This window comes from Mycobacterium sp. MS1601 (assembly GCF_001984215.1).
GTDB lineage: Bacteria > Actinomycetota > Actinomycetes > Mycobacteriales > Mycobacteriaceae > Mycobacterium.
On sequence record NZ_CP019420.1, the window covers coordinates 513,310 to 570,980 of the forward strand.

General features: G+C 65.8%; 51 protein-coding genes and 1 pseudogene (1 of these 52 running past the window's edge). 27 read left to right on the forward strand and 25 right to left on the reverse strand.

Annotated features, from left to right (window positions below):
• Nucleotides 1–136 carry the 3' portion of a DUF7218 family protein gene (locus BVC93_RS02455; RefSeq protein WP_083740736.1) on the forward strand. 122 nt of this gene lie to the left of the window's left edge, so the window shows 136 of its 258 coding nt (coding positions 123–258); its start codon lies off the left edge, out of view; the stop codon is at nt 134–136.
• A gap of 15 nt (nt 137–151) precedes the next feature.
• Nucleotides 152–388, forward strand: coding sequence for a microaggregate-binding protein 1 (gene mbp1, locus BVC93_RS02460; RefSeq protein WP_083740737.1), 237 nt, complete (start codon nt 152–154; stop codon nt 386–388).
• Nucleotides 389–463: 75 nt separating this feature from the next.
• Here mbp1 and BVC93_RS02465 read toward each other — a convergent pair whose 3' ends face one another.
• Nucleotides 464–892, reverse strand: coding sequence for a hypothetical protein (locus tag BVC93_RS02465; RefSeq protein ID WP_236950214.1), 429 nt, complete (start codon nt 890–892; stop codon nt 464–466).
• A 177-nt stretch (nt 893–1,069) separates the two neighbouring features.
• Here BVC93_RS02465 and BVC93_RS02470 point away from each other — a divergent pair, with 177 nt between their 5' ends.
• Nucleotides 1,070–1,903, forward strand: a complete 834-nt coding sequence (locus BVC93_RS02470; RefSeq protein ID WP_083735788.1) for an FAD binding domain-containing protein — start codon at nt 1,070–1,072, stop codon at nt 1,901–1,903.
• Entirely contained in the window at nt 1,900–4,620 is a 2,721-nt protein-coding gene (locus BVC93_RS02475; RefSeq protein WP_083735789.1) for a molybdopterin-dependent oxidoreductase, read from the forward strand. The genes BVC93_RS02470 and BVC93_RS02475 overlap by 4 nt, the downstream gene beginning before the upstream one ends.
• Nucleotides 4,621–4,673: 53 nt before the next feature.
• Here the strand turns inward: BVC93_RS02475 and BVC93_RS02480 are convergent, their stop codons facing one another.
• Nucleotides 4,674–5,297, reverse strand: a complete 624-nt coding sequence (locus tag BVC93_RS02480; RefSeq protein WP_083740739.1) for a TIGR03085 family metal-binding protein — start codon at nt 5,295–5,297, stop codon at nt 4,674–4,676.
• Nucleotides 5,298–5,371: 74 nt separating this feature from the next.
• Here BVC93_RS02480 and BVC93_RS02485 point away from each other — a divergent pair, with 74 nt between their 5' ends.
• Nucleotides 5,372–5,911 carry a restriction endonuclease gene (locus tag BVC93_RS02485; protein ID WP_157517165.1) on the forward strand — a complete coding sequence of 180 codons (540 nt, stop codon included), beginning with the start codon at nt 5,372–5,374 and terminating at the stop codon, nt 5,909–5,911.
• Here the strand turns inward: BVC93_RS02485 and lat are convergent.
• Nucleotides 5,889–7,235 (reverse strand): L-lysine 6-transaminase, encoded by a 1,347-nt coding sequence (lat, locus tag BVC93_RS02490; RefSeq protein ID WP_083735790.1) that lies wholly within the window; start codon nt 7,233–7,235, stop codon nt 5,889–5,891. The genes BVC93_RS02485 and lat overlap by 23 nt on opposite strands.
• A gap of 72 nt (nt 7,236–7,307) precedes the next feature.
• Nucleotides 7,308–7,784 carry an Lrp/AsnC family transcriptional regulator gene (locus BVC93_RS02495; protein WP_083735791.1) on the reverse strand — a complete coding sequence of 159 codons (477 nt, stop codon included), beginning with the start codon at nt 7,782–7,784 and terminating at the stop codon, nt 7,308–7,310.
• Between the two features lie 30 nt (nt 7,785–7,814).
• Here BVC93_RS02495 and hglS point away from each other — a divergent pair, with 30 nt between their 5' ends.
• The 3 genes and pseudogenes from hglS to BVC93_RS02510 all read left to right on the forward strand — a co-directional run bounded on the left by hglS (nt 7,815) and on the right by BVC93_RS02510 (nt 11,407).
• On the forward strand, nt 7,815–9,062 hold the full coding sequence (gene hglS, locus BVC93_RS02500) for a 2-oxoadipate dioxygenase/decarboxylase (RefSeq protein WP_083735792.1): 1,248 nt from the start codon (nt 7,815–7,817) through the stop codon (nt 9,060–9,062).
• A gap of 5 nt (nt 9,063–9,067) precedes the next feature.
• A pseudogene (gene amaB, locus BVC93_RS02505) lies at nt 9,068–10,617 on the forward strand (L-piperidine-6-carboxylate dehydrogenase).
• 10 nt (nt 10,618–10,627) lie between these two features.
• On the forward strand, nt 10,628–11,407 hold the full coding sequence (locus tag BVC93_RS02510) for an SDR family oxidoreductase (RefSeq protein ID WP_083735793.1): 780 nt from the start codon (nt 10,628–10,630) through the stop codon (nt 11,405–11,407).
• Here BVC93_RS02510 and BVC93_RS02515 read toward each other — a convergent pair.
• Together BVC93_RS02515 and BVC93_RS02520 are read right to left on the reverse strand one after the other, a co-directional pair.
• On the reverse strand, nt 11,404–12,117 hold the full coding sequence (locus BVC93_RS02515) for a GntR family transcriptional regulator (RefSeq protein ID WP_083735794.1): 714 nt from the start codon (nt 12,115–12,117) through the stop codon (nt 11,404–11,406). The two genes, BVC93_RS02510 and BVC93_RS02515, sit on opposite strands and share 4 nt — an antisense overlap.
• The gene (locus tag BVC93_RS02520) at nt 12,114–13,844 is read right to left on the reverse strand and encodes a thiamine pyrophosphate-binding protein (RefSeq protein WP_083735795.1); all 1,731 of its coding nucleotides are present in this window, start codon (nt 13,842–13,844) and stop codon (nt 12,114–12,116) included. Before BVC93_RS02520 ends, BVC93_RS02515 begins: the two co-directional genes overlap by 4 nt.
• Before the next feature lie 116 nt (nt 13,845–13,960).
• Here BVC93_RS02520 and BVC93_RS02525 point away from each other — a divergent pair, with 116 nt between their 5' ends.
• On the forward strand, nt 13,961–15,658 hold the full coding sequence (locus tag BVC93_RS02525) for an AMP-binding protein (RefSeq protein WP_083735796.1): 1,698 nt from the start codon (nt 13,961–13,963) through the stop codon (nt 15,656–15,658).
• Between the two features lie 54 nt (nt 15,659–15,712).
• Here BVC93_RS02525 and BVC93_RS02530 read toward each other — a convergent pair whose 3' ends face one another.
• Genes BVC93_RS02530 through BVC93_RS02540 form a run of 3 tightly spaced genes read right to left on the reverse strand, consistent with a single transcriptional unit; the run spans nt 15,713 to nt 19,588 of the window.
• Nucleotides 15,713–17,368, reverse strand: coding sequence for a GMC family oxidoreductase (locus BVC93_RS02530; RefSeq protein ID WP_083735797.1), 1,656 nt, complete (start codon nt 17,366–17,368; stop codon nt 15,713–15,715).
• Nucleotides 17,365–18,024, reverse strand: a complete 660-nt coding sequence (locus tag BVC93_RS02535) for a gluconate 2-dehydrogenase subunit 3 family protein (protein ID WP_083735798.1) — start codon at nt 18,022–18,024, stop codon at nt 17,365–17,367. Before BVC93_RS02535 ends, BVC93_RS02530 begins: the two co-directional genes overlap by 4 nt.
• Before the next feature lie 52 nt (nt 18,025–18,076).
• Nucleotides 18,077–19,588, reverse strand: a complete 1,512-nt coding sequence (locus tag BVC93_RS02540) for an aldehyde dehydrogenase family protein (RefSeq protein WP_236950215.1) — start codon at nt 19,586–19,588, stop codon at nt 18,077–18,079.
• A gap of 136 nt (nt 19,589–19,724) precedes the next feature.
• Between BVC93_RS02540 and BVC93_RS02545 the strand changes: the two genes are divergently transcribed.
• Nucleotides 19,725–21,029 (forward strand): GAF domain-containing protein, encoded by a 1,305-nt coding sequence (locus tag BVC93_RS02545; protein WP_083735800.1) that lies wholly within the window; start codon nt 19,725–19,727, stop codon nt 21,027–21,029.
• 64 nt (nt 21,030–21,093) lie between these two features.
• Here the strand turns inward: BVC93_RS02545 and BVC93_RS02550 are convergent, their stop codons facing one another.
• Nucleotides 21,094–22,470, reverse strand: coding sequence for an MFS transporter (locus BVC93_RS02550; protein ID WP_083735801.1), 1,377 nt, complete (start codon nt 22,468–22,470; stop codon nt 21,094–21,096).
• A 301-nt stretch (nt 22,471–22,771) separates the two neighbouring features.
• Between BVC93_RS02550 and BVC93_RS02555 the strand changes: the two genes are divergently transcribed.
• From BVC93_RS02555 to BVC93_RS02585, 7 genes are all read left to right on the forward strand, one after another.
• A complete protein-coding gene (locus BVC93_RS02555; protein WP_083735802.1) occupies nt 22,772–28,195 on the forward strand; it encodes an ATP-binding protein in 5,424 nt (1,807 codons plus the stop codon).
• Nucleotides 28,188–29,423: a beta-ketoacyl-[acyl-carrier-protein] synthase family protein gene (locus BVC93_RS02560; RefSeq protein ID WP_083735803.1), complete on the forward strand. Its 1,236-nt coding sequence runs from the start codon at nt 28,188–28,190 to the stop codon at nt 29,421–29,423. The genes BVC93_RS02555 and BVC93_RS02560 overlap by 8 nt, the downstream gene beginning before the upstream one ends.
• 24 nt (nt 29,424–29,447) lie before the next feature.
• On the forward strand, nt 29,448–30,185 hold the full coding sequence (locus BVC93_RS02565; RefSeq protein WP_083735804.1) for an SDR family NAD(P)-dependent oxidoreductase: 738 nt from the start codon (nt 29,448–29,450) through the stop codon (nt 30,183–30,185).
• Entirely contained in the window at nt 30,182–30,637 is a 456-nt protein-coding gene (locus BVC93_RS02570; protein ID WP_083735805.1) for a MaoC family dehydratase, read from the forward strand. The genes BVC93_RS02565 and BVC93_RS02570 overlap by 4 nt, the downstream gene beginning before the upstream one ends.
• Nucleotides 30,634–31,605, forward strand: a complete 972-nt coding sequence (locus BVC93_RS02575) for an NADPH:quinone oxidoreductase family protein (protein WP_083735806.1) — start codon at nt 30,634–30,636, stop codon at nt 31,603–31,605. Before BVC93_RS02570 ends, BVC93_RS02575 begins: the two co-directional genes overlap by 4 nt.
• Nucleotides 31,602–32,639 (forward strand): phosphotransferase family protein, encoded by a 1,038-nt coding sequence (locus tag BVC93_RS02580; RefSeq protein ID WP_083735807.1) that lies wholly within the window; start codon nt 31,602–31,604, stop codon nt 32,637–32,639. The genes BVC93_RS02575 and BVC93_RS02580 overlap by 4 nt, the downstream gene beginning before the upstream one ends.
• Before the next feature lie 115 nt (nt 32,640–32,754).
• Nucleotides 32,755–34,167: a short-chain fatty acyl-CoA regulator family protein gene (locus BVC93_RS02585; RefSeq protein ID WP_083735808.1), complete on the forward strand. Its 1,413-nt coding sequence runs from the start codon at nt 32,755–32,757 to the stop codon at nt 34,165–34,167.
• Between the two features lies 1 nt (nt 34,168).
• Here the strand turns inward: BVC93_RS02585 and BVC93_RS02590 are convergent, their stop codons facing one another.
• Nucleotides 34,169–34,915, reverse strand: coding sequence for a FadR/GntR family transcriptional regulator (locus tag BVC93_RS02590; protein ID WP_157516746.1), 747 nt, complete (start codon nt 34,913–34,915; stop codon nt 34,169–34,171).
• A gap of 174 nt (nt 34,916–35,089) precedes the next feature.
• Here BVC93_RS02590 and BVC93_RS02595 point away from each other — a divergent pair, with 174 nt between their 5' ends.
• The 6 genes from BVC93_RS02595 (at nt 35,090) to bluB (ending at nt 40,380) form a co-directional block, all read left to right on the forward strand.
• Nucleotides 35,090–35,644 (forward strand): histidine phosphatase family protein, encoded by a 555-nt coding sequence (locus BVC93_RS02595; RefSeq protein ID WP_192860167.1) that lies wholly within the window; start codon nt 35,090–35,092, stop codon nt 35,642–35,644.
• A gap of 208 nt (nt 35,645–35,852) precedes the next feature.
• On the forward strand, nt 35,853–36,782 hold the full coding sequence (locus BVC93_RS02600) for a nitrite reductase (RefSeq protein ID WP_083735812.1): 930 nt from the start codon (nt 35,853–35,855) through the stop codon (nt 36,780–36,782).
• Entirely contained in the window at nt 36,769–37,443 is a 675-nt protein-coding gene (locus BVC93_RS02605) for a precorrin-8X methylmutase (protein ID WP_083735813.1), read from the forward strand. Before BVC93_RS02600 ends, BVC93_RS02605 begins: the two co-directional genes overlap by 14 nt.
• Nucleotides 37,440–38,954 (forward strand): precorrin-2 C(20)-methyltransferase, encoded by a 1,515-nt coding sequence (locus tag BVC93_RS02610; RefSeq protein WP_083735815.1) that lies wholly within the window; start codon nt 37,440–37,442, stop codon nt 38,952–38,954. Before BVC93_RS02605 ends, BVC93_RS02610 begins: the two co-directional genes overlap by 4 nt.
• Nucleotides 38,951–39,733 (forward strand): precorrin-4 C(11)-methyltransferase, encoded by a 783-nt coding sequence (gene cobM, locus BVC93_RS02615; protein WP_083735816.1) that lies wholly within the window; start codon nt 38,951–38,953, stop codon nt 39,731–39,733. Before BVC93_RS02610 ends, cobM begins: the two co-directional genes overlap by 4 nt.
• On the forward strand, nt 39,730–40,380 hold the full coding sequence (bluB, locus tag BVC93_RS02620; RefSeq protein WP_083735817.1) for a 5,6-dimethylbenzimidazole synthase: 651 nt from the start codon (nt 39,730–39,732) through the stop codon (nt 40,378–40,380). The genes cobM and bluB overlap by 4 nt, the downstream gene beginning before the upstream one ends.
• A 1-nt stretch (nt 40,381) precedes the next feature.
• Here bluB and BVC93_RS02625 read toward each other — a convergent pair whose 3' ends face one another.
• The 8 genes from BVC93_RS02625 to BVC93_RS02660 all read right to left on the reverse strand — a co-directional run bounded on the left by BVC93_RS02625 (nt 40,382) and on the right by BVC93_RS02660 (nt 49,234).
• Entirely contained in the window at nt 40,382–42,253 is a 1,872-nt protein-coding gene (locus tag BVC93_RS02625) for an acetate--CoA ligase (protein ID WP_083735818.1), read from the reverse strand.
• 146 nt (nt 42,254–42,399) lie between these two features.
• On the reverse strand, nt 42,400–43,650 hold the full coding sequence (locus BVC93_RS02630) for a transcriptional regulator (protein WP_236950216.1): 1,251 nt from the start codon (nt 43,648–43,650) through the stop codon (nt 42,400–42,402).
• Nucleotides 43,651–43,780: 130 nt separating this feature from the next.
• Nucleotides 43,781–44,194 (reverse strand): hypothetical protein, encoded by a 414-nt coding sequence (locus tag BVC93_RS02635; protein ID WP_083735819.1) that lies wholly within the window; start codon nt 44,192–44,194, stop codon nt 43,781–43,783.
• On the reverse strand, nt 44,191–44,559 hold the full coding sequence (locus tag BVC93_RS02640; RefSeq protein WP_083735820.1) for a glycerol dehydratase reactivase beta/small subunit family protein: 369 nt from the start codon (nt 44,557–44,559) through the stop codon (nt 44,191–44,193). The genes BVC93_RS02635 and BVC93_RS02640 overlap by 4 nt, the downstream gene beginning before the upstream one ends.
• Nucleotides 44,552–46,444 (reverse strand): diol dehydratase reactivase subunit alpha, encoded by a 1,893-nt coding sequence (locus BVC93_RS02645; RefSeq protein ID WP_157517167.1) that lies wholly within the window; start codon nt 46,442–46,444, stop codon nt 44,552–44,554. Before BVC93_RS02645 ends, BVC93_RS02640 begins: the two co-directional genes overlap by 8 nt.
• Nucleotides 46,445–46,489: 45 nt before the next feature.
• A complete protein-coding gene (locus BVC93_RS02650; protein ID WP_269466572.1) occupies nt 46,490–47,080 on the reverse strand; it encodes a propanediol/glycerol family dehydratase medium subunit in 591 nt (196 codons plus the stop codon).
• A gap of 2 nt (nt 47,081–47,082) precedes the next feature.
• Nucleotides 47,083–48,795: a propanediol/glycerol family dehydratase large subunit gene (locus BVC93_RS02655; RefSeq protein WP_083735823.1), complete on the reverse strand. Its 1,713-nt coding sequence runs from the start codon at nt 48,793–48,795 to the stop codon at nt 47,083–47,085.
• Nucleotides 48,796–48,805: 10 nt separating this feature from the next.
• Nucleotides 48,806–49,234 (reverse strand): diol dehydratase small subunit, encoded by a 429-nt coding sequence (locus tag BVC93_RS02660; protein WP_083735824.1) that lies wholly within the window; start codon nt 49,232–49,234, stop codon nt 48,806–48,808.
• Between the two features lie 352 nt (nt 49,235–49,586).
• Here BVC93_RS02660 and BVC93_RS02665 point away from each other — a divergent pair, with 352 nt between their 5' ends.
• The 3 genes from BVC93_RS02665 to cobA all read left to right on the forward strand — a co-directional run bounded on the left by BVC93_RS02665 (nt 49,587) and on the right by cobA (nt 52,494).
• Complete coding sequence (locus tag BVC93_RS02665) at nt 49,587–50,336, forward strand: (2Fe-2S)-binding protein (protein WP_083735825.1); 750 nt, start codon at nt 49,587–49,589, stop codon at nt 50,334–50,336.
• Nucleotides 50,337–50,571: 235 nt separating this feature from the next.
• Nucleotides 50,572–51,228 (forward strand): LuxR C-terminal-related transcriptional regulator, encoded by a 657-nt coding sequence (locus tag BVC93_RS02670; RefSeq protein WP_192860168.1) that lies wholly within the window; start codon nt 50,572–50,574, stop codon nt 51,226–51,228.
• A 102-nt stretch (nt 51,229–51,330) separates the two neighbouring features.
• Nucleotides 51,331–52,494, forward strand: a complete 1,164-nt coding sequence (gene cobA / locus BVC93_RS02675; RefSeq protein ID WP_197687526.1) for a uroporphyrinogen-III C-methyltransferase — start codon at nt 51,331–51,333, stop codon at nt 52,492–52,494.
• Between the two features lie 23 nt (nt 52,495–52,517).
• Here cobA and BVC93_RS02680 read toward each other — a convergent pair whose 3' ends face one another.
• The 4 genes from BVC93_RS02680 to BVC93_RS02690 are packed head-to-tail and all read right to left on the reverse strand — an operon-like array spanning nt 52,518 to nt 54,416.
• A complete protein-coding gene (locus tag BVC93_RS02680) occupies nt 52,518–52,952 on the reverse strand; it encodes an OsmC family peroxiredoxin (protein WP_192860169.1) in 435 nt (144 codons plus the stop codon).
• Entirely contained in the window at nt 52,952–53,545 is a 594-nt protein-coding gene (locus tag BVC93_RS02685; RefSeq protein ID WP_083735830.1) for a cob(I)yrinic acid a,c-diamide adenosyltransferase, read from the reverse strand. Before BVC93_RS02685 ends, BVC93_RS02680 begins: the two co-directional genes overlap by 1 nt.
• Complete coding sequence (locus tag BVC93_RS32930; protein ID WP_157516748.1) at nt 53,530–53,697, reverse strand: hypothetical protein; 168 nt, start codon at nt 53,695–53,697, stop codon at nt 53,530–53,532. The genes BVC93_RS02685 and BVC93_RS32930 overlap by 16 nt, the downstream gene beginning before the upstream one ends.
• The gene (locus BVC93_RS02690) at nt 53,697–54,416 is read right to left on the reverse strand and encodes an MIP/aquaporin family protein (protein WP_083735831.1); all 720 of its coding nucleotides are present in this window, start codon (nt 54,414–54,416) and stop codon (nt 53,697–53,699) included. Before BVC93_RS02690 ends, BVC93_RS32930 begins: the two co-directional genes overlap by 1 nt.
• A 315-nt stretch (nt 54,417–54,731) precedes the next feature.
• On the opposite strand from BVC93_RS02690, the gene BVC93_RS02695 reads away from it, so the two are divergent.
• Nucleotides 54,732–55,130, forward strand: coding sequence for a GlcG/HbpS family heme-binding protein (locus BVC93_RS02695; protein ID WP_083735832.1), 399 nt, complete (start codon nt 54,732–54,734; stop codon nt 55,128–55,130).
• Nucleotides 55,131–55,175: 45 nt separating this feature from the next.
• Here BVC93_RS02695 and BVC93_RS02700 read toward each other — a convergent pair whose 3' ends face one another.
• Both BVC93_RS02700 and glpK read right to left on the reverse strand, forming a co-directional pair.
• Nucleotides 55,176–55,925, reverse strand: a complete 750-nt coding sequence (locus BVC93_RS02700) for a 5'-methylthioadenosine/adenosylhomocysteine nucleosidase (protein ID WP_083740742.1) — start codon at nt 55,923–55,925, stop codon at nt 55,176–55,178.
• Nucleotides 55,926–55,993: 68 nt separating this feature from the next.
• On the reverse strand, nt 55,994–57,511 hold the full coding sequence (gene glpK, locus BVC93_RS02705; protein WP_083735834.1) for a glycerol kinase GlpK: 1,518 nt from the start codon (nt 57,509–57,511) through the stop codon (nt 55,994–55,996).
• Nucleotides 57,512–57,671: the final 160 nt, after the last annotated feature.

The window sequence follows — 57,671 nt, forward strand, 5'->3', positions numbered from 1 at the left end:
GCGACGGGGTGGTCGGTCTGGATCATACGAGGGCTGGACTGTATCCGAGCTCAAGAAGAGGGCGAAAGAGCTTGGAGTGTCCGGCTATTCGGACAAGAGAAAAGACCAACTGGTCGCTCTGCTTCGCAACCACTGAGGAAAGGTGAACAGCATGGCTGACAAGACCGGACCGCACGAAGCTGTCAGTGGCGTCGTCGAAGACGTCAAGGGTAAGGCCAAGGAGGTCGCCGGCACGGTGACCGGCCGCGACGACCTCGTGAACGAGGGCAAAGCACAGCAGGACAAGGCCGAGGCCGAGCGCGATGTCGCCAAGAAGGAAGCTGAAGCCGAGGCTGCGCGCGGTGGCGCCGAGGCCGCGGAGCAGCGTCAAAAAGCCTTCCAGCGCTAGATATCACAGTTCGAAAAACCCGGCGGGCACACGTCCCCGCCGGGTTTTTCCGTGGTCGCGAGCCGCTTCGGGAGATCAGCCTCCGAACGCGGGGCCGGCAAGCGCGGGGAAGCCCATGGCCAAGGTCACCAGCATGACGGTGGACAAGAACCAGCCCGCACCCTGCCAGGTCCAGAACTCGTCACCGCCACCCGCCCGCCAGGCGCGGTAGGTGCGGACGAAAGCCCAGATGGCTCCGGCCAGCAGGATCAGCGGTGCGCCGAGTCCGAGGAACGTCCGCTGCGGAACACCGCAGGCCATGGTGTCCACATCCATGGATTCGGTACAGGTGCTCACCCACAGCGCCGCCAGGATCAGAAAGCCTAGGCCGGCCACAGCGACAGCAGCCGAGAACCGGACAGCGTTACCCAGGCCGGGTTCGACCTTGACAGCACTGTCACGCTGTTGCTGGCGAGGGCGAGGACTGACGCTCAACAGCGCCTCTGACCTGCGCATGGTCACCATGTCGGTTCCTTTCCGGTGCTCTGTAGTACCCGCCCTGCCGGAACTCAAAACGTGCTTCTGCAAATTTATCGAATTGTTGCTGTGTTGGTACGACGAATGTGATGAACACCCTGCTAAGCCCGCTGAGACAGCGCTCGACGCGCTGCGCGGCCTTCGTTGCTTGACTAGCGTGACGGCATGGACCTCAACACCGTCGAGGTCGTCGATATCGCGACCACTCGCGACGACGTCTGGCCCCTCGGACCACATGACGCAGTGCTGGCGGGCGGCACCTGGTTGTTCTCGGAACCTCAGGTGCAGCTGCGCCGGCTGGTGGACATCACCAGGTTGGGCTGGGAACCGGTGGTGACCAGCGCCGACGGCGTGGATTTGGCGGCCACCTGCACCATCGAGCAGGTGGCCCGGCTGTCCGACGAACTGTCGTCGCAGCATCCGGATTGGGCTGCCGCTCCCTTGCTTCGTCAGTGCTGCGAGGCGCTGCTGATGTCCTTCAAGATCTGGCACACCGCCACCGTCGGCGGCAATGTCTGCCTGTCGTTTCCTGCCGGTGCCGTGATCTCTCTTCTCTCGGCCCTGGACGGCACGGTGACGGTGTGGCGCGCCGATGGTTCGCAGTACTGCAAACGCATCACCGACTTCGTCACCGGCAGCGCCACCAATGTGCTGACCGCCGGTGACGTGATTCGTTCCGTACACCTGCCGGCAAGCGCCCTGCGCGCCACCACCGCGTTCCGCAAGCTGGCCCCTTCCCCGTTGGGACGCTCAGGCATCGTGGTGATCGCCCGTCGCGACACCCCACGCGACGGGGGACGGTGCGTCCTGTCGATCACGGCGGCGACGGTGCGTCCCTGCGTATTCGACTTCGTCACCGTGCCATCCGATGACGAACTCGCCGCCGCACACGCCACCATCGACGACGACGCGTGGACGCTGGACGCCCACGGAGATCCGGACTGGCGCCGTGGCGTTTCGCTGGAACTGGCCCAGCAGGTTTGCGCGGAGCTGCGGTGAGCATTCGTATCAACGGCATGGCGGCCGCAGGCACCCCTCGGCCGGGTCAGTGCCTACGCACCTTCCTGCGCGACTGCGGGCATTTCGAGGTCAAGAAGGGGTGCGACGCAGGCGACTGCGGGGCCTGTTCGGTGCTGGTGGACGGGCACCCCGTGCACTCCTGCGTCTTCCCGGCGTTCCGCGCCGACGAATGCGACGTCACCACCGTCGCCGGCCTGGGGACCCCGGAGGATCTGCATCCTGTCCAGCGGAAGTTTCTGGAGGCGGCGGGATTTCAGTGTGGGTTCTGCACCGCGGGGATGATCACCACCGCCTCGGCACTATCCGAGGCGCAGTTGGCTGACCTACCGCGCAGCCTCAAGGGAAACCTGTGCCGGTGCACCGGCTACCGCACCATCACCGATGCCGTCGACGGTCGGGCCAACACCGAGAAACCGGCCCAGGGCGCCGATGTCGGCCGCTCGCTGGGCGCCCCCGCCGGGGCCCGGGTGGTCACCGGCACCGAGCAGTACACCATGGATTTCGCGATGCCCGGACTGTTGCACATGGCGGTGCTGCCCAGCCCGGTGGCGCACGCCAGGATTCGGTCCATCGACACCTCCGTGGCCGAAGCCATCGAGGGCGTGCGTCTGGTACTGACACATCTCGACAGCCCACCGGTGGCGTTCTCCACCGCCCGGCACGAAAGCCGTCTCGACGATCCCGACGACACCTTTGTGCTCGACGACACCGTCCGCTTCATCGGGCAGCGGGTGGCCGCCGTGGTGGCCGATGATCTGGCCACTGCCGAAAAAGCCTGCCGCGCACTTGTGGTCGACTTCGAGCCGTTGCCCGCGGTGTTCGACCCCGAGGTGGCCCGCTCGCCCGGCGCTCCTCTGGTACACCAGGGCAAGGGCACACCCAGCCGCATCGCGGATCCGAGCCGCAACATCGTGGCCGAACTGCACGGCGGAGTCGGCGATGTCGAGGCTGGTGTTTCCGCGGCGCGGGCTTCCGGCGGTGCCGTGGTGACCGGCCGCTGGCACACTCAGCGGGTACAGCACAGTCACCTCGAGACACATGGCTGCACCGGCTGGCGTGATCAGAACGGGCGCCTGGTGATCCGCAGCAGCACGCAGGTGCCGTTCCTGATCCGTGACGAGTTGTGCCACGTTTTCGGCCTGGCACGCGATGACGTCCAGGTGTTCACCAAGCGCGTCGGCGGCGGCTTCGGCGGTAAGCAGGAAATGCTCACCGAGGATCTGGTGGCGCTGGCGGTGCTGCGGCTGGGGCAACCGGTGCGCTTCGAGTTCAGCCGAGGTGACCAGTTCACCGTAGCGCCGTGCCGCCATCCCTACCGCATCGACGTGACGGCAGCCGCGGGCGGCGACGGGCTGCTCACAGCGCTGGCGGTCGACGTGTTGATCGACGCCGGCGCCTACGGCAACCACACCCCCGGGGTGATGTTCCACAGCTGCGGCGAATCCCTTGCGCTGTATCGCTGCCCGAACAAGTACGTCGACGCCCAGGCGGTCTACACCAACAACCTGCCTTCGGGGGCGTTTCGCGGGTACGGCTTGTCCCAGATGATCTTCGCGATCGAGTCCGCGATCGACGAGCTGGCCCTGCAGTTGGGACTGGACCCCTTCGAGATGCGCAGGCGCAATGTCGTGGTGCCCGGCGATGCGTTTGTGGACTCGCATGTGGCAGAAGATGATCTGACGTTCGGCAGTTACGGTCTGGACCAGTGCCTGGATCTGGTGCAGCAGGCACTCGACTCGGGCCGAGGCACGCCGGCACCCGAGGGGCCGCAGTGGCGGGTGGGCACCGGCATGGCGACGGCGATGATTGCGACCATCCCGCCGCGTGGGCATTTCGCCGATGCGCGGGTATCGGTGTCAGCCGATGGTCAATACACCCTGTCGGTGGGCACCGCCGAGTTCGGTAACGGCACCTCGACAGTCCACACCCAGCTGGCAGCCACCGAACTGGGGACCACAGCGGACCGGATTCTGTTGCGGCAGTCCGATACCGAATTCTCCGGTCACGACACGGGTGCGTTCGGCTCCGCCGGCACGGTGGTGGCGGGCAGGGCAGTCCAGAGCGCTTGTGTCGAGTTACGCGCCAGGCTGGTGCAGACGGCGTCGACGTTGACCTCGGTACCCGCTGCGGAGTGTGGACTGGGCCCCCATGGCGTGCAGTGCGGGGAGCGCCTCGTCGGATTCAGTGAGTTGGCGGCCGACGGACCTGTGGTCGGGATTGGCCGCCATGACGGCACGCCGCGGTCGGTGGCGTTCAACGTGCAGGGTTTCCGGGTCGCCGTGGACACCACCACCGGGGTGGTGCGAGTGCTGCAGTCGGTGCAGGCTGCCGACGCCGGTGTGGTGATCAATCCTCAGCAGTGCCGCGGGCAGGTGGAAGGTGGTGTGGCACAGGCGATCGGTGGTGCGTTGTACGAGGAGATGCTGCTGTCCCCCGACGGGGTGGTCACCAACGCGACGCTGCGCAACTACCACATCCCCCAGCTCGCCGACCTGCCCGTGACCGAGGTGCTGTTCGCCGATACCTACGACCGCCTGGGACCCATGGGCGCCAAGTCCATGAGTGAATCGCCCTACAACCCGGTGGCACCAGCGCTGGCCAACGCGATTCGCGACGCCATCGGGATCCGTTTGCACCGGCTGCCGATGACACCGGCGCGGGTATGGCGTGCGCTCACCACAGGTGCGACCGACTAGCGTGCCGCTCGAACGTCAGAATGGCAGCGGAAACACCCACGCTCGCCGAACTGTCAGATGCCTCGTTTGGCGGCCTTCACCGCAGCCACCGCGTCGTCGTCACCGGTGAACTCGATCCGAACGGCGTCGCGCCCGAAGGCGAACAGCACCAGCTCTTCCGGAGCTCCGGTGAGTATCACCTCGGGTCCCTTACCCACGGTGGCCAGGGTGCGGCCGTCGGCGGTGCGCAGGATCAGCCGAGCGGGCACCTTGGCGAGTGCGACCCTGCTCAGCATGCCGAAGGGACGCAGCAGGGCCGCCACCGTCGCACTGTCCAGTTGCCGTGGTTCCCAATCGGGTTGAGCTCGTCGCACATCCTCGTGGTGGACGAACATCTCGCTGACGTTAACCAGCGGGTCCACCCACGCGAACGGCGAGTAGATGGGCGGCCCGCCGGCGAGCTTGTCGACCAGTTCCGGATACGGCGTGGACTCCGCAATCCGGTCCTGCACCTTGGCGGTGTACTTCTGCAGGGGCGGGAAGGCGATACCGGGGGTGGCGTCGAGGCGCCGTTCGCGCAGCACCAGATGGGCGGCGAGGTCGCGGGTGGTCCAGCCCTCACACAGGGTGGGTGCGTCGGCGCCGACGGCGCGGAAGGTGTCGACGAGCGCCGCGCGCTCGCGTTTGGCGACGGTCATGCCCACCACAGTAAGCACATCTAAGCGATGTTGTCGGCCAAGCGCCCTATCATCGGCGCGTGCTGCGGATCCGGATGCTGATGATCGTCGCGGCAGCAGCGGCGGCCGCCGCCTACGCACTGGGTATGCCCCCGTGGTGGTGCCTGGTCGCCGCTGCCGCCGCCCCGCCGTTACTGCTGGCGTTGCCGCGGTTCATCGCGGGCGCACTGCACGGCGCGGCGACACCCCGCCCCGACGAAGAACCCACGACGGCCATGTCCGGCACCGAGTTCGAGGACTTCGTGGCGGGTATCGCCCGCCGCGCCGGCGTGCCGGTGATCATGACGCCACTCACCGGCGACTGGGGTGTGGACCTGATCCTCGGCAGGCGTCCCGATCGTGTTGCGGTGCAATGCAAAAGACTGGGACGTCCGGTCGGCCCCGGTGCGGTCCAGGAGGTGGTGGCCGGCGCGCCGATGCAGGACTGCACCCGGACCATGGTGGTGTCCAACCAGGAGTTCACCCCCGCGGCTCGGCGGCTGGCCGAACAGCATGGCTGCATCCTGGTGGGCGGATCTCAGCTGCCGCGGCTGCGCGCCGAGATCTTGCGGGTCACCGCGCCGACAGCTGGCTGAGCGCCTCCCGCACGGCGGCCACGGCGGTGTCGATCTCGGCGCGGCCCACAGTCAGCGCCGGACGGAATCGGACACTGTCGGCTCCACTGGCCAGCATCACCACACCGCGTTGCCACAGTGCGTCGATCAGCGCGTCGCGCTGCCGCGCAGTCGGCAGGCTGAAGGCGCACATCAGCCCGCGGCCGCGGACATCGAGCACGACGTCCGGATACTCGCCCGCCAGTGCCGACAACTGTTGCAGCAGATACCGACCCTGGCTGGCGGCGTTGGCGAACAGGCCGTCGGCCTCGATGGTCTCCAGAATGCGGCGGGCACGCACCATGTCGACCAGGTTGCCGCCCCAGGTGGAGTTGATCCGGGAGCTCACCGCGAACACGTTGTCGGCCACGTCGTCAACCCGTCGGCCGGCCATCACGCCGCACACCTGGGTCTTCTTGCCGAACGCGACGATGTCGGGCATCACGCCCAGTTGCTGATACGCCCAGGCGGTTCCGGTGATCCCACAACCGGTCTGCACCTCGTCGAAGATCAGCAGCGCGTCGTACTCGTCGCACAGGGCGCGCATCGCGGCGAAGAACTCGGCCCGGATGTGACGGTCGCCGCCCTCACCCTGGATGGGCTCGGCGATGAAGCAGGCGATGTCGTGTGGGTGCGCCTCGAAGGCGGCACGGGCCTGACGCAGCGACTCGGCCTCGATCTCTGCGATGTCGGCTCCGGGGCGCAGGTAGGGCGCGGCGATACGCGGCCAGTCGAACTTCGGGAACCGGGCCACCTTGTTGGGATCGGTGTTGGTCAGCGACAGCGTGTAGCCGCTGCGGCCGTGGAACGCCCCCCGCAGGTGCAACACCTTGGTACCCAGATCGGCTGAGCGGCCGTGGGTTTCGTTGAAGCGGCTCTTCCAGTCGAAGGCCACTTTCAGCGCGTTCTCCACGGCCAGCGCTCCGCCGTCGACGAAGAACAGGTGCGGCAGCGCCGGGTCCCCCAGCACGCGTGCGAAGGTGTCGACGAAGCGCGCCATCGGCACGGTGTAGACGTCGGAGTTGCTGGGCTTGTTGATCGCCGCCGCGGCCAGTTCGGCACGGAAGTCGGAATCCTCGGCCAGTGCGGGGTGGTTCATGCCCAGCGCCGACGAGGCGAAAAACGTGAACATGTCCAGGTACCGACGGCCGGTGCGGGCGTCGACGAGGTAGCTGCCCTGCGATCGATCCAGGTCGAGCACCAGGTCCATCCCGTCGGCCAGAATGTTCCGGCGAAGCACCTGATGGACGTCGTTGGGCGTGATCTCTTCGGCAAGGTGAGGCTCGCGCGACAAAAGTTCCGTCATGGGCGCAATCCTAACGGAATTTTTACGGAACTCGGTAAAGAAACCGGTCGGAGGTCAACTTCACAGGAAAATCTACGGTAGAGATTGCCGGCCGTCGTAAAAAGTCTGTAGGATGATCGTGCTTCGTGTGCGGACGTTGGCCGCTGTCCGGATCTGCTGCAGCAGGTCCTCGAGAGCCCGTGCCGACCCCACGCGAACCAGCAGGACGTAGCTTTCCTCACCCGCCACCGAATGGCACGCCTCGATGGCATCGATGTGCTCGAGGCGGGCAGGTGCATCATCGGGTTGAGACGGATCGAGAGGAGTGATGGCGACGAACGCCGACAGCATGTGGCCCACTGCTTCCGGGTTGATCCGGGCGGTGTACCCCTTCACCACACCCCGCGATTCCAGCCGCCGCACACGTGACTGCACGGCTGACACCGACAGACCGGCGGTACTGGCCAGATGTGCCAGCGTGGCACGCCCGTCGGTCACCAGCTCGCGCACCAGAGTCTTGTCGATGTCATCCAGATGCTCGGCGTCGGCCGTCCCTCGGCTAGAAGACACACGCGGAGACTATCGCAGGATGGGGTCACGATGAACCGGCAGCCATTTGTCCCCACCTGGCAACTTCGTGCGCGTTTCGCCGCCGAGCTGTCGGCCATGTACGCACACGAGGTGCCTGCCTACACCACCTTGGTGGAGGTCAGCGCCCAGGTGAACCGTGATCACCTCACCGCCCACCCCGACGCCGAACGTCTCGGCAGCCTGGAGCGGGTGACGGCCGAACGCCATGGCGCCATCCGCGTGGGCACACCGGCCGAGCTCGCCGACGTCGCCACCCTGTTCTCCGCGTTCGGCATGTTCCCGGTGGGGTTCTACGACTTGCGCGACGCCGCCTCTCCCGTGCCGGTGGTGTCGACGGCGTTCCGCCCCATCGACGCCGACGAACTCGCCCGCAACCCGTTCCGCGTCTTCACCTCCATGCTTGCCACCGAAGATCCCCGGTTCTTCGACGCCGACCTACGTGCCCGCGTTCAGCGCGCGCTGGCGGCGCGCACACTGTTCGATCCCGAACTGATCGCTGCGGCACGGCGATTCGCCGCCGACGGCGGGTGCACCGCAGCACAGGCCGATGAGTTCGTCGCGCGCGCGGTGGCTGCCTTCGCCCTGTCGGACACCCCGATAGACCGGGCCTGGTATCAGGAACTCTCGCAGGTGTCGGCGGTGGCCGCCGACATCGCGGGCGTCGACTCCACCCATATCAACCACCTGACGCCGCGCGTGCTCGACATCGACGACCTGTACGCCAGGATGTCGGCGCGGGGCATCACCATGATCGACGCCATCCAGGGCCCACCCCGCTGGGACGGTCCGGACGTGCTGCTTCGGCAGACATCGTTTCGGGCGCTGGCCGAACCGCGACGGTTCGCCGACGGCGACGGCACCGTGTCCGAAGGCACGCTGCGGGTGCGGTTCGGCGAGGTCGAGGCCCGCGGTGTGGCGCTCACCCCCACCGGCCGCCGGCGGTATGACGCGGCGTTCGCCGAAGCCACGCAAGCCACCGATCGGGCCGCGGTGTGGTCGCGGTACTTCCCGCGCACCGATGCCCAGATGTGCGCGGCGGGGCTGGCCTACTACCGCAACGGTGATCCCACCAAACCCGTTGTCTACGAGGACTTCCTGCCTGCATCGGCGGCCGGGATCTTCCGTTCGAACCTGGACTCGGACGCCACGGCGGGCACCGCCGACGACACTTCCGGCTACAGCGCGCAGTTCCTGGCCGGCGCCATCGGCCAAGAGCTGCACGATCCTTACACCCTCTACGAGAAAGCGGCATCATGACTGTCATGGACGTCACTTCCACGCTCCCCAGTACCGACACCTTGCGAGGACGTGCCCGTGAAGCGCTGTCGGCGATTTTCGGACGTCCCGTCGAGGACACCGAGTTGGCCGCCCCCGGCAAAGAAGGCATCCCGTCGAGCACCCCGCTGACCGGAGCCACCCTCTTCACCATCGCCGAGACCGTCGATTCGGACGTGGAGGCGGCCATCTCCGCTGCCGCCGAAGCATTCACCCAGTGGCGCACCACCCCGGCGCCGGTGCGCGGCGCACTGGTGGCTCGCCTGGGCGACCTGCTCATCGAACACAAGGACCACCTGGCCACGCTGGTCACCATCGAAGCGGGCAAGATCACCTCCGAGGCACGTGGCGAGGTGCAGGAGATGATCGACGTCTGCCAGTTCGCCGTCGGCCTGTCGCGCCAGCTGTACGGACGCACCATCGCCTCGGAGCGGCCCGGACATCGGCTGATGGAGACGTGGCACCCGCTCGGGGTGGTCGGCGTCATCACCGCGTTCAACTTCCCGGTTGCGGTGTGGGCATGGAATTCCGCGATTGCACTGGTGTGTGGTGACACCGTGGTGTGGAAGCCGTCGGAGCTCACTCCGCTCACCGCGATCGCGTGCCAGGCGCTGCTGCAGCGGGCCGCCCACGACGTGGGCGCACCGGCGGATATCAGCCGTCTGGTGATCGGCGGCCGTGAGGTCGGCGAGCGCCTGGTGACGATCCTCGGGTGGCGCTGCTCAGTGCCACCGGCTCGGTGCGGATGGGTCGCCAGGTCGGCCCGCGGGTGGCGCAGCGGTTCGGCAAGGCCCTTTTGGAGCTGGGCGGCAACAACGCCGCGATCGTCACCCCGTCGGCTGATCTGGACCTCGCGGTGCGTGGCATCGTCTTTTCCGCCGCGGGCACCGCCGGGCAGCGCTGCACCACACTGCGCCGGGTGATCGCGCACACCTCGGTGGTGGACACCCTGGTGGAGCGCATCACCAAGGCCTACCGCAGCCTGCCGGTCGGGGATCCGTTCGCCGACGGCACACTGGTCGGTCCGCTGATCCACGAGACCGGCTACCGCGACATGGTGGGTGCCCTCGAGCAGGCTCGCGCCGACGGCGGCGAGGTCACCGGCGGTGAACGTGTCGACGTGGGCCATGACGGTGCGTTCTACGTCGCACCTGCGGTGGTGCGGATGCCGGCGCAGACGGCGATCGTGCACGAGGAGACCTTCGCCCCCATCCTCTACGTCTTGACCTACAACACTCTCGATGAGGCCATTGCGCTCAACAACGCAGTACCGCAGGGTCTTTCGTCAGCGATCTTTACCACCGACATCCGGGAGGCGGAGCGCTTCATGGCGGCCGACGGGTCGGACTGCGGCATCGCGAACGTCAACATCGGCACCTCGGGCGCGGAGATCGGCGGGGCGTTCGGTGGTGAGAAGCAGACCGGCGGGGGCCGCGAATCCGGTTCGGATTCCTGGAAGGCCTATATGCGCCGCGCCACCAACACGGTGAACTACTCCTGCGAACTGCCCCTGGCCCAAGGCGTCCAGTTCGTCTAAACAGGTACCCATGGACATCGACGGCAAGGTCGCCATCGTCACAGGCGGCGGCTCGGGTATCGGCAAGGCACTTGCGCAGGGACTGGTTTCGGCAGGCGCGAAGGTGGTGGTCGGCGATCTGACTTCACCGGCGTCCGTCGGTCCCGGCTCGGTGGCATTGCAGGCCGATGCAGGCACGTCCGACGGTATCGCTGCGCTGATCGGCTTGGCGGAGCAGGAATTCGGGCCCGTCGACATCTATGTCGCCAACGCAGGCATCATCGGTGCGTCGGGCCTGGGCACCGACACCGACTGGGACACCATCCTGAACGTCAACCTGCGCGGGCACATCCGCGCCGCCGAACAGCTGATACCCGGCTGGCAAGCCAGAGGCGGCGGATACTTCGTGTCGGTGGCCTCGGCGGCAGGCCTGCTCTCGCAGATCGGCGCCGCCGGCTACGCGGTCACCAAACATGCCGCCGTGGGGTTCGCGGAGTGGCTGGCCATCACCTATGGCGACGACGGGATCGGCGTCAGCTGCGTGTGCCCGCTCGGCGTGGACACTCCCCTGCTGGACACGGTGCGCTCGTCCACCGATGAGGCGGGCCGGGTGGGCGCGCAGTCGATCGTGCAGTCCGGCAGCGTGATCAGCGCCGCCGACGTGGCCGCAGCGACACTGGACGCGGTGCGCGACAACCGCTTTCTGGTGCTTCCCCATGGCCAGGTGCTGGACATGTACCGCGGCAAGGGCAACGACTACGACCGCTGGATCAGCGGCATGCGCAGGTACCAGCGCACGCTGAAAGGCTAGCTGTCCGGGTTGGCGTTCAGGTAACCCGCCAAGGCGTCGCGCAGGTGTTCACGCGCCAGCCGCTCGGCCAGGTCGGCGTCGCCGGACACCAGAGCGTCGGCGATCTGGCGGTGTTGTTTCCATGCGGTGTCGAACAGGTCTGGCACCGTGCGCAGCATGCCGGCCATGGCCCGCTCGACCACCGACCAGATGGCCACCATCGCCCGGTTGAAGTAGGGGTTGTCCGTGGCGTCGAGGATGGCACTGTGAAACGCGCGGTCCAGGTCCAGCAACAGAGCGGTGTCGTTGACACCGCCCAACTCGGCGTGGCGGTCAAGCACCTCGACAATGCCTGCGAGATTGCGGTTTTCAGCCAGCGCCACTTCACGCACCGCCTGCGCTTCGAGTGCTTCACGCACCTTGTAGGCGGCCACCACGTCGTGCTTGGACAGTGCGCGCACGGCCACACCCCCGGTGGGCAGCGGTTCCAGCAGGCCCTCTCCGACCAGATCAGCGGCTGCCACCCGCACCGGCATCCGGCTGACACCGAGCTGTTCGGCCACCTGGACCTGGTTCAGCCGCACGCCGGCCGGGATCTCCTCGAGCACGATGGCCAACCGGAGCCGGTCGCGCACTGATCGGGCCAGCGCGCTGCTGTCCCGCGGCGGCAGGGCTCCCAAGGCAGAGAAGCTGTGCGAAGTCTGGGCACCGAGGTGGGGTCCTAGGCTCACGTCGTCTCTCCTCGAGTACTGCTGGCGGCATAACGCTTGACTTCGGCAGCATTCCACGGCCCTACCGCCTGACGCGGTGGAACCGCGGCGAGTCCGCCGAGATAGTCGGCGGACTTCGGGGTGCGCGACACCAGGACGTCGAGAACCGCGGGTGCGTTGTCGAGCGCTCGTTTCAGTGCGCCGGCCAGGTCCTCGGCGTGCTCGACCCGCTCTCCGTGGGCGCCGAGACTGCGGGCCAGCAGGTCGTAGCGGCAGTTGGGGAGATCCACGCCGACGAGGTTGTTGTCGAATCGGTCCGCCTGGTCGTGGCGTTCGATGTTCCAGGCTTCGTTGTTGACGACGACGAACACCGCCTTGGCGTTGTGCCGGACGGCGGTGTCCACCTCCATGGCCGTGAAACCGAAGCTGCCGTCCCCGATCACGGCGATCACCGGCTCGCCGGGTCTATGCAGGGCCGCTGCGACGGCGAAGGGCACACCGACACCCAGGCAGCCCAGCGCTCCGCAGTCCAGGTAGTCGACCGGTTTGAGGCCCACTCTGGCGAACGACAGGATGTCCCCGCCGTCGGCGATGGCGACGGACTGCTCGGTGAGCATTGTGTTGACCGCGCCGACAACGTAATTGGGTGACATCCGACCCCGGTCGTCGAGGTCCGGTTCCAACAGTTTGGCGGCGAGTTTGTCCACGCGTGTGGTGTTGGCCTGCTGCAGTTCGCGCACCCAGTCGAGGTCCGGTCGCGTCGGCGCGGCACCGGCCAGCGCCGTCAGCACCGCTGCCGTGGTGCCGTGCACTTCCACGTCACCGCGACGATTCTCCCCCAGTTCTTCGAACGACGTGCCGATCCGCAGAAAGCGCGCCGTCGGTGAGTACACCGCGGGCGAGCCGTAGCCCAGCTGGAAGTCCAGCCGTCGCCCGAGGGTGATCACCAGGTCGGCTTCGCTCATCGCCCTTGCCCGCATGGCGGGAACAAACCCCGCCACGTCGTCTCTGATGACTCCACGGCTCTCGCCGGAATCGAGGTACAGAGCGTGGGCGCAGTCCAGGAAGGTCCGCACCTGCGCTCCCGCCGTACGCACCGAACGACCCCCGATGACCACGATCCGCGACGAGTCGGCGATCAGATCGGCAGCCCGGGCCAGCGCCATGGGATCGGGAGACGCCTGGAAAGGGTCCCGGCGTTGCATCGCCAGCGCGGGAATGTCGGCGTCGAGCACCCTCTCCTCGAGCAGGTCGGTGGGGAAATCGATGTATGCCGGCCCGGTGGCCCCGGTGGCCGCCCCCAACGCTGCGGCGATCACCTTGTCGAGTCTGGGGATGACGTGGTGGCGTTCGCTGACCTGCTCGGCGATGCGGCAGACTGGTCGCACGATCTCGCTCTGGGCGATGTCCTGCATGGCCCCCATGCCGGTCTGCAACCGCGGCGGCCGGCCGGACAGGATCAGGACGGGACTGCGTCCCACATAGGCGTTCGAGATGGCGGTCACCGCGTTGGTGAGACCCGGACCTGCGGTCACCATCGCGACGCTCAGTTCCCCGGTGAGGTCGGCGGTGGCGTGGGCCATGTAGACGGCCGCCGCTTCGTGGCGGACGTCGATGATCTCGATGCCCGCCCGAGCGGCGGCGTCCCACAACGGCTGGATATGGCCGCCACAGAGGCCGAAGATCCGCCGGACCCCCTGGGCCCGCAGTCGGTTCGTGACGAGTTGCGCGACGGACGTGTCAGTCACCTGCCCACCCTTTCAACACACAGTTGCGAATCCTGGATCCAGAGTCCATAGTAGCCTAGGTCACAGTCAGGGAAATGTGCGACGGTGACCACAGGAATGCTGCGTGAGGAGACTGAATGACCTTGTTCGACACTCGGCCGGGCGACACATCGCTCACCCGTCGGGAGGCAACTCCCCGCTTCACGCCGGCCGACCGGATGGACTTCACGCTGCCGCGGTTCCTCCGCGACGCTGCGGTCACGTTCGCCGACAAGCCTTTCATGAGCACGATATCCGGCGAAACACTCACCTACGCAGAGGCTTTGGCGCTGGTCGAACGCCGAGCGGCGGGCTTGGCCGCGCTTGGCGTCAACAAGGGTGATCGAGTGTTGTTGATCATGGACAACTCCATCGACCTGCTGGTCAGCTGGTTCGCCATCAATCTGCTCGGCGCAGTGGAGGTGCCGTCCAACACCGCCAACCGCGGCCCCAGCCTGGCGCACGCCGCCAACAACTCCGGGGCCACCATCGCCATCATCGACACCGTGTACGCTCCGGCGCTCAATGACGTTGCCGCCGAACTGAAGACGCTGAGCACCGTGGTGGTGCGCGGTGAGATGCCCGAGTTGGCGCTGCCGACGGTGCCGCTTGCCGACCTCGATGACTCCACGGGCACCGTGCCCGGCGTCGAGGTGTCCTACCGCGATCCGGCGGCGATCATCTACACCTCCGGGACCACCGGTCCGGCCAAGGGCGTCGTGGTGCCCCATGCCCACATGCACACTTTCGCCGCCCATGTGGTCGAGCAACTCGACATCTCCGGCGATGACGTCTACTACATCTGCCTGCCGCTGTTCCACGCGAATGCCCAATTCATGCAGGTGCTTCCGTGTCTGATGACCGGCGCTTCCATGGTGCTGGCCGACGCGTTCAGTGCCAGCCGCTGGCTCGACGACCTCCGTGGCTGCGGCGCGACGGTCACCAGCCTGCTGGGTGTGATGGCGCAGTACATCTTCGACCGTCCTGAGCGTCCCGAGGACACCGATCACCGGGTGCGTCGCATGGTCACCATTCCCCTGCCTGGCGTGATTGCGGCCGACTTCGAGCGCCGCTTCAACACGCTGTGCATCGAGGCCTACGGAATGACCGAGATCTGCCTACCCCTCTACCGTCCCACCGGCGAGCCGCTGCGGCCCGGGAGTTGCGGCAAGGCTCTGGACACCTGGTTCGAGGTGCGCATCGTCGACCCGGTGACCGACGAGCCGGTGCCGGACGGGGAGGCCGGTGAGATCGTGGTACGCCCGCGATACCCGTACACCACGTTCCTCGGATACCACGCGATGCCGGACCGCACCGTCGAGGCCTGGCGCAACCTCTGGTTCCACACCGGTGACGGTGCCCGCCGTGACAGCGAGGGCTACTACTACTTCCTGGATCGGCTCAATGACCGCATCCGCCGCAAAGGCGAGAACGTCACCACCTACGACATCGAGGTGGCACTCACCGAGATCCCCGGGATCGTCGATGCCGCGGTGATCGCGCGACCCGCCCAGGAGGGCGAGGACGACATCAAGGCGTTCCTGGTTACCGCCGACGGTGCCGATTCCCCCGATCCTGTTGCGGTGCTGAGCCATTGCGCCAAGCGACTGCCCTACTTCTCCGTGCCGCGCTATCTCGAGTTCATCGGCGACCTGCCGAAGACTCCCACCGGCAAGGTACTCAAGCGCAACCTGCGCGCCATGGAGGCCTCCACGTCGGAGTGGGATCGCGAGGAAGCCGGCTGGACCGTCAAGCGCGGTCTCGACCATCTGGTGCAGACCGACACCCCGAAGTAGAACGCGGACACGAATGAGGCCGGAATCCCATGGATTCCGGCCTCATTCGGTTGGTCAGATCGCCGGGGCGTCTGCGTTGCTCGGTGTCGTCCGCTGGTCGACGATATCCGAGAAGCGCTGCGCGATATAGCTGCCCGCACGAACAGCCAGTGCTCCGATTGTCGACGTCGGGTTCACCGCACCCCCGGTGGTCAGCGAGCTACCGTCGACCACGAACAGATTCGGCACGTCCCAGGTCTGATTCCACTTGTTGGTCACGGAGTCCGTTGGGTTGTTGCCCATGCGGCACGTCCCCATCAAATGCCAGCCCGGTGGCGGATTCAACACCCCGGTGTCGTTGGTCTCGACAGCTCCGAGCGCACGTGCGGCATCGAAGATCCTGTCGATCCCGAAGTTGGACAGCGCGATGTCATTGGCGTGCGGCACCCAGTTGACATGCGCCGCCGGCAGGCCACTGGTGTCCTTGACGTCGGGATCGAGTGTCACACAGTTTGTTTCGACGGGTAGATCCTCACCGAACATGAACACCATCAGGTGGTTGCCGAAGTGGTTGTTGAAGAACTTGCGGTGGTCGCGTCCCCACGGGGCCGTGTAGCCGGTGTGGCTGCCCATGGCGGCGTAGGCCGCCCCGAAGCTACGGGCCACCTGCATCCCGAAGCCGTTGACGAAGCCACGGTTGGTGTCGGTGTGGTAGAACTCGTGCGAGTACAACGGAGCCCCGAAGGCGCCCTTGTAGCCCTCCATCGGTTCGTCGAACCACGCGTCGCAGAACGCGAAGATGTGGTGCATCAGGTACTTGCCCACCAGGCCGTTGCTGTTCGCCAGGCCGTCAGGATGGCCCTTCTGATCACTCATCAGCAGCAGTCTGGGTGTGCCGATACCGCTGGCAGCCACCACCACGATATCTGCGGTGACCTCATGCCGGTTTCCGGTTCGGGTGTCGATGTACGTTGCGCCCGTGGCTTTTCCGTTCTTGGCATTGATGCGCTCGACCCTGGCGTGGGTGCGCAGGTCCGCCCCGAGGGCGATCGCAAAGGGCCAGTGGGTATGCGCCGGAGTACTCAGCGACCCGGTGGGGCTTCCGGACAGTTCGTTGCCCGCTGCCACGTCGGCGTCGCGGTTCTCCCTCGGCCTGGTGATGATGGCATTGTCCGAAGGCCACCAGTGCCAGCCGAGCCCACCCAGGGCCTTGGCGAAGTTCCTGCCGAGTTTGCCCGGCAACACCGGCGGATCGCGGTCCACCCCACTGCGATCCGGATAGGACGGGTCACCCACCATGCCGGAGATGCCGTAAATGGCGTCGTTCTCGTCGTAGTAGGGCGCCAGTTCTTCGTAGCTGATGGGCCAGTCGATGGTGCCCTCCAGGCCATGCTCGGTGCCCTTGCGGAAGTCCACCGGCTTGTACCGCGGCCAGTGCCCGGCATAGTGCATGGTGCTGCCGCCCACGTTGTTCATCAGATAGGGCGTGGTGAAACCGGTTACCGGGTAATCCTCGGGAAGCCCGCGAACGTTCGGGTCATAGGCCCACCCGCGTTGCTTCTCGATCTCCCACTCTCGGTGGTAGTGCGGATGGTCGGTCGAGCTGATCCACGGCCCCTGCTCCAGGCAGGTGACCTTGTAGCCCGCCTGCGCCAGTTTCAGGGTCACCCCGGCGCCACCGGGCCCTGCCCCGATGACCAATACGTCGGCGGTGTCCACAGTTGACGTCACTTCTCATTCTCCTTGTCGGCAGACAGATAGGTCAGCTTGCTCAGGTCCACCCGCACCACGGCCTCGGTGGGGATGTAGCCGGCACCCTGCCCGGCGGTCGATAGCGCTTCGTCGTCCCAGTCCTCGATGCAGTGCAGGTATCCGTAGGGCAGCGGGGCACCGTGGTAGTCACGGCCGGCAGGAATCTCGCGCTGGATGGCCGCTGTGACCTCGCCGGCGGAGTAGTAGCCGTAGTACACCAGGCTGCGAAGCTGGCCAAAGAGCTCCTCCTGCTCCTTCTCCAGCCGTTGCAGCTGCGATGTCCGCGCATCGACATCCCCGGCGACAAACTCGCCACCCAACCCCGCCAGCGCCCGTTTGAGGTCGTCCTCTTCCAGATAGGGGTAATGCTTGGCTCGAAATCCGGTCGGAGTGGTGTAGCGGCCGAAGAAGTCGGTGATACCCACCGCGCTGGGCGCTGGGAAACCGTCGCCGGGGGGAATCAACGTATCGGCGATGGCCTCGATCACCTGGGCCTCGCTCGCCGTGAACGCCACCGGGGTAGCAAGGCCACCGAGGCGGGGGCGCCCCGTCTCGAAGTGCGGTTGGTCAGGGCGCTCGGTCCCCACCGCCGGAGCGCCATAGGGCGCGTTGGTCAGCGTGTCTTCGATGGTCATCGACTCTCCTTCTGTGCTGAGTGAACCGAAAACTGTTGTCTACGTGGAGCCGTCACAGGGGCGCACCCGCCCAATCCGTGGTGGAGGCCAGTGAGCGGTCGAGGTTGATACCGATGTGCTTGGTCTGGGTGTAGCCGTGGACGGCCTCCAGACCTTCCTCGCGACCGGTGCCGCTCTGCTTGTGCCCGCCATGAGGCGTCATCGGCAACTCGCCGAACCAGTCGTTGATCATCACCGATCCGACCTGCAGACGTTTGGCGGTGTCCAGCGCGGCGGTGATGTCGCGGCACCACAACACCGCGAAAAGACCGTACTCCGAGTCGTTGATCGCCTCGATCAGGTCGTCGGTGGAAGACCAGCGCAGCACCGCTGTGACCGGGCCGAAGATCTCCTCGCGGGCTATCCGCGCGTCCCGGGGGACGTCGACAAAAACCGTCGGAGAGACGAAATAGCCCTCTCCCGTTCCGTATTCGGTGTCACCGCCGTAGAACACGGTGGCTTCCGCCTTGCCGATCTCGATGTATTCGCGCACCCGGTCGTAGTGCTTGCGTGAGGCCAGCGGCCCGATTCTGGTGGTGGCGTCGAAGGGATCTCCCACCGTTGCCGTGCCGAGTCGGGCCTTGAGCTTGGTCAAGAATTCGTCGGCGATGTCGTCGTGCAGGAACAGCCGGCTACCGGCCACGCACACCTGCCCGGCCCGCGAGCAGAAGCCCTGCACCGCAACCTCGACCGCGTCATCGAGGGGCGCATCGGGGAACACCACCAGCGGGCTCTTACCACCGAGCTCCAGATTCACCTGGGCGATGTGTTGTCCACCGAGGCGGGCGATCTCGCGGCCGGTTTCGGTGGAACCGGTGAAGGTGATGCCGCGCACCTCGGGGTGGGCGGCCAGTGCGGCGCCGGCCTCCGGCCCGAGTCCGGTCACGACGTTGAAGACGCCTGCGGGGAAACCGGCCTGGTGGACGATCTCGGCGAACTTCAGCGCCGACAGCGACGTGTCCTCGGCCGGTTTCACCACGCAGGTGTTGCCCAGCGCCAGCGCGGGGGCGATGGAGCGTGCCAGGATCAGAAGCGGGTAGTTCCACGGGATGATGTGCGCGGTGACGCCCAACGGTTCCAGCAGTGTGAAGCTGAGCTTGTTGCCAGGTACCGCGATGGTGCGGCCCCCCACTTTGTCGGCCGCGCCGGCCCAGTACTCCAGCCACAGCGGAATGGCTCCCACCAGTTCCTGCGCCTTGGCCAGATAGTGCCCGGAATCCACCGCCTCGATGCGGGCCAGCTCGTCGGCGTTCTCGGTAACCAGGTCGGCGAGCCGCCGCAGCAGCGCGGCCCTGGCGATGGCGTCGGTGAACTGCCACTGCACCGCCACGTCGGCGGCAGCACGAACGGCGGCGTCGACATCCGCGCCATCACCGCGGGGCACTTCGGTGATCACCCGCCCGGTACTCGGATCCACCGTTTCGAAGGTCGCGCCGCTGCGGGCGGGCACCCAGTGGCCGTTGATGTACATCAGGGGGCGTTGGACAGTTCGCGATTCTTGGGCATACGCCATCACTTGCGTCATGTGACCCAGCACACAACTGCGGGCGGGGGCGCCGCAAGAGTTACATGACGTTACTTCGCGCTTGCCTGCCGTTGACGCCGCCGACATGGGTACCCTGTGAACACCGAATTACCTATGACGGAGAGCACATTAAGCCATGAGACCGGGTTCAGCTCACCCGCAGCCAGCCGTGGCAGCCGGTCAGGATCCGCGTAGCTACGCCCGATTGATGTCGGCGGTGTACGAGGCGACCATGGCAGGTGATCGCGCACCGGCGTTGCCCCGCCCGATCATCTGGGACTCCTGGCAGCGTTTGCTCACCAAGGGTCTACGCCCCGACAGGGGCAACCTCCCCGTGGCCGCGTTCTCCCGGGTGGAGGCGCTGCGTCAGGACACGGGCATGACTTCGGTGATCGACAGGGTCATACGGGGATTCGATTCGGTGTTGTCCACTGGCGAGGCGATCTTCGCCATGGCCGATGCCCAGGGGACAGTGCTGTGGCGCGCCGGCTCGCCGCAAGTTCTGCGCAATGCAGACCGGCTCGGCTTCGTCGAAGGTGCACAGTGGGCCGAATCCGCGGTCGGTACCAATGCACTCGGCACAGCGTTGGTTTCGCAGACCGCAGTGCAGACGTTCAGCGCCGAGCACTACAACCGCAGCCAGCATCCTTGGACGTGCGCGGGCGCTCCCATTCGAGATCCGCGCGACGGCAAGCTCCTTGGCGTCATCGACGTCACCGGCGCAGCCGCGACGGTGCATCCGACCACCATCGCGCTGGTTGATGCTGTGGCCAGGCTCGCCGAGTCCGATCTGCGCGCCGAGCATGACCTGTCGTTGAATCGCCTGCGCACCATCGCAGCCCCGATACTGGCCCGGATCAACGCCCCTGCGGTGGCGGTGGACACCGACGGGTGGGTGGCGGCCGTGGACTCGATGCCGGTCCAGGGCCGGGTCCTGTTGCCGCCCACCATCGCTGCGGGTCAGATGTGGGTTCCCGCGCTGGGGCTCTGTGACGTCGAGACACTCCCCGGTGGCTGGTTGATCCGACGGGTGGACTCCGGTGGTGAACCTGCGGTGGTGCGGGTGGAACTGGACCTGCGCGACGGCGGCACCCCGCGGCTGGCGATGACAGGGCAATTCGGCTGCTGGCGTCGGAACATCACGCCGCGGCTGGCCGAGATACTGCTGATCCTCGCCGTCCACACCAATGGCCGGACCGCGGTGGAACTGGCTGACGACCTGTACGGCAATCCCACCAGGGTGGGCGCGGTGCGCGTCGAGATGTCAAGGCTGCGTAAGCAATTCGCCGGCCTCGTGACGGCCCGCCCCTATCGCTTCGCCGATTCCACCACCGTCGAGGTGCAGTACCCCCAGCACAGCTGCGACCTGTTGCCGGCCTCGGCAGCCCCGGGCATCCGTGCCATCCGCACGGCCCGCTCGGCCAATCCGGTCACTTCCTGACTCCGAACGCCACCCAGCGCCGCCAGGGCAGAGCCCTGGCGGCGCTGGTGAGGTTTTCCGACTGTCAGCTCGCGGCTGACGAATCCTCCAGGTTGCGGTCCTTGGTCTCCGGCAACGCCAGGACACAGAGCAGGCTGACAGCCGACAGTCCGGCCAGCAGCACTCCGACCCAGATACTCGACGAACTGGCCACGATCTGCGCCGCCAGAATCGGCGGGATGGCACCGCCGATGATGCCGCCCAGGTTGTAGCTCAGGCCGGCGCCGGTGTAGCGGAAGCGCGACTTGAACATCTCGGGAAGCAGAGCACCGGCCGGGCCGTTGGCAACACCGTAGATGCACAACGTGACGGTGACACCGATCAGGAACGCGATGGGCGAACCGGTATCCAACAGCGGGAACAGCGCCAGCGACCAGACGATCGCGGCGGCGTAGGCCACCGCGATGACCTTCTTGCGACCCAGCTTGTCCGACAGGATGCAGGCCGCGGAGGTCACCACGCCCAGCGCCACGGCGGCAATCATGCCGAAGCCCAGGATCATCGTGCGGGTGAACTCGAGGTTGCCGATGCCGTAGCTGGTCAGGAAGGTGCTGCCGGTGTAGAACATCGAGAACACCGTCGACATCGCGAGGCCGGCGATCAGGATCTGCTTCCACTGCTCCCGGAACGCGTCAGCGAACGGCAGCTTCTCCGGTGCGCTCAGGGTTTCCTTGGCGCGCAGGTGGTTCTTGAAGACGGGAGTCTCCTCGATGGACAGCCGGATCCACAGGCCGACCATCACCAACAGCAGCGACGCGATGAACGGCAACCGCCAGCCGTAGTTCAAGAAGGTCTCACTGGTGGCTCCGATGGTGACCGAGGCGAGGAAGAAGGTGCCGCTGGCCAGGAAGAACGCACACGCCGGTCCCAGCTGCGGATAGACCGCCATGCGGCCACGTTGACCCTGTGGCGCGTACTCGGCGGTCAACAGGGTTGCGCCGGCCCATTCACCACCCATCGCCAAGCCCTGCAGGAATCGCATGGCCACCAACAGGATTGGAGCCCAGATGCCGATACCGTTCTCGAAGATGCCGAATACCCCGGTCTCGTAACCCGGGAACAGACCGATCGCCACGGTGGACAGCCCCATGATCAGCAGCGTCCACACCAATGTCCGCTTGCGGCCGATCTTGTCGCCGAAGTGGCCGAACACGATGGAGCCGACGGGGCGTGCGAAGAACGCGACGCCGAAGGTTGCGAACGAGGCGATGGTGCCCATGGCCGGACTGGCGCTGGGGAAGAACACCGCGGGGAACACCAGGGCGGCGGCCGTGCCGTACACGAAGAAGTCGTAGTACTCGATGGTCGTCCCGATGAGGCTGGCCGCGCCGACCCTGCGAAGACTTCGCTGGCCGGATGGCGTTTTCAGATCGGATGGCAGAGCCGCGCTCTGTTGGGTCATTTAGGCATCTCCAATCGAAGTGAAGGGCTCACTTTGGTCCTACCATAGGTGTGGTGTACGCCACAGGCAATAGCTATCAGTTGTGCAGCACACAACCGGTCCCGCACCACTCTTCCAGCCGTCCGATCGCCACATTTCTGCGTGCCCCGACAACGCTGCGACCAGCCCGAATATCCCAACAGGGTTGGCAATCTTCGCAATTCACAAGTTCAACGCTCTCAATACTTCGCAAACCCGCGTCCTTGTCCGGGCCGCAGAACCTTGGAAGTGTCGGCGTCACCAACGAAGGGAGCGAAGCCTGATGCTGAAACGAGTGGCGATCGTCAACCGCGGTGAAGCCGCAATGCGCTTCCTCAACGCCGCAGGCGAGTACGGAATCGAACGCGGAACGCCGTTGGAGACGGTGGCGCTCTACACCGAGGCCGACGCCGCGTCCTGGTTCGTCCGCGAGGCAGACCACGCCGTGAACCTCGGTCCTACGATGTCCACCGACCCGGTTACCGGCGCACGCCGACACACCTACCTCGACCTGGATGTCCTGGAATCCGCATTGCGCGCCAGTGGGGCCGACGCCGTATGGCCCGGTTGGGGATTCGTTGCAGAGAACCCCGATTTTGTGCGGCTGTGCCAGCGCATGGGCATCCAGTTCATCGGACCCAGCGCCGCCGCCATGGACAAGCTCGGCGACAAGATCGCCGCCAAGCAGGTCGCCGAAGCCGCAGACGTGCCGGTGGTGCCGTGGAGCCATGGCCCGGTCGAGACCGCCGAAGAGGCCCTCGCACACGCGCGCCGGATCGGCTTCCCCGTGGTCATCAAAGCAGCCGCCGGTGGTGGCGGCCGTGGAATCCGGGTGGTGCGGGAGCCGTCCGAGATCGCCGCCGCATTCGCCGGTGCCAGGTCTGAGGCCGCGTCGGCCTTCGGTGACCCCACCTTGTTTCTCGAGGCACAGGTGTTGGGTGGGCGTCACTTCGAGGTGCAGGTCGCCGCAGATACCGCCGGCACGGTGTGGACGCTGGGGCTACGAGACTGCAGTGTGCAGCGGCGTCGGCAGAAAGTGCTGGAAGAATCCGCGCCCGTCGACGTCGACACCGAGGTGCGCCAGTCCATCCTCGATGCCGCTCGCCGGCTGTGCCAGACCGTCGGCTACACCGGGGTGGGCACCGTCGAGTTCCTGGCCCGCCCCGACACCGGTGACTTCTACTTCCTCGAGGTGAACACCCGATTGCAGGTCGAGCACACCGTCACCGAGTCGGTTACGGGGGTGGACCTGGTGAAGCTGCAACTCGACATCGCCGAAGGCATACACCTGCGCGGTGACCCGCCCGAGCCGCGCGGCCACGCCGTCGAGGTCCGACTCAACGCCGAGGACCCCAAACGTGGGTTCATGCCCGCCCCCGGGCGGGTGGTCGAACTGCGGGTGCCGCAAGGCCCGTCGATCCGCACCGATGCCGGTGTGGCCGAAGGCGACACCATCGCCGCCGAGTTCGACTCGATGATCGCGAAAGTCATTGCCTGGGGCCGCGATCGCAACGAGGCATTGGCCCGCCTTCGGCGCGCCCTGGCTCGTTCGGCAGCAGTGGTCGAAGGTGGCACCACCAACCGTCGTTTCCTCATGGCGCTGCTCGACAACGCAGAGATCCGCGCAGGACACGTCGACACCACCTGGTTGGACCGGGCGCTGGACAGCGGTGAACTGCTCGATGCCCCCGATGCCGCGCTGGCGCTGGTCACCGCTGCTGTCGAGGCGTATCGGCGTGATCACAGCGACGCCCTCGACCAATTCGCCGGCATGGCAGCCCACGGTCGCCTCGACGAGGCCGACGACACCACGATGTCCGTCGAGCTGGAGTACGAGGGTGATCGGCGCACGTTCGCGGTGCTCCACCAGGGTGACGACCACTTCGAGGTGGACGTCGACGGCACCGTGATCAACGCGCACGTCATCGCGGTCGGGGAATTCGAACGACGAGTCACCGTCGGCGATCTCGAGGTGACACTGACGGTGGTGACCAGCGGTCCCCTGGTCACCGTCGAAGCCGGCCACAGCGTGTACCGCATCGTGCGCGGCTACGGCGGCCTGGTCCGCGCCGAGTCCCAGTGTGTGGTCGCCAAGGTGATGGTGGCAGTAGGTGACCAGGTGCAGCCCGGGGATGTGCTGCTCATCGCCGAAGCGATGAAGATGGAGTCGCCGATACTGGCCCCGTTCGCCGGACGTATCAGTGAAATCGTCTGCCCAGCAGGCACTCTGGTAGGTGCCGGTGATCCGATCATGCGGATCGAGGCCCTCGAGGAAGCGGGCGCCCAGGCTCCGGCGCAGCTGTCGTTCGCCGGCCTCGCCAGCCGCTACGAGGATTCGGCGGACACCGATCGCGACATCCTGCTGCGCCTCGTGCTCGGTGAGGACCTCAACGACGAAGCCACGGCCAAGGCCGTCTCCCGCATCAGCGCACTGCCCTTCGAGGCAGGCCTTCAGGTGCTGCGCACCGCTGCCGACAGGTTGGCGCTGTTCGCCGACCACGACGACACAGGCACCCACCGCCGCTCCACGAGGCCGGACTTGCTGTTGCTGGCCCTGCGGGCGCCGGACCGGCTCGACGAATTGGCGCCCCGGCATTTCGCCGCGCGTCTGCGTCGTATGCTCGGCCACTACGGCGTGACCGAGGTGAGCCAGAGCCGGGAACTGACCGATGCCCTCTTCCACGTCTGGCGCGCGGAGACCCGGCAGGATCGCGTGGCGCACGTCAGCGCGGTCGTGCTGCAGAGTTGGCTCGAACTCGATCCCGATCCGGCCCGGTCGCCGGACCTGGTGGAGGTGGTGGACGCCGTGATCGCGGCATCGGACGGCAGCTACCCCGGCGTCGCCGACCTCGGGCGCGCCGTACGCTACCGGCTGGTGGAGTATCCGGCCATCCGTGAACTGCGGATCGCCGACGAGAAGCGCGCGGCGCAATTGCTGGACAGCTCCGATGCACCCGCCGAGGTGATGGCCGGCCTGTGCGGGCTGCCCGCTCCCCTGGACCGCTACCTCGCGGCGGCTGCCACCGGTGGCGGGCGCCGGGCGGTCACCGCGCTCGAAGCGCTGTTGCGGCGTACCCACCGGCACCGGGAACTGGGCCCGTTCACCACGCTGACCGGTGACCTCGCCGGCGTCGCGTCGTCGCGAATCGATGGCGGTGATCCCGTTGTGATGCTGGCACTTTCGGGACGCCGGGAACACCTACCCGAGCTCCTCACCACGGCCGTCGGCCACGTCGATTCGGCCAGCCGCGTGGAGGTCGACGTCTTCGTCGACGACGCGTTGACCGCCGACCTCGAGGCCGCCGTCCGGTCCGCCTGCGCAGCGGTGGGCAACCGGGGGGCCAATCTGACTGTGGTCTTCACCTGGTGGGAAGGCGGGCCCTTCACCGGGTCGCAACGCCACTTCACTGTCGAGGGCAGCGGCGGCACCGGCGGCCCACACGGACTGCACCCCGCCGTCGCCGACCGCCTGGAGCTGTGGCGCTTCGACGATTTCGACCTGGCCGCACTACCCGCGCCCGACGGAATCCACCTGCTCAAGGCCACTGCCACCGAGAATCGCCAGGACCAGCGTCTGGTCGCATTGCTCGAAGTCTTCGATCTGGATCGCACACACCTGATCAGCCAACTCTCGGAAGCGGCGATCGCGATCAGGCGGGCCAGAGCAGCACTGCCCGACCCGTCCACCTCGTTGTCCAACCGCATCGTGGTGCACGCCGAACCCGTCTGGACCCTCTCGGATGCCGATCTGCAGAAGCTGATCGCCGAACTGCTCCCCCTGACCCGTGGACTGGGACTGGAGAAGGTGATCGGACGCGGCGTGACACCGGACCCGGACACCGGTGAACTCACCGATGCCGTCATCCACATCACCACCCCGCCCACGGTGGGGGTGATGGTCGGACGAACCAAGCCCTCGCCCAACCGGATTCGCCCCATGTCGGAGTACCGTCGCCGCGTGGTCTCCATGCAGCGACGCGGGCTGGTCTATCCGTACGAGATCGTGGAACTGCTGGTCGGCACCGGAGCCACACATACTGAACTGCCCGTCGGCGAGTTCGTCGAATACGACTTCACCGACAACCGGTTCGAGGCGGTCAGCCGTCCGCGCGGGCAGAACACAGCACGGGTGGTTGTCGGTGTGATCGACAGCAAGCCGACGAACTCCGCCTCCACCGTCCGGCGGGTGCTGGTCATGAACGAGCCGAGCCGCGACCTGGCCTCCCTGGCGGGGCCGGAATGCCGACGCATCATCGCAGCTTTGGATCTGGCTGCGGAGCTGGACGTTCCGGTCGAGTGGTACGCGGTGTCCTCCGGCGCCAGGATCGCCATGGACAGCGGCACCGAGAACCTGGATGCGACGGCGGCCGTGCTGCGCCGGATCATCGAGTTCACCCAAGCCGGCGGGCAGATCAACGTCGTGGTGGTCGGGGTCAACGTCGGTGCCCAGTCCTACTTCGACGCCGAAGCCACCATGCTGATGCACACCTCCGGTGTGCTGATCATGGTGGGGCGCAGCGCCATGGTGCTCACTGGTAAGCAGGCACTCGAGTTCTCCGGAGGTGTCGCGGCCGAGGACAATGCGGGCATCGGCGGCTACCAGCGCATCGCCGGCCCCAACGGGCAGGCCCAGTTCTGGGTCCCGGATGTCGAATCGGCCTGCGCGTTGCTGTTCCGCCACTACGAATCGTCACTGCCGCACGGTGCGTGGAAGGAAACCTCTGATCCGCCGGACCGTGACATCACGACCTACCCACACCAGAATGACGGCAACGGAACCGATTTCGCCGCGGTGGGTGATATCTTCTCCGCCGTTCACAACCCCGACCGCAAGCGGCCGTTCGACATCCGCTCCGTGCTGTCGTCGGTCCGTGACCAGGACGCACCTCCGCTCGAGCGCTGGACCGGATGGCAGGACGCCGAGAATGTGGTGGCCTGGGACACCCGCCTGGGCGGCTTCGCGGTGTCCCTGGTGGGCATCGAGTCACGCAACCTCAGCAGGCGGCTGCCTCGCCCCGCCAACGGTCCCGACTCCTGGACCGCAGGAACACTTTTCCCGCAGTCGTCGAAGAAGCTGGCCCGCGTCATCAACGGCGCCAGTGGTCGGCGACCGTTGGTGATCCTGGCGAATCTCTCCGGCTTCGACGGGTCACCGGAGTCGATGTCCAAACTACAGCTCGAATACGGTGCCGAGATCGGCCGTGCCATCGTCAACTTCCGCGGCCCCATCGTGTTCACCGTCATCTCCCGCTACCACGGCGGTGCCTACGTGGTGTTCTCCAAGTCGCTCAACCCCAACATGGAGGTCGCGGCCGTCGAGGGTTCGCGGGCGTCGGTGATCGGCGGAGCACCCGCTGCGGCCGTGGTGTTCACCCGCGAGGTCCGGGCGCGGGTGAAACAACACCCCGCGGTCGCGGCGCTGCAAGAGCGGCTGGCCGCGGCATCCGCCGAGGAGCAGCCTCTGCTCAGGCACCAGCTGCATGAGCTGACCAGCACCGTCACCATCGAAGTCCAGGCGGCGGTGGCCCGCGAGTTCGACGACATCCACACCGTGGAGCGCGCACTGAAAGTGGGCTCCATCGACCACATCGTCACCCCTGGGGATCTGCGTCCCTATCTGATCGGAGCAGTGAGCCGCGGGCTCGCGAAAACCAACAACATGACCGGAACCGAATATTCACTCACAGAAGGATTGCGCCATGCCTAAAGTAGTCATCACCGGTCGCGGCATCATCGCCCCGAACGGCAACACCGTCTCGGACTACCTGGACGGGTTGCGCAACAACATCTCCGGCGTCGGCCGCATCTCGTGGCCCGGCGAATCCGAGACCTACTGGTTTGCGCCGGTCCGGGATTTCGAGCCGACGACATGGATGAGCGACAAGGTGGCCGACGGTACCGATCTGTTCGCCCAGTGGGCGCTGGCGGCCACCGAGCAGGCCAGGATCGACGCCGGGCTGGAGGACTTCGATTCCGAGCGCACCGGCGTGGTGCACGGCACCAGCATGGGTGGCACCCGTTCGCTGAGCGAGGCCCAGCGCGCCTACGAACGCGACGGCGCCAAGGGCGTCGACCGCAAGACGATGATCCGGATTCTGCCCAACATGGCCGGTTCCCAACTGTGCATGCGTTACGGCCTGCACGGCCCGTTGCTGACGGTGACCACCGCGTGTGCATCCTCCAACGACGCGATCGGCAACGCCGCCAGGCTGATCCGATCCGGCGAGGTCGACGTGGCACTCACCGGTGGTACCGAGGCCGTCACGATGGGCGACGGAGACTTCGCGCCCGCCTGGTATTTCGCGCAGGCCCAGTACGGGATGATCACCAACAGCACCGACGAGCGTCGCACCCTGACGCCGTTCGACAAGGACCGCACCGGCATCGTGATCGGCGACGGCAGTGCGATGTTCGTCATCGAGAGCGAAGAGCATGCCTTGGCCCGCGGCGCCACGATCCTGGCCGAGATCGCCGGCTACGCCTCGCTGGCCGACGGGCCGCACCCGTCGGCACCTGAACCCAACGGCACATGGGAAGCCCTGGTGATGCGCAAGGCACTGGCCAACGCTGGCCTGCAACCCGAGCAGGTGGATGCCATCTACGCCCACGCCACCGGCACCGCCAAGGGCGACACCGCCGAGATCCGCGCCATCAACGCTGTACACGGCGGCCGGGACCTGCCGGTCACCGGCATCAAGGGCCACACCGGGCACACCGGCGCGGCGTCGGGAGCCATGAGCGCCGTGGCCGCACTCGAGACCTTCTCCTCGGGCATGCTCCCCAACGCCTTCGGCACCGACGTGGCCGACCCCGAAGCCGACTTCCAGGTGATCACCCAGAAACCCGCGCATGTGGAAGCTGAAGTGATCCAGATCAATTCGTTCGGATTCGGCGGGCAGAACGCCTCCCTGATCCTGCGCCGCTACTCCGCCTGAACCCACCTACGAAAGGCAATCTCCATGGGCAACTTGACCTATGACTTCTCCGGCCGATCCGTCATCGTCACCGGCGCCGCACGCGGTATCGGCTTCGAACTCGGTTCGTTCTTCGCCAACGCCGGGGCCGCGACGTACATGGTCGACATCGACGGCGACGAACTCACCGACGCCGCCAAGCGCGCCGGCGGCGTGGCGGTGGTGGCCGACGTCCGCAGCACCGAGGACGTGAAGGCGGCCGTGGCCACCGTCATCGAGGACACCGGCAAGGTCGACGTGGTGGTCAACAATGCCGGCGTGCTGCGCGACAAGGTGGTGTGGAAGCTCACCGACGAGGACTGGGAAGAAGTGATGCAGGTGCACGCCGGCGGCACGTTCCGGTTCACCCGCGAGTGTGTACCGCATTTCCGCGAACGCAACTTCGGCCGCATCGTCAACATCACCTCCTACACCGGACTGCGCGGCAACCCCGGGCAGTCCAATTACGGGATGGCCAAGGCGGGCATCATCGGCTTCACCAAGACCACCGCCAAGGAACTGGCCCGGTTCGGTGTCACCGTCAACGCCATCGCTCCCAACGCCGAGACCCGGATGATCGCGTCCATCCCGCCGGACAAGAAGGCCGAGATGACCAAGGCCATTCCGCTGGGTCGGTTCGCACAACCCAGCGAGATGTGCCCGGCCATCGGCTTCCTGGCTTCCGAAGAGGGCGGCTTCATCACCGGCACCGTGCTCTCCGTCGACGGCGGGATGTCGATGTGAGCGGACTGACCATCGCCAACCTGACCGAGCAGACCGAGCTCGACCTCGGTGCCAGCCACTGGATGGAGATCGACCAGCCGCGCATCGACGCGTTCGCCGTCATCACCGAGGATCCGCAGTGGATCCACATCGATCCGGAACGCTCGGCCGCGGGCCCCTTCGGCACCACCATCGCGCACGGCTATCTCACGATGTCGCTGATCGCACCGGTGCTCAACGAACTGTTTGCCGTCGACGATGCCGTGGCCTCGATCAACTACGGCGCCAACAAGATCCGCTTCCCTTCCGCGGTCCCGGTGGGCTCACGCCTGCGCGGGCATCTGACCCTCGTCGGCGCCGAGCCGGTTGCCGGCGGCGTGCAGGCCACGCTGCGGGTGACCATGGAGATCGAGGGCGCGGACAAACCCGCGTGTGTGGCCGAGGTACTGATCCGTCTGCGAGGTGCCGAGTGAAGGCCTTCCGACTGCACTCCTACGACGGTCCGACGGCACTGACCCTCGACGAGGTGCCCGACCTTCCCCACGAGGACGGCACCGCGGTCGTCGAGGTGAAGGCCATCGGCATCAACTTCCCGGACCTGCTGCTCACCAAGGGGCAGTATCAGCGCAAACCGGAGACGCCGTTCACCCCCGGTTGTGAAGTGGCCGGTGTGATCAGTTGGGCTCCGGCTGATTCCGGCTGGACGGCCGGAGACCGGGTGATGGCCTTCGTCTGGGACGGCGCGTACGCCGAAGCGGTGGCGGTGCCGCTGCAGTCGCTGGTCGCGATCCCCGATGACATGGGCTTCGACGTCGCGGCGGGACTGGTGGTCAACCACCACACCACCCACTTCGCGTTGGCCCGCCGCGGCCGCCTCGAACCCGGGGAGACCGTGTTGGTGATGGGCGCCGCCGGCGGCATCGGTAGTGCCGCCGTGCAAGTCGCCAAGGGACTGAAGGCCACCGTGATCGCCGGTGTCGCTGGCGAGCACGAGGTGAGCGTGGCGAAAGAGGCCGGCGCCGACCACGTGATCATCCTCGAGAAGGGTTTCTCGACCACCGTCCGCGAACTCACCGGCGGCGACGGCGTGGACGTCATCCTCGATCCCCTGGGTGACTGGTTGTTCGACGAAGGGGTGCGAGCCCTGGCCTCGGAAGGCCGCATCCTGGTGATCGGGTTCGCCGCCGGTGGCATTCCGGCACTGAAGACCAATCGCCTTCTGCTGCGCAATGTCTCGGCCGTCGGCGTGGCCTGGGGCGCGACCTTGGACAAAGATCCGAACCTGCTGTCGTGGGGTGCGCAGGCATTACACCGGATGTACGCCGAAGGATCGGTACGGCCCCAGCTCGGGCACCGGTTCTCGTTCGACGAGATCCCCACCGCGCTTGCGCGTCTGGATGCCCACCAGATTCGTGGCAAAGCCGTGATCGAGATGGCATGACCGCGGGCACGCCCACCCGGGCGCAGCTCGACACCATCGCCGGTCTGCTGCGCGACATCGACCCCTCTCTGGTGCCCGGCACACTGTCGGCATCCCTGGTGTCCGGCGGGCGGTCCAACCTGACCTTCCGATTGGACACCGGTGGGGCGCCGCTCATCCTGCGGCGTCCACCGCTGGGACACGTGCTGGAGACCGCCCACGACATGGGTCGGGAGTACCAGGTGATGGCCGCGCTGCATCCCACCGGCTACCCGGTGCCGAGGATGCGTTGTCACGTCGAGGACGCCGACGTGCTCGGCGTCCCGTTCTACGTGATGGATCTGGTGGACGGGGTCGTCTACCGCAAGGAGGCCGACCTGGCCCAGCTGGATCCGGCGCAGGCCCAGGGGTTGTCCTTCGGTTTCATCGACGCGCTGGCCGATCTGCACCTGGTCGATCACCAGGCTGTCGGGCTCGGTGCGTTCGGCCGTCCCGACGGGTACCTGGAACGGCAGGTGCGCCGGTGGATCCGTCAGCTCGAGTCCTCGGCATCCCGGCAGATCGAAGGATTTTCCGAACTAGCACAACGACTCTCGGCGAGTGTGCCAGCCACCTCGAGGTCGACGATCGTGCACGGCGACTTCCGGTTGGACAACGCCATCGTCGATGCCGATGATCCCGGCCGGGTGCTGGCGATCCTCGACTGGGAGATGTCCACGCTCGGAGATCCACTCAGCGATCTCGGGCTGTTCTACCTGTACTGGCAGGGGTGGACCGGGTTGGACAACCCGATCGCCGCGACACCTGCCGACATCCCGGGCTACCCGTCGTGGGAGACCCTGGCAGCCAGGTACAGCACGCGCACCGGCATCGAGCTGCACGACTTCGACTGGTACCGGGCGTTCGCCATCTTCAAGTTCACCGTCATCTGCGAGGGTATTCACTACCGCTATACCCAGGGCATGACGGTGGGCTCGGGCTTCGAGGAGATCGGGCGCCTGGTGCCCCCGCTGGTGCGGCGAGGCTTGGCGATTCTCGACGGAACACACACTTGATCCGGGTTTTCACACACGTGCCGGATCCGCGCTCAACGGCTTCACCTGGGGTTATCTCTGGTTTTTGCGAAAATTGCGAACATCACCCCTCGCAATCCGTACTACGCTGACCCCCGTGGACAAGCTCTTCGCAGGCATCCGCCTCCGCAGGCTCCGCGAGGAACGCGGCCTCAGCCAGGTGGAGCTGGCACGTGTCCTGGCCATCTCGTCGAGTTATCTGAACCAGATCGAGCACGACGCGCGGCCCATCACCGCCACCGTGCTGGTGCGCCTCACCGAGGTCTTCGGGATCGACCCGGCGTTCTTCGTACCCCGCGACACCGCGCGCCAACTCGCCGAGCTGCGCGAGGCACTGCCGGAGGCGGCACCCGGGATGCCGCACTCGGCCTCGGACATCAGGCAGTTGGCCACCTTGATGCCGGAGATCGCCGACGCCGTCATCGCGCTCTACCGCCGATACCGCGATGCGATGGTGCATCTGGAGGCACTCACCGATTCACGTTCGGAGGGGCCGGCACTGATGCCCCATGAACATGTCCGTGATTTCTTCTACCGCCATCAGAACTACGTCGACGTGCTCGACCGCGAGGCCGAGGACCTGGCCGCCGAAATAGCCCAGCGCGGCGGCGATCTACGCCAGAATCTGCGTACGCATCTCGAGGCGCGACACCAGGTCCAAGTGGTGATCGCCCGTCGCGAGCACGACGGAGATCTGTACACCTTCGACAGTGACCGCGGCATCTTGACCCTCGCCGCAGACCTGCAGCCGGGCCAGCAGGCGTTCCGAATGGCCACGCAGATCGCATTACTCGGTGTGCCGACCATCCTGGACAAGGTGCTCGACGCCGAGGTCTGGCCGGACCAGACCACCCGCAAGCTCGCCAGGCTGGGCCTGGCCCACCATTTCGCCAGCGCCCTGATCCTGCCCTACACCACGTTCTACAACGCGGCCGAAAAAGTACGTTACGACGTCGAGGTCCTCGCCGAACGTTTCGACGTCGGCTTCGAGACCGTCGCGCACCGGCTCAGCACGCTGCAGCGCCCCGGAATGAGGGGGGTGCCGTTCATCCTGGTGCGGGTGGACAAGGCGGGCAACATCTCTAAACGGCAGTCCGCCATCGGTTTTCACTTTTCGCACACCGGCGGCACCTGCCCGCTGTGGAACGTCTACGACGCCTTCGCCGCACCTGGACAGGTCGATGTACAGGTGGCCGAGATGCCCGACGGCCAGCGGTATCTGTGGGTGGCGCGCACCGTGACCCGCCGCCGCGGCGGTTACGGTTCGGCTGCCAAGACATTCGTGGTCGGTCTGGGTTGTGAACTCCGGCAGGCCGGGCGCCTGGTGTACAGCAAGGGCCTGGACCTGGTGAATCCCGATGTGGTGCCCATCGGTCCGGGGTGTCGGACCTGCGATCGGCAGCACTGCCCGCAACGAGCCACCCCGCCGGTCGGCAGGCAGCTGCTGGTCGACGGTACCCGCGGACGGTTCGTGCCGTACCCGTTGACGTTCCCCACCAAGAGTTCCTGACTCAGCCCGCCCAGTTCAGATCGTCGAAACCCAGTACCCGGTAGAACCCCAGGATGTGTTCGGCCACCTGGTCGGCGGCAGCCCGGCCGTCACCTGCGGCAATGGCGTCGACGATGAGCTCGTGCTCGTCGGTCAACGTCTTCATCGTGCGCACCGGGTCGTCGAGCCGTTCGAAACCGGCGATCATGGCGCCGTGCAAGGCTTCCCGCAGCGCGGCCATCAGCGCCGCAGCCAGACCGTTGCCCGAGATCTGCGCAATGCCCACGTGGAAGGCGGTGTCGAGTTCGTGATGCTCGGCCGTCGTCGGCGCGGCCCGCATCTCGTCGACAAGCCTGCGCAGCCGGTAGATCTCGGCGCCGGTGGCGATGCTGGCAGCCTTGCGACACGCCAATCGCTCCAGCATCAGCCGGGTCTCGAGCAGATCGGTCTCGGTGAAGGAAGCCAGTTGCAGATGGATCCGCAGCAGCATGCCCATGCCGACGGTGCTGTCCTTGACGATCCTGGATCCCGAGTTGGGTCCTGAACCGGGCCCGGCCTCGACGACACCGATCGCCTCGAGGATCCGCAGCGCCTCGCGGACGGCGCCCCGGCTGACCCCGAGTGCTTCGGCGAACTGTCGCTCGGGCGGTAACCGGTCGCCGGCCTTGAGGGTTCCGTTGTTGAGCCGGTTCTCGATCTCGGCCATCACCTGCTCGTGGGTACGCAGGCGGGGAGGCGGTTTGGGACCGGGCGACATTGCCTCCGACACGCACACCCCCTATCCGCTGGCTGCGGGACCCGTGGCGCTCACTGTACCGAGTCCGCAAGCGAACCCTGGGAAAGAGTGTCACCCCGGACACTTTTCGAATGGCACAGGTTCGGAATGCACCGATCCACCGCCTCGGCCTGTGACCAGCGTCGGGCACTACAGTTGTCGACGACCATGACCGTCGATACATTCTGGGTGCGTCACGGCGAGTCGACGTGGAACCGGTTGGGCCTCATGCAGGGTCAGACCAGGTGGCCCGCGCTGACAGCTGACGGTGTCCGCCAGGCCCACGCGGCTGCTGAAACGCTCATGCCCCACGCCCCCGCCCTCGTGATCAGTTCTGATCTGCGTCGAGCTGCCGAGACAGCGGACATCATCGGCGGCCGCCTCGACGTACCGGTTCGGTACACCCCTTTGTTGCGCGAACGGTGCTGGGGAATCTTCGAAGGCCGGCCGGTAGCCGACGGCCATCGCGCAGAGGCCGCTTTGTCTGCCGATGAGGCTCTGCCGCACGGGGAAGCACGAAACGACGTCGCCCGCAGGTTGCGAAGCCTCCTGGAGCGGCTTACCACCGACGCCGGTCCGTTGGTCGCGGTGACACATGGTGACGTCCTCCGAGAAGCGATCAGCATGTGGGCACCTGACCTCCACCACGAGTCCGCCCTTCCCAAAAACGGCTGGGTGGTGCGGATTCTGGTCGATCGGCGCAACGGCTCGATGCACCCGTGAGCGGACCGATCACGCGCCGGGTTCGTCTCGGCGCGTCCGATCCCCACCTTACGAATAGGTTCCCGTCTGCTTTGGGCCGAGTTGTCGGCGAGCGCATGCCGCACATGTCCGACATCGCATACTGTCGCAGGGCGCGGAAGCAGCCGCGACAGCCGCGGCATGGGTTCACCATCGCCACTACACAGTGCCCTGACGGGCATAAGGACGAATGACCACCGACACGTGCCGCCTCACCGGCGGCAATCGCAGCCGGACCGACCAATGTCCCGGCGCGTACCGGCCGTGGCAGGCCCAAGACGGCTTGCTGGTACGCCTGCGCCTGGTCGGGGGTCAGCTTCCCACTGTGGCGCTGCGCCGGCTGATCAAGGTCAGCATCACCCACGCCGATGGCGATGTGCACCTCACCAGCCGCGCCAACCTGCAGTTACGCGGTCTTCGCGGCCACGATGGCCACGAAGACCAACTGTGCCCCACCGCGGTGTCTGCACTCCAATCCACCGGGTTGTTACCCTCAGCCACCCACGAGCTGGTGCGCAACATCCTCATCTCTCCACAGTCCGGACACAGCGGAGGGCGAGCTGATCTGCGCCCGGTGGCCGCCTCGCTGGATGCCGCACTGCTGGCCGACGACGCTCTCGGCCGGCTCCCAGGGCGCTTCCTGTTCACTCTCGACGACGGCCGCGGTGACCTCATGGATCGGCTCATCGATGCCGGTGGCCGCGGTACCGATCTGGGGCTGGTCGCTTTGGATGACCGGCTGGTGCAGCTGCGCGTCGGAGATCATTGGGGCGAGGTGGTGGCTCTGGACGAGGCTGCGCTGCATCTGGCCGGGCTCGCCGCGGCTTTCCTGCGCGTGCGCGGCGGGGGCGCGGACGCCCCGTGGCACCTGCGGGAGCTGCCCGCCGCATTGAGCGCACCGGTGGCACCCGATCGACGAATACCTGCTCCGACGACGGCGTTGCCCTACGGACCGGTGGGCGGCGGCACACACGTCCACGTTCCGGACGGTGTGCTGACGCCGCAGCGCGCCGAGACGATCCTGGACCTGACCCCAGCCGGTGTCCCGGATGTGGTGGTGACGCCGTGGCACGGCATCCTTGTTCCACATGCTCTGGAGGGAACCGATGAACAGCTCTGATCAGCTCACCCGGCCGAGAAAGAGGTACGACTACATCGACGACGGCGCGTCGATCTATGTCGACTCCTTCGCCGCCATCCGCAGTGAAGCCGACCTCTCGGCGGTGCCGCCGGACGCCGAGAAGCTGGCTGTCCGCATGATCCATGGCACAGGCCAGCCGAACCTGGTGAAAGACTTGGCAATTCACTCCAACGTGGTGAAAGCCAGCCGCGTGGCACTCTCCGGTGGTGCACCAATTCTGTGCGACGCGCAGATGGTCGCCACCGGCGTCACCGCAAGTCGCTTGCCGGCCGACAATGCCGTGCACTGTTTCCTGCACGACGAGCGGGTCCCCGCCCTGGCCCGCGCGTGGAGCACCACCCGCACCGCGGCGGCGGTCTCGCTGTGGGAACCCTTCATGGAAGGCGCCGTCATCGCCATCGGCAACGCACCCACCGCGCTGTTCCACCTACTGGAGATGCTGATCGACGGCGCTCCCCGGCCTGCCGCCATCGTCGGCTGCCCGGTCGGATTCATCGGCGCCGCCGAATCGAAGGAGGCACTGATCTCGTTCGCCGCCGACCACGGCATCGACATTCCCTACGTGACCATCCGTGGCCGCCTCGGTGGCTCGGCGATGACCTCGTCGGCACTGAACGCACTGGCCTCGGAGGCAGAATGACCGGCCGCTTCTTCGGTGTCGGACTGGGGCCCGGAGACCCCGAACTGATCACCCTGAAAGCCGCTCGACTGATCGGTGAAGCCGATGTCGTGGCCTACCACGCCGGAGTCAACAAACAGTCCTATGCCCGGGGTATCGCCGCCGACCTGATCCGCGACGGGGTGATCGAAGAGGAACTTCGCTACCCGGTCACTACCGGAGGCACCGATCACCCCGGCGGATACGCCGGGGCGCTCGCCGATTTCTACGAGGAATCGGCCGCCCGGCTGGCTGTCCACCTGGCCGCGGGCCGCACCGTGGTTCTGTTGGCCGAAGGCGACCCGCTGTTCTACGGCTCGTACATGTACATGCACGACCGGCTCAGCGCCGATTATCCGACCGAGGTGGTTCCCGGTGTGCCGGCGTTCGTTGCCGCCACCGCGGCCACCGCCTCTCCCCTGGTCCGCCAGACCGATGTGCTGACCGTCCTGCCGGGCACCCTGCCCGAGGCGGAACTCGCGCGCCGCCTCGCCGATACCGACGGCGCCATCATCATGAAGCTGGGCCGCACCTTCCCTGCCGTGCGCCGAGCACTCGCGGCGGCCGGGCGGTTGGGGCACGCCATGTACATCGAACGCGCCAGCCATCCGGAACAACGGTGGATGCCGGTGGCCGACGTCGACGAAGCGTCCGTGCCGTACCTGTCGCTGATCGTCGTCAACGGCGACTCGGTCAACGGGCAGCGCACCCGGCGCCCGGGAGAACTGGTCGCCGCGGTGCAGACACCCAGCATCGAGACCGCTGCCGAGCTACTGGTGATCGGGCTGGGTCCCGGGCCGCAGGACTGGCTGACCGCCGAGGCCACCGCCGCGCTGGCCGAGGTCGACCACGTGGTCGGTTACGCCCCGTACGTCAACCGAGTCCCGCAGCGAGAAGGCTTGCAGAGACACGCGTCCGGCAACACCGTCGAGGTCGACCGCGCCCGCTTCGCACTGCAACTCGCCAGCCGGGGCGAGAAGGTGGCCGTGGTGTCCGGTGGCGACGCCGGCGTCTTCGGGATGGCCTCGGCGGTGTTCGAGGCCGCCGACGACCCGCAGTTCACCCATGTGCCGGTGCGGGTGCTGCCCGCGGTGTCGGCCGTCCAAGCCGTCGCCGCGCGCGCCGGCGCACCGATCGGCGCGGACTTTGCGGTGGTCAGCCTCTCCGACCGACTCAAACCCTGGTCGGTCATCGAGGCACGGCTGCGGGCCATCGCCGAAGCCGACTTGGTGCTGGCCATCTACAACCCCGCCTCGCGCACCCGTCCGGATCAGATCGCCGTGGCCCGGAAAGTGTTGCTGGAACACCGAAGTGCCGACACTGTGGTGACGATCGGGCGGGACGTCGGCCGGGCCGAGGAATCTCTGACCGTCACCACACTCGGCGACCTCGACACCGACACCATCGACATGAAATGTCTGCTGCTGATCGGCGCCTCGTCGACCCGCGTGACCGATGCGGGTCGGGTCTGGACCCCGCGGTGGGTCCGATGAACTCGCCGGTCCACTTCGTCGGCGCGGGCCCTGGTGCTGCCGACCTGCTCACCGTCCGCGCGGTACGACTGCTCGGCGAGGCCGACACGGTGCTTTACCCGGGCACCTACCTCGACCCGGAAGTACTCGAGAATTGCTCTCCAACAGCCGATCTGGTGGACACCCAGGATCTCGACCTGGACGCCATCATCGGCCGGATGGTCGCCGCCCAGCAGGCCGGCAAGCAGGTTGTACGGCTGGTGTCGGGTGATCCCACGATCTACAGCGCGGTGTCCGAGCAGACCCGCCGGCTCGACGCCGCCGGGGTGCCGTGGGCGGTGACACCGGGGGTGCCCGCTTACGCCGCCGCTGCCGCGCGGGTGGGCCGCGAACTGACCGTCCCCCTCGTCACCCAGTCGGTAGTGCTCACCCGCACCCAGCAGCGCTCGACGGCCATGCCGGAGTCGGAATCGCTGGCGGCATTCGCGGCCACCCAGGCCACCCTGGTGTTGCACCTGGCGATCACCCGCACACGTGAGCTGATGGCGGAGCTGGTACCGACGTACGGTGCGGACTGTCCCGTCGTGGTGGTCTACCGCGCCTCACAACCGTCCGAGATCGTGCTCCGTGGCACCGTCGGCGATATCGCGGACAAGGTGGAGGAGGCCGGATTGCGCCAGGCCGCAGTCATTCTGGTGGGCCGCGCACTCGCCGAACGGCCGGACACCTGCGCCGGCGACAGCCATCTCTACGATCCGCAGCGCGACCGTACCCGCACCCATGTGGGTGGTCGCCTGTGAGCGCTCCCGCACAGCACCTCGCCGCCGGCCTCTACGACATCATCCACCGCCGCCGCGACACCCGGCGCGAATTCACCGGCCAGCCGGTGGCCGAGGAAGTACTCGACCGCGTGCTGTCCGCCGCTCACGCCGCGCCGTCGGTGGGCATGTCGCAACCGTGGGATTTCGTGTTGGTGCGCTCGCCCGAGACTCTGGCGGCCTTCCGTGACCACGTGGCCTTCGAACGGCAGATCTTCGCGTCGTCGCTGTCCGGTGAGCGTGCCGAGACCTTTTCCAAGATCAAGGTCGAGGGCATCTGCGAATCCGGGCTGGGCATCGTGGTGGGTTACGACCCCACCCGCGGCGGACCGCAGGTGCTGGGACGGCATGCCATCGACGATGCCGGTCTGTATTCGGTGGTGTGCGCCATCCAGAACCTGTGGTTGGCGGCGACGGCGGAAAACCTCGGCGTGGGTTGGGTGTCGTTCTACCGCGAGGAGTATCTGCGTTCTCTGGTGAACATGCCCGCCGCCGTGCGCCCGGTGGCATGGTTGTGCGTCGGCCACGTGGCCGACCTACCCGACATTCCGGACCTGGAGCGGCACGGGTGGCGCGGACGCGCTCCGGTGCACACGGTGGTGCACCAGGAGTGCTACCCGTCGCGCTGAGTCAGCTCTCCAGCACCGGCCGCAGCGCGTGCAGCACCGCGGGATCCTCGATGGTCGAAGGCACCGCCTCGTCCACACCGTGGGCGATGTTACGCATCGCCTTCCGCAGGATCTTGCCCGAGCGGGTTTTCGGCAGCGCGGGCACCACATCGACCAACTTGAACGACGCCACCGCACCGATCTCGTCGCGCACGGCGGCGATCAGCGCCGCCTCCACACCGTCGGCCTCGACGTTGGCTTTGAGCACCACGAATCCGCGCGGCACGTGGCCCTTGATCTCGTCGGCGACACCGATCACCGCGCATTCGGCCACCGCAGGATGTGAAGCCAGCACCGCCTCGATGGCTCCCGTCGAAAAGCGGTGTCCGGCAACGTTGATCACGTCGTCGGTACGCCCCATCACGAACAGGTAGCCGTCCTCGTCGATGTAGCCACCGTCACCGCTGAGGTAGTAGCCGGGGAATGCGCTCAGGTACGAGCTCTCAAAACGGCTGTCATCACCCCACAACGTCACCAGAGTGCCGGGCGGAAGCGGCATCTTGAGGCACACCGATCCTTCTTCTCCTGGGCCGCAGGGTTTTCCGTACGGATCGAGCACCTCGATGTCATAGCCCGGCATCGGCACGGTCGGTGAACCGGCCTTGATCGGCAGCAACTGCACACCTGCCGGGTTCGCGGCGATGGGCCAGCCCGTTTCGGTCTGCCACCAGTGATCGATCACCGGGATTCCGAGCTTCTCCGATGCCCAGTGGTAGGTATCGGGGTCCAACCGTTCCCCGGCGAGGAACAGATACCGCAGGCCACTGAGGTCGTAGCGCGCCATATGAGCCGCGGTCGGATCCTCCTTGCGGATTGCCCGGATGGCGGTCGGGGCGGTGAACAGCACCTTGACGCCGTGCTCGGCGATCACGCGCCAGAACGCGCCAGGATCGGGTGTACCGACCGGCTTGCCTTCGTAGAGGACCGTCGTCGCTCCGGCCAGTAGCGGCCCGTAAACGATGTAGGAGTGGCCCACCACCCAGCCCACATCGGAGGCGGCCCAGAAGACGTCTCCGGGCCCGACATCGTAGATGTGGCTCATCGTCCACAGCAGAGCAACCGCATGTCCACCGTTGTCTCGCACGATCCCCTTGGGCTTGCCGGTGGTACCCGAGGTGTAGAGGACGTAGAGCGGATCCGTCGCGGCCACCGGCACAGCCTCGGCGGGCGCGGCCGCGGCCACCGCCTCCTCCCAGTCCACGTCACGCGCGGCGTTGAGCTCCCATTGCACTTGTTCACGTTGCACGACCACGACGTGACCGGGCGGATTCGACGTTGCGGCCAAGGCGGCCTCGACCATGGGCTGATACGGCACCAGCCGACTGGGTTCGATACCGCAGGATCCGGTTATCAACACCTTTGGCGCAGCGTCGTCGATTCGCGCCGCCAACTCGTGAGCGGCAAAACCACCGAACACCACCGAGTGCACCGCGCCGATACGCGCGCACGCCAGCATGGCGATCACGGCCTCGGGAATCATGGGCATGTACACCACGACGCGGTCGCCTTTGCCCACCCCGAGATCACGCAGCACTCCGGCACAGCGCGCCGTGAGGTCCAGCAGTTCGCGATAGGTGTAGGTGCGCGTGACGCCGGTGACGGCCGACTCGTAGATCAGGGCGGGCTGCTCTGCGCGACCATTGTCGACATGGCGGTCGAGTGCGTTGACACACGTGTTCAGAACGCCGCCGGGAAACCAGCGGTAGAACGGAGCGTCACTGTCGTCCAGAAGTTGTGCGGGCGACTGGATCCAGTCCACTTGTTCGGCTGCCCGTGCCCAAAACCCCTGAGGATCATCAATGCTGTCACGGTACAACTGACCGTAGCTCGTCATTGAATGTCTGCTCCATTCCTACTTGTCTCGCGCGCACCGACCAGGCCATTGCCCGAGCGATCGTGGAGAGTAAACCCCACCAACCTCGAGGCAGGGAATGGCTGAGCCGGTTTCCCAGCCTTTCGGATAGTTCGTGTCCCTTGTCCTCAACCCAAGTCGAGGTCCAGTGCCACCAGATGGCCGCGTGCCTGCGCACGACTGATCGACCCGGCTTCGGACTTGTTGTGCAACAGGCGCCAGCCGTCACGATCATCGCGGCCTTCGGGCAGATCGAGCCAGCGCCTCAACAACGCGAGGTCACCGGTGGCCAGCACGGCGGTCCTGACGGCAGAGCTGAGTTCGGTACGGGCCCCGGCAATCGCTGGAGAGGTTGATCTCGGTAGCAGCGCGCCGCCGTAATGGTCGAGAGCATCGGCGGCGTCTCTGCGGTCCAATGCATCCAGCACAGCTGCCATATCGCTGTTGACAGGCCGCATCAACCGATAAGGGCGTGAACCGATGAGACCGGGGAGCACGCGCCGCATCCGTGACACCTCGGCTCTCACAGTGCCGACGTCGAGCTCCTTTTCATCGAGCATCACCGACAACTCCTCAGCGCTGAGACCGTCTGCATGATTGCCGAGCAATACCAAGATGTCGGCGTGACGAGGCGCCAGCGTCACGGTGCCGACGCGGCCACCGTCGTGCACCGACTCCACGAAGGGGCGGTCGAACCCGAGCACCCTGATCGTCGGGCTTCGGGACGGCGCGGCCTGCAAGCCCGGTTGACGCAGCACCGCGAGGTATTTCTCCACCGCAACAGCGGTGGCTCGGACCAACGACAGGGACTTGAGTGAATCAACTTCGGGACCGCCGGTGACATCGATGACTCCCAACAGCTTGTTGGTGACAGAGTCGTGGATGGGAACCGCCGCGCAGCTGAACCGCTGGGCCACCTCGCAGAAGTGCTCGGCCCCGCGTATGTGTATCTCTCGGTCCAACGCCAGGGCCGTACCTGGAGCATTGGTACCCACACATCGCTCACTCCAGTTCGCGCCGGCAGCGAAATTCATGCGCTCTGCCCGACTGCGTGTCGACCGATCTCCTTCGACCCACAGCAGGTTGCCCGCCGCGTCGGCCACCGCCACCACTACACCCGCTTCTTCGGCGTGGTCCACCAGAAGCCGGCGGATCAGCGGGAGCGCCGGCGCCAGTGTGCTGGCCGCGCGCAACGCAACCAGACCAGCGCCGTCGGAAGGCGCTTCCCCCTGGAGAGGATCTACCCCGCCGGAGCGACTACGCTGCCAACTCTCTGCCACCACCGCCCGGATTGCCAAGTCCTGCAAGCCGATTCTTCCCGCAAGGAAATCTGCGTGCAGGCGCATGATGCGCCCGAAATCCGCGCCTGAGCTGTCCACGTCTCGAACACCTCCACGAGTCACCCTTTTCATTGAACTTGGCGACCAACGTGATCGCCGCGAATCAGGGCAGCTTCTCGAGTTCTCACACTACGCGGGCTCGCCGTTTCGAGCGGCGAGCTTGCGTTACTCAACAGCGAGGCAAGCCCAGGTTCGACTCCGCCAACTCGCGCATACTGCGCCACATATCGGTGCGCTCAACGCGGGCCTGGCCCACCACCACTCCTCTCCACTGCGCAATGTACGGTCCGAAACTGCGGTTCTCGTCGAGCAATTCAACGGTTTCGTCACGCAGATCCTGTGGCGCCGGCTCCCCGGGTTGCAACGTTCGCCACAGGCGGGCTGCCGTACGCACGCGGCGACGATGGTCTATGAGGGCCGACAGCAGCCACCGAATGGCCCGACGCTCGTCATCACTGATCCAGGTCGCATCGCCGCAGCTGTTGAGGAATGCCTGTTGAGCCTTGATCGACTCGTTGAGCTGTTGGAGCACCACCACTTCTTCGATCACCGTTGACCTGCGGCGCGCGTGGTGCGTGATCACAGCGAGGTCCCATCGATCTCGATCAGCGGAATGCCAACGACGATGCGTGCCGCGTTGTGCCCGAACATTCGGGCCCAGGTCGGATGTGTGTGCGCGTCCGAACACAGCTCCTCGAGCGGGCCGACGAGCTTGTCGTGCTGAACGCATATTCGACCGTCCGCATCAATGCCCACCCCGACGCTCAGAGACGAACGACCCGCTGCCGCCACGGCCATCTCCACAGCCCCCTGCAGAACCCGCGGCCGGTCTACCACGAAGGGAACACCCTCTTCCTCGATACCGGCGAGCACCTCAGTCTCCAGGGGACCGGCATGGGCACTGATCACCAGGATCGCCGGTTTCTCAGGCTGTCCGCCATCAAGCATGAGCACCGACTCCGCTGCACACGTCAACCGATGGGTGCTCACCCGCCAGGTGCACGGCGGCGTGGGCAGCGACAAGTCCCGAGGCCACCGCATTGCGTGGACCCTCGGTTCCGCGGATATTGCCTGTGCCGCAGACTATTCCGTACGGCGCCAGTGCGTCGGCTATCAGTTCCGGGATCTCGAAGTCCAAGGCGCACCCACCGAGCAGCACCACGAACCCGATCTGTCGAAGATCGCCCGCCGGGGCGATACTGCGCAGGGACCGCAGGGCATTGACGACGAACACCCGCTCTTTGGCGGTGCGGCGCACCTCACGGATCCGTTCCAGCGAGTGCCTGGTCGGGATGGGGTTCATCCCGCCTTCGTACTCCGACAGCGTCACCACCCGCGCGAATGCGGTGGGTGATAGCGGCTTCTCGAAGAACTGAACGGTGCCGTTCTCGAGCCTGACGTGAAAGAAACTCTCCGCCTTGCCCAGTGGGCAACGCTTGATCTCCTCGGCCAGCTCCAGGTTGCCCAAACCGAGTTCGGCGTCGATGAGTTTGGTGACCAGATCGCCGGCACCGGCCAGGTGGGTGGCCAGCACGTCGCCGTTCTGCTCGATGACCGCGGCGTCGGTGGAACCGCCGCCAAGGTCGAGAACCACCAGGGGCTTGTCTGAACCCGGGGTTGTCAATGCCCCCAGCACAGCCATCTCGGCTTCGATGCCTCCGACGACAACCCGCACCCGGTCCGCGCCCGCCGACCTCAACCCTTCGGTCACCGCGTCGGCGACGACCTTCATGCCGCTTTCCTTGGTGCGCACCATGGCCGCCAAGGCCACGGCATTCTCCAACGCCACCTCACCGGCCACGCCGCCACGGACCTCCTGGGGAACGAAGGTGTCGATGGCGAGCAGGTCCTGGATCCGGACATCTGCCAACGCGTGATGGGAGAGATCGGCCATGCTCTGGCGCACATTGGCGATCATCCCGCCGGTGTTGGTTCCGGACTCCCCCGCCACGTCGACAAGCGGACTCACCCGCTCCACCGCAGCCATGATCTCGGTGGCACCGCGGGAAACATCGATGTTGGCAGTCTTCTTGGCCCCGATGAGATCCAGAGATCCGGCGGGAATGGTGCGATCGGCGACGTCACCGGAGGGGGTGCGGACCACGACGGCCGAGCGGTTTCCGGTGAGCGCCCGCGCCACGGGGGAAACCACTCGGGTTTGATTGGGATCAAGTTCGAAGATCGTCGCCAGCCCGTACGCGTTGGACAGGGTCCGGATGGACTGACCCGGACCGGCCACCTCCACCGCTGCCATCATGCCGCGAGGCACGGACTCGATACGTGACACCTCGTCGATGATCGGGATCTTGGCCTCAAGACGGTTGGACACCAGCACAGCGTCGTCGTTGCAGAGTATGGCGCCGGTGATGTCGATCCCGCGCGACACGGCCGCGTTGATGGCCGCGGCCGTGTCGGCGAAGTCAATTCCTTTGGGTACCAACGGAATAACTGGTACACCGGGCTCGATGTCGGTGAGCGACTCGAAGTCGACGATGACGCCGACTCCGAGTCCATGGCCACCGGGCGTACGCGGATCATGACCGATCATGGTCGATTCGGTGATGATGGTCTCGGTGATGGTCTCCATGGCCAACCCGCTGATGACGGGAGTGGCTTCGTTGAGGAGAACTACATCGAGATCGGCCAGCGTGGCGTGAACCCGCTCCAGTGCCCACGTGACCGACTTGACCACGCCATCAACATTCTTGACCGTACCCTTGATGCCTGTGGTACGCGTCAAAGCCGAACTCAGATAGGTCACCACCCCGTCCGGAGAGATCTCCGCCAAGCTGGCTTCCGTGGTCGAGTTGCCGATGTCGACCCCGACGACCATCACATTCACCGATTGCGCTCCTTCTGGCTGACGACGACTTCCCAACTAACCAGCTGCCGCCGTGGAGTACTCCGGCACCACCTCGACGGTCTTGGCGCCCTTTCGCACCAACTCGGTTTCCTTGAGGTGCAACAGCGCCGCCTTGGCCTGCCACCGGGGCCGGGCCATCTGGTCGTTGAGAGTGGGTACCGGTTCCGGCGATTCGCCCTTGGCGTACTGCGCTGCATTCGTACCGATGTTGCGGTAGGTCTCCAGCGTCAACAGGGGACACTGTGGGAACAGCTCCAGGCTGGACAGCCGGGGCAGATCACGCTGGTGGATCATCGACGTGCCGCGGGCCAGGATGCCGATACCGATCCCCGAACCCGAGAGCTTGGCGGCCGTGTGTGCCATCAATGCCAGGTCGGCGCTGCTCTGGAAGCGGATGATGCGCGCGTGCACTTCCTGTTCTTCGATGCCGGCCAGCATCTGCCGGATCACTTCAGCGTGAGGGAGATTGACGATCGTCTGGGTGAACAAACTCCCGAACGCGGGCGAGATTGCGATCACCACCTCGTCGGGACGCTTACCGCGCTGGGCAGGGCCCACCTCGTTGAATGTGACCGAACGCTGGGCTTCCATCGTGTTCACTGCCATGATCATTCCACCTCCAACTCGGGATTCGACGCGCTCGTGACGTGGCGCAACCGTTTCATCTCTTCCCAGCGCTCACCCGACGGGCGGTACCCGCTGTCGGGTCCTGCGTAGTCGTTGGCGTCGTTGACCGCCGAGCGTGGGACGAGCTCCCGCGTGAGGATCGCTGAAGTCTGCAACAGATCACCTGAAACACGTTGGCGCAGAACCGACAGCAGATTCTCGGCAACATCGGCGAACCCGGTGGCCTCCAGTGCCTTCACCAGGTCCAGACCCGTGACATTGCGATCCATGACCTGCTGGGCACCCTTGAGGTCTTCGAGGACGTCGCGCGGGATCAGCTCGTTGCTGCCGTTGGCGTACACCGCAGCGTCCACCTCGGCGTCGGTAATCGGCGGCAGGTCGAGATAGCGAAACACCGCTTGCAGTGCCTTCCCGGCACGACTGCGGACGGCCAGGATGTCGGACTCCTTGACGTGCCGCAACCCTCCGTCGATCTGCAGATCACGCTGGATGGTGTTGTAGTCGTCGTAGTCGTCGCTCTCCAGATTCGAACCCGCAAACATGTTGTCGTAGTTCGGCATCGAAGAGAATCCCGAGCACACCAGGTCGGTTCCGGGCATCATCTGCGGCATCAGGCGGGCGGTCCGGCGCATCGGGGAATGCGAGAAGGACTGGTCGTTGCCCGACGCACATTCGAGGTCCACGGCGGAGGCCACCAGATTCTCGGCGGCAACCGCACGGATACCTGCCGGCACTGCACCGGGCACGCCGATACACGAGATCGAACCGTTCTGCAGGCCTTGTACACCGGCACCCTTGGCGATCAAGATGCAGCGAATCTCCAAGTACAGCATGGACTTACCCTGGGCGTTACCCATCTGCACCTCGGAACCCGTGCCGGAGGTGAAGCGCATCTTGATACCGCGCGAGGCGTAGGCCGCAGCCAGGAACGCCTTGGACCACGGGGTGTCATCACCGTCGACGAACACCGGCTCTGTGCCGTACACCGAGATGGTCTCGGCATAACCGGTGATGCCGCGCATCCCGAGATCCAGCTCGGTGGCTTCCTCCAGTGCGCACTGGGTCAGCGGACCACCGGTACCGACCTGGCTCCCGATCTGCTGGGCCATGGCCACCAGCGGAGCGTAACGGACCACACCGAGGGTGGTTTCGACCTCCGAGAAGCCCCGAATCGAGGCCTCGGCGGCGTCACACGCCACCTGCAGCGGATTGTCCCTGGCGCTGGTGCAGTGCCCCTGGTTGGCCGGAGTGCGGCGCGCCCGCATCTTCTGCATCGCCATCATGATCTCGACGATGTTGAGTGTCTTGCACACCGCCAGCAGCTTGGCCGGTGTCAGACCCTTGGTGATGGCAATGACTTCCTGGCGGGTTACGCTGGGGTCCACCATCATTCGGGCGATCTCCTGGGCGGAGAGCGCCATCGACTGCTCGGTGGTCGCCACATCCAAGGCCTTGTCCGCGATGAACTGGTCGATGAAATCGAAGTTCTCGCGAGCTACGCCGTCCATCTCGACGATGAGGCCGTTCTCCACCTTGACCGAGGGCTCGGGGTCGAACGGGCTGTCCATCGCCACCATGCCCACTTCGGGCCACTCCTCGACGAACCCGTCGAGATTGACCGGACGGGCTTCCAGGATCAGGGTTCGAGCGGAATGACGGATTCCGTCGCTCTTCTCAATTGCTTCTGCGCTCATTGTTGTTCTCCTACTCACCCTCGGAAAGAATATCGCGCCGCTCATAGACGTCGGCGGCTTCGCGAACCAGATCAGCCAGGAGAGATGCGCTGTATTGCGTCTCGAGTTCCTCGGCTATTGCTTCGAGTTCCGCTTTTGTCGAGGCATTCGGTCGCAATGCGTTGTAGATCTCCAGAACGCGTTCGTCGCTAATCGCAGTCATTTCCGCTGCGCGCCGGAGATTGGCCCCGAGCTGAGTCCTGCCGACTTTCTCGGAAACCTGCGCCTGCATACGCAGAGTTTCCGGTGTTATGCGTAGATCCGCAGCACGAATATCACCCGATACAACCGCGTCGAGGGTGATGTCGTCAATCGATCTTCCGGTGGGAGTGAATAACAAATCTCGACGGTTCACACTCAGTGGATAGTCCACTGCGGGATCGAGGACGGGTTGCGTCATTACACTGCTCCAAGAGGTGTGGGGTGACCTGAGTCACCCGTCGTCACAGTTGCGGGCACGGTCGTTACACGCGTCACAATTGTGTCCCCGGTCACGTTGCACCAACGTTGCATAGGTATCCACCTACCCATCTGGGCAGGTCAGGCACTGAACGTTCGGGCCGATGAATGCATATTCGCGAAACACAACGCCTGTTCTCGGATGTCTGTCGAGACCGCCCGGACGCTGTTGCGGTGGCCGGGGGCCGCCCCCTCGGCCGCTCCGGGGCAGCCGTCGCCACCAGGAGGTGTCCCTCGGGTCATCGTGTCTTCGCTCTTGCATTTCCTACTCACGCGGTTAATCTTCGAACACCATGGAAATCACCGGAAGGCTCCCCGTTTCCCCGCCGGGAACGCAGCGCGACGCAGCAGAATTACTGCGAAGAACCGCCTCCCTCGGGGATTATTTTTCTCTCTCCGAAGTGGCGGGGAACGGATGGCGGAGCTGGGACGCGCTGCTAGACCCGGATACGTTGCTCAACATGGCGAGTAGAACGCGGAAAGCGGTGGCCGCTTCGGCCGGTTGCCCGGAAGAGCGCATTCCCCTCAGAATGGCGGCATCGTCGTTCCACATTGGTGTCGCGGCGCGGCTGCTGTCTCCGCTCATCGGCGCTGCGGTCCGCGAATTCGCCGTTCCTGTGCTCAAAGCCGAATCCCTTTTGTGGCGCTCCACGGAGCATCATTGCCCGCAATTCGGTGTACAGGGCTTGGGCTGCACCGAGGCAAAGGAGGTGGACACCGCAGCTGCCGCCATGTCCGCGTCGGTCATCGACGAGGTTCTGGCGCCCATGGGCCGTGCCATACGAGACGCGACAGGACTCTCCGAAAAGGTGACCCGAGGCAACGTGATCTCTTCTGCCAACGGTTCGGTGACCGTACTGGCGATGCGTCATCCCGAATACGAGCAGCGTGGTCGAGCGGTGATCACAGCCCTGCTTGAGAGCGAATACCTGCACGGCACAGGATATTTCAATAACAGTCAGTTCCACAGGCGCAGCTGTTGCCTCTTCTACACCGGACCGCACGCCGGGCTGTGCGGCGACTGCGTCCTGACGGCTTCGTGAAAGCCGCCATCGTGAGCATCCAGTGGCTTCGAACACGATGCAACGTTCTTGCAGCGCTTTCGCCGCTATCATTCGCCCGCTGACCTGAAGGACGGAGTCGACCATGGGTTGGTCTCGAACACAACACTCTTTTGCGGGCCAGGATCTCAACAGCCCTACACCCTCAACGCCGCATCGTGACTCCTACGCCGAAGCGCCTTTTCACAGCGCGATCACGGTTCGAACCGTTTTCGCAGTGAATGACGACCTGCTGCGGCATGGCCTCATTCACGTGGCGTCTCAAGCCATGGGAGTCCAGGTGGTGGCCGAGTCACGGCTGGGACCCGGCCTCTTCGACGATCTGCAGGACCTGCAGTTCGACCTCCTCGTGTTGGGGGTGGACAGTGAGTATCCCCTTGCGCAAGTCCTCGGACAATGGCCTGCAGATGCCAAGGTGATAGCCGTCATCGACGACACCGACGCAACACGACAGGCGGTCGGACTGCTACGCGCCGGCGTTGACGGATTGATTCACCGGAGATCGCCGTCCCACGAACTACTCAACACGATCCAGCGCGTGATCGAGGGGAAACCAACCCTGGACTCCTTGAGTTCGGAATCGGTGATTGCCGAACTGCGTTGTGCAGAACACGAGCCCGTGATCGATCAGACCAGTATGCTGACGCGTCGAGAGCAAGAGGTGCTGGCTCTGCTGACAGAGGGTCTGGACAACAGGACCATAGCCAAACGGCTCTTCATCGCCGAGGCAACAGTGAAGTTCCATCTACACAACATCATGGAGAAGTTCGGCGTGCACAAACGCGCGGCCCTGGTGTCGGCCGCACTGCGTGGCCGCCGATCCGGAAGTCGCAGCGGTACAGTCGGATACCTTTTCCCCGCATCGGTTCGGTGATAGGCGGGCGCATCTGAGTGCCACCTACAGAGAACCTGCGCGCCGGGTGATGCGGAAATCTCGACCGCGGCACAGCACGGCCCCAAACGAAGGTGAGAATGCATGACCCTGAACTCCCGCCGCCGGGACAGCTCTGTTCGCGGTTCGATCACAGTGAACCTGCCCATGGCAGGACGAACAGCGTTGGTAGCCGGAACCACCGGGTCGGCAATGGCCACGACGAGCGAGTTGGTGGGCGCCGGCGCACGGGTGACCGTGGTGGCCATGGCACCCACTCCGTTCCTCTCGGACCTGGCCGATCGAGGTCTGATCACCCTGCACGAACGCGGTGTCACGCGCAGTGATGTTCAGTCGGCAGTAATCGTGTTTGCATACACCGGCTTTCGAAGCTGCGACGACGAAATTCGTCGCGAAGCAGCCGAACTCGGAGTCTTCTGCATCAGCGGCGAGGCCACAGAGCCTGCCCCTCTTTCGTACTCGACCTTGGAAGCTCGAGCGACGGTGGGTCGTGTCATTCTCGTCGGCGGGGGTCCCGGAAGCCCCGGCCTGCTGACCGTGGCGGGTCGCGACGCAATAGCCGAGGCCGACGTCATTGTGGTTGACCGGCTGGCGCCAGTGAGCGTGATCAACGCATACGCCCCACGTGCCACCTTGGTGGATGCCTCCAAGATCCCTGGAGGCCGCCGCATGGAACAAAGCGAGATCAACGCCGTGATGATCCGGCACGCGCTGGAGGGCAAGACCGTCGTACGCCTGAAGGGCGGTGACGGTTTCGTTTTCGGCCGGGGCGGCGAAGAGCTCGATGAGTGTGTCCGGGCAGGGATCCCCGTCGATGTGATACCCGGCGTCAGCTCCTCGATCGCGGCACCCGCCTCAGCGATGATCCCGGTGACCCACCGCGGTCTCACCCAGGGCTTCACCGTGGTGTCAGGTCACGTCGCGCCTGACAGCCCGGAGTCCACCATCAACTACGGGGCGTTGGCACGCACCAACACCACCATCGTCTTGATGATGGCCATGGCCAACCTGGATGCCATCGCGCAGGCGCTCATCGATGGTGGCATGGACACCGGTACGCCGGCCGCAGTGATCGCCGACGGCAGTATGCCCAGCCAACGTGAGGTCCGTGCCACTCTGAGTACCATTGCCGCGGCGGCCCGCTCCGCAGAGATCGGGCCGCCTGCCACCGCCGTGATCGGAGCGGTGGCGGGTTTCATCCCCGGACTGGCCAGCTTGGGCCGGACAGAGCTGAACACCACCGCATAGGCGCCGGGCGCTGTAGCCCCCTCTCAGGGGGCTACGCGGGCGTCGACGGTGATGGGAACCGCCGATAGTGCCCGACCCACCGGGCATTTCGCCGACGCCTCGCGAGCGGTCGCAATGAAGTCCGCCTCGCTGCCTGGCACGTCATGACCTACGACCGCCAGTTCGATGGCAATGATGCCGAAATCGACATCGGGGCCACCCTGTGTCACCACGACTTCCACATGAAGATGCGGCGCCTTGTCCGGCGCAGAATCCAGCAGAGCAGCCAGTTGCATGGCGTAACAGGACGCATAGGCCGCGGCCAGGAGCTCCTCCGGTGAGGTCACCGTGGCTGCAACAGATGCGCGGGTGGCCAGCGAGTACTCGAAGGAGCCTTGTCCAGAGGACGTCAGCTCGACGGTGCCACTTCCTTCGACCAGAGATCCGTGCCAGTCGACCGTCGATGTGCGCGAGCTCATCATTGTCTCGTTTCTGTTGTGGTGGGCTGCCTTTCGCCCCCGGGACGCCACAGGACATCGCCTGCGGGATTCTCGTGGCGAGCCAGGATGAACAACAGATCCGAGAGCCTGTTCAGATAGCGCAGGGCACTGTCGTTGACGGGGGCGGTCTCAGCCAGGAGCCAGGCGCTGCGTTCGGCCCGCCGCGCCACAGTCCGAGCATGGTGTAGGTGCGCTGCCGCTGCCGTCCCGCCCGGCAGAATGAAACTGCTGAGCTTCGGCAGGTCTGCGTTGAACGTGTCGCACCAGGCTTCCAGCCGCGAGACCTGTTCATCGGTGACCCTCAGCGGCTCGTACTCCGGGGCTTCCACCACCGGTGTACAGAGATCGGCGCCGACGTCGAAAAGGTCGTTCTGGACGATGGCGAGCACCTCCGCGACCGCCGCGCTCATGCCGTCGGCCACCAAGGCCAGTCCGATCACGGCGTTGGTCTCGTCGCAATCAGCGTAGGCTCCCACCCGCACATCGGATTTGGCCACCCGCGACATGTCTCCCAGCGCGGTGGTGCCCTTGTCCCCGGTGCGGGTGTAGATCCTGGTCAGATGAACGGCCATGCGTAGTCCCCTCTTCCGCTCCACGTCTTGGCGGCCAGAGCGGACACCCGCTCAGGATGAATGATCCTGCGGCCTGTGTGTCGGTGCCCGGCCAGAGCACGCACACCGATAGCTGCGAGAAAGAGCGCACCGAACAGCGTCTGCACGGTCATCAGGCCACTGCCGGCAGGATGAGTGCCAGACCTGAGGCCAGGGCAGCACCGATCAACGGCGCGACCACCGGCACCCAGGAGTAGCCCCAATCTGGTCCGGCTTTTCCTTTGATCGGCAACAGCCAGTACGCGATGCGCGGTCCGAGGTCACGAGCTGGGTTGATGGCGTAGCCGGTCGGCCCGCCCAGGGCGAAGCCGATGGTGATGACGACAAACGCCACTGCGGCGAACCCGAGAGTGCTGTTGGCTGCCGGGGTGGTGAAGATCCAGATGATCAGCACGAAGGTGGCGATGATCTCGGTAGCCATGTTCCACGGGGTGCCCTTGATCGCGGGCGAGGTGCAGAAGATTCCGCGGGTGCCGGAGTTGTCGTCCATCTCGTCGAACTGGAGTTTGAATGCCATCCAGCACAGGGTGGCGCCTACTATGCCGCCCAGGAGCTGCGCAGCCCAGTAGACGGGAACGGTCGACCAGGGCACACCCCCCTGGATCGCCACCGCGAATGTCACCGCAGGGTTGATGTGTCCACCGGCCGGGGCGGCGACGCTGGCGCCGGCGAAAACACCGAAGCCCCAACCCAGGACGATGATCAACCAGTCACCACCACCGCCGTGCGAATAGGAGTTCTTCAGCACCACTGCCGCCACAGAACCGTTTCCGAGGAGACACAGCACCGCAGTGCCCAGGAACTCCCAAATGAAGATGTCGATGTTCGACACTGGCGCAACCTCTCTCAAGGGTCCATTCAAATCCAGTCGCCGGTCCGGTAGTTCAGCCGAACGCGCCGCATTAGTGTGGTCTCAGTGGACGTCCGCGAGCGGCTTTCTTCGCGTCTTCAGCCCAGTTACTCACCCATACCGCAAGAGATCCTCACCAACCGGAGAGGTTTCGGATAGGCCTGTGGCAGTTTCTCGCCACGACCCAGAGCAGTTGACAACCTTGGGTGGACTCCGCCCGTATCATCGTTGCCGGCCGAGGCCATGACTGCACAGCGTCAAACTTCTTGCAGCAAACTTGATTCGAAAGGCACATCAATGAGTGCGATCACTCTGCCCGTAGCGACTGCCGTGATCCAGGCCGCCTCCGAGAAGGCGAAGGAGATCGGACAGCCGATGAACATTGCCGTCGTCGACGCCGGAGGTCATCTGGTCGCATTCGTGCGGATGGACGGTGCGATCAAGGCCAGTATCGACATCTCCATCCGCAAAGCGCGGACCTCGATCCTGATGAACCTGCCTACCAGTGCACTGATGCCGTTGGTGCAGCCTGGCGCCGAACTCTACGGGCTCGAGCACACCTCCGGTGGCATGGTGATCTTCGGCGGTGGCCTCCTGCTGGAGGTCGACGGCGAGGTGATCGGAGCCATCGGTGTCAGCGCCGGCAGCGTGGAGCAGGACATCTCGGTGGCAGAAGCCGGCGTCGCCGCGCTCTGAGCTGCTGATGCCGCTGTCCATCTCCAGATGGACAGCGGCACAGCCTCAGCGCAGAACAGGCAGGATAGTGCGCAGCACAGCGGCACTGGTGGCTGCCGCGCTGTCGACGAACATCGGGAAATCAAACGACGAGTCCCGGCCGGCCAGATCTGACAGTGCCCGAATCACCAGCCACGGAACGCCGAATGCGGAACATACCTGAGCTACCGCGCCGCCTTCCATCTCCACCGCCTTGGCGGTGAAACGCCGGAACAGATCCGTGCGCGTGTCCTCGCAGTGAATGTACTGATCACCAGTCAAGATCGTGCCGAATGCAATGTGCGGTGGTCCCCCGCGTCCGCCCGCAGCTGTCGGGACCGCCGGCATGTCAGCTGCGCGGACACGCTCACGGACCCGCGCCAGCAGCGCTGGATCCACCACGTAGCCGAGTTCATCGGTGGGGTTTATGAACGACACGTGACCGGGCTGATAGTTCACCAGCTCGGTGTCCTCGATGCGACCACAGTCATGCTGAATGACCTTGTCTGCGATGACGATATCGCCGATAGCCAGATCCGGATCCAGCCCACCAGCAACCCCGGACAACACGATGTCGGTACAACCGAAACCGTGGATCAACAGCGCCGTGACCGCAGCAGCGTTGACCTTGCCCATACCCGCTCCGACCAACACCACCCGGTACCCGTCCAGCAGACCGCGATGGAAAACCATCGGTCCCGCGACGGTGCTGATGGCGTCCTGCAGGATGTCGCGCAGGTGCGCCAGTTCTTCGGGAATGGCGCAGATGACCCCGATGGCTTTTGTGCCCTCGTCGACGTCACCACCAACCCTCGCCTGTGACGGCAGTGGCCGGAACTGATCCGTCACTGAACGTCTACCCAGTCCAGGGTGCGCGAGACTGCTTTCTGCCAACCAGCGTAACCCTGTTCCCGCTGCTCATCGCTCCACGACGTCGACCAGCGACGGTCCTCGCGCCAGTTGTCCCGCAGGTCATCGGGATTGCGCCAGAACCCCACCGCCAACCCTGCGGCGTAGGCGGCTCCGAGAGCGGTGGTCTCGGCTACTACCGGCTTGACCACGTCCACTCCCAGAACATCGGATTGGATCTGCATACACAGGCTGTTGCCGGTGATGCCGCCGTCGACCTTCAGCACCTCCAGATGCACACCGGAATCGGCTTCCATGGCATCCACCACATCCCGGCTCTGGTAACAGATCGCCTCCAGTGCTGCACGGGCGACGTGCGCATTGGTGTTGTAACGCGAAAGCCCGACGATGGCACCGCGAGCATCCGAACGCCAGTAGGGTGCAAACAGACCGGAGAAGGCAGGCACGAAGTAAACTCCGCCGTTGTCGTCGACCTGTCGAGCCAGCGATTCACTCTGTGCCGCACCGCTGATGATCCCGAGTTGGTCGCGCAGCCACTGGATGGCCGAACCTGTGACGGCGATAGAGCCTTCCAGTGCGTACACCGGCTTGGCGGAATCAAACTGGTAGCACACGGTGGTGAGCAATCCGTTGTTGGATCGCACGATCTTCTCACCGGTGTTCAACAGCAGGAAATTGCCGGTGCCATAGGTGTTTTTGGCCTCCCCCGGTGCCAGGCAGACCTGGCCCACCATGGCGGCCTGCTGGTCACCGAGAATGCCGGTGACTGGCACTTCACCGCCCAACGGGCCATTGTCCAATGTCACCCCGTACGGCTGTGACGACGACGAAGGCACGATTTTGGGTAGCATCTGGCGCGGAATACCGAAGAAGGACAACAGCTCGTCGTCCCAGTCCAAGGTCTCCAGGTTCATCAACATGGTGCGGCTTGCATTCGTCACATCCGTGACGTGCACGCCGCCACGCGGTCCGCCGGTGAGATTCCAGACCACCCAGCTGTCGCTGGTGCCGAAGATGGCCTCACCGCGCTCGGCAGCCTCGCGGACGCCGTCGACATTCTCCAGGATCCACTGCACCTTGCCGCCAGAAAAGTAGGTGGCGGGCGGAAGGCCGGCCTTCTGCCTGATGACGTCGCCGCGTCCATCTCGATCCAGCGCCGAAGCGATGCGGTCGGTGCGGGTGTCCTGCCAGACGATGGCGTTGTAGTAGTGCCTGCCGGTACGCTTGTTCCAAACCATCGCTGTCTCACGCTGATTGGTGATACCGACCGCGGCAAGGTCCGTGGGTTGGAGCTTCGTCTTGTTGAGCACCGAGGCCAGCACCGAAGCGGTGCGTTCCCAGATCTCCACTGGATTGTGTTCCACCCAGCCGGCCTGCGGCAGAATCTGCTCGTGTTCGAGCTGATGCCGTCCAACCTCGGCGCCGCTGTGGTCGAAGACCATGGCTCGAGTGCTTGTAGTGCCTTGATCAACGGATATGACGAACTCAGCCATGATCTTCCTTTGTCCTGTTCCCCGCCTCGTCGCTGGGAATCGTGTGTGACAACAAGGAGCGAACCGCTTCGCCGCGAGGAAATTTCAGGCAACGCGCGAGCCGGCATCGGGCTCGGTCCACACCATTTCAGCAGATTACCCTTGCGGTGCCAGCCTGCGC

What these genes read in the sequence shown, in the direction of transcription:
- BVC93_RS02560 (WP_083735803.1), top strand. Translation starts at nt 28,188, where the DNA reads ATGCCTAAAGTAGTCATCACCGGTCGCGGCATCATCGCCCCGAACGGC.
- BVC93_RS02565 (WP_083735804.1), top strand. Translation starts at nt 29,448, where the DNA reads ATGGGCAACTTGACCTATGACTTCTCCGGCCGATCCGTCATCGTCACC.
- BVC93_RS02510 (WP_083735793.1), top strand. Translation starts at nt 10,628, where the DNA reads ATGGACATCGACGGCAAGGTCGCCATCGTCACAGGCGGCGGCTCGGGT.
- BVC93_RS02545 (WP_083735800.1), top strand. Translation starts at nt 19,725, where the DNA reads ATGAGACCGGGTTCAGCTCACCCGCAGCCAGCCGTGGCAGCCGGTCAG.
- BVC93_RS02660 (WP_083735824.1), bottom strand. Translation starts at nt 49,234, where the DNA reads ATGACGCAACCCGTCCTCGATCCCGCAGTGGACTATCCACTGAGTGTG.
- BVC93_RS02665 (WP_083735825.1), top strand. Translation starts at nt 49,587, where the DNA reads ATGGAAATCACCGGAAGGCTCCCCGTTTCCCCGCCGGGAACGCAGCGC.
- BVC93_RS02535 (WP_083735798.1), bottom strand. Translation starts at nt 18,024, where the DNA reads ATGACCATCGAAGACACGCTGACCAACGCGCCCTATGGCGCTCCGGCG.
- BVC93_RS02640 (WP_083735820.1), bottom strand. Translation starts at nt 44,559, where the DNA reads ATGCTTGATGGCGGACAGCCTGAGAAACCGGCGATCCTGGTGATCAGT.
- BVC93_RS02485 (WP_157517165.1), top strand. Translation starts at nt 5,372, where the DNA reads ATGCTGATGATCGTCGCGGCAGCAGCGGCGGCCGCCGCCTACGCACTG.
- BVC93_RS02465 (WP_236950214.1), bottom strand. Translation starts at nt 892, where the DNA reads ATGGTGACCATGCGCAGGTCAGAGGCGCTGTTGAGCGTCAGTCCTCGC.
- BVC93_RS02550 (WP_083735801.1), bottom strand. Translation starts at nt 22,470, where the DNA reads ATGACCCAACAGAGCGCGGCTCTGCCATCCGATCTGAAAACGCCATCC.
- mbp1 (WP_083740737.1), top strand. Translation starts at nt 152, where the DNA reads ATGGCTGACAAGACCGGACCGCACGAAGCTGTCAGTGGCGTCGTCGAA.
- BVC93_RS02610 (WP_083735815.1), top strand. Translation starts at nt 37,440, where the DNA reads ATGACCGGCCGCTTCTTCGGTGTCGGACTGGGGCCCGGAGACCCCGAA.
- cobM (WP_083735816.1), top strand. Translation starts at nt 38,951, where the DNA reads ATGAACTCGCCGGTCCACTTCGTCGGCGCGGGCCCTGGTGCTGCCGAC.
- BVC93_RS02685 (WP_083735830.1), bottom strand. Translation starts at nt 53,545, where the DNA reads ATGGCCGTTCATCTGACCAGGATCTACACCCGCACCGGGGACAAGGGC.
- BVC93_RS02525 (WP_083735796.1), top strand. Translation starts at nt 13,961, where the DNA reads ATGACCTTGTTCGACACTCGGCCGGGCGACACATCGCTCACCCGTCGG.
- BVC93_RS02680 (WP_192860169.1), bottom strand. Translation starts at nt 52,952, where the DNA reads ATGAGCTCGCGCACATCGACGGTCGACTGGCACGGATCTCTGGTCGAA.
- BVC93_RS02625 (WP_083735818.1), bottom strand. Translation starts at nt 42,253, where the DNA reads ATGACGAGCTACGGTCAGTTGTACCGTGACAGCATTGATGATCCTCAG.
- BVC93_RS02580 (WP_083735807.1), top strand. Translation starts at nt 31,602, where the DNA reads ATGACCGCGGGCACGCCCACCCGGGCGCAGCTCGACACCATCGCCGGT.
- glpK (WP_083735834.1), bottom strand. Translation starts at nt 57,511, where the DNA reads ATGGCTGAGTTCGTCATATCCGTTGATCAAGGCACTACAAGCACTCGA.
- BVC93_RS02595 (WP_192860167.1), top strand. Translation starts at nt 35,090, where the DNA reads ATGACCGTCGATACATTCTGGGTGCGTCACGGCGAGTCGACGTGGAAC.
- BVC93_RS02555 (WP_083735802.1), top strand. Translation starts at nt 22,772, where the DNA reads ATGCTGAAACGAGTGGCGATCGTCAACCGCGGTGAAGCCGCAATGCGC.
- BVC93_RS02655 (WP_083735823.1), bottom strand. Translation starts at nt 48,795, where the DNA reads ATGAGCGCAGAAGCAATTGAGAAGAGCGACGGAATCCGTCATTCCGCT.
- BVC93_RS02645 (WP_157517167.1), bottom strand. Translation starts at nt 46,444, where the DNA reads ATGGTCGTCGGGGTCGACATCGGCAACTCGACCACGGAAGCCAGCTTG.
- cobA (WP_197687526.1), top strand. Translation starts at nt 51,331, where the DNA reads ATGACCCTGAACTCCCGCCGCCGGGACAGCTCTGTTCGCGGTTCGATC.
- BVC93_RS02650 (WP_269466572.1), bottom strand. Translation starts at nt 47,080, where the DNA reads ATGGCAGTGAACACGATGGAAGCCCAGCGTTCGGTCACATTCAACGAG.
- BVC93_RS02600 (WP_083735812.1), top strand. Translation starts at nt 35,853, where the DNA reads ATGACCACCGACACGTGCCGCCTCACCGGCGGCAATCGCAGCCGGACC.
- hglS (WP_083735792.1), top strand. Translation starts at nt 7,815, where the DNA reads ATGAACCGGCAGCCATTTGTCCCCACCTGGCAACTTCGTGCGCGTTTC.
- BVC93_RS02480 (WP_083740739.1), bottom strand. Translation starts at nt 5,297, where the DNA reads ATGACCGTCGCCAAACGCGAGCGCGCGGCGCTCGTCGACACCTTCCGC.
- lat (WP_083735790.1), bottom strand. Translation starts at nt 7,235, where the DNA reads ATGACGGAACTTTTGTCGCGCGAGCCTCACCTTGCCGAAGAGATCACG.
- BVC93_RS02470 (WP_083735788.1), top strand. Translation starts at nt 1,070, where the DNA reads ATGGACCTCAACACCGTCGAGGTCGTCGATATCGCGACCACTCGCGAC.
- BVC93_RS02695 (WP_083735832.1), top strand. Translation starts at nt 54,732, where the DNA reads ATGAGTGCGATCACTCTGCCCGTAGCGACTGCCGTGATCCAGGCCGCC.
- BVC93_RS32930 (WP_157516748.1), bottom strand. Translation starts at nt 53,697, where the DNA reads ATGACCGTGCAGACGCTGTTCGGTGCGCTCTTTCTCGCAGCTATCGGT.
- BVC93_RS02605 (WP_083735813.1), top strand. Translation starts at nt 36,769, where the DNA reads ATGAACAGCTCTGATCAGCTCACCCGGCCGAGAAAGAGGTACGACTAC.
- BVC93_RS02540 (WP_236950215.1), bottom strand. Translation starts at nt 19,588, where the DNA reads ATGACGCAAGTGATGGCGTATGCCCAAGAATCGCGAACTGTCCAACGC.